This is a genomic window from Mucilaginibacter sp. (genome assembly GCF_025362475.1).
Taxonomy (GTDB): Bacteria; Bacteroidota; Bacteroidia; order Sphingobacteriales; family Sphingobacteriaceae; genus Mucilaginibacter.
Window position 1 is genome coordinate 57,672 of record NZ_JANYGH010000024.1, and the last position, 57,671, is coordinate 115,342.

General features: G+C 41.9%; 44 protein-coding genes (2 of these 44 cut by a window edge). 33 read left to right on the top strand and 11 right to left on the bottom strand.

What is annotated here, in order from left to right; all coding sequences use genetic code 11:
* Positions 1 to 197, top strand: partial view of a sigma-70 family RNA polymerase sigma factor gene (locus Q0R88_RS09395; protein ID WP_295715386.1) — the 3' portion only. The gene continues 640 nt to the left of window position 1, outside the view; only the last 197 of its 837 coding nucleotides appear in the window; its start codon lies off the left edge, out of view; the stop codon is at positions 195 to 197.
* A complete protein-coding gene (gene pckA, locus Q0R88_RS09400; RefSeq protein WP_295715388.1) occupies positions 194 to 1,768 on the top strand; it encodes a phosphoenolpyruvate carboxykinase (ATP) in 1,575 nt (524 codons plus the stop codon). The genes Q0R88_RS09395 and pckA overlap by 4 nt, the downstream gene beginning before the upstream one ends.
* 53 nt (positions 1,769 to 1,821) lie before the next feature.
* On the opposite strand, the gene Q0R88_RS09405 is transcribed toward pckA, so the two are convergent.
* Positions 1,822 to 2,187 carry a hypothetical protein gene (locus tag Q0R88_RS09405; protein ID WP_295715390.1) on the bottom strand — a complete coding sequence of 122 codons (366 nt, stop codon included), beginning with the start codon at positions 2,185 to 2,187 and terminating at the stop codon, positions 1,822 to 1,824.
* Between the two features lie 281 nt (positions 2,188 to 2,468).
* Positions 2,469 to 2,702 carry a DUF4038 domain-containing protein gene (locus tag Q0R88_RS09410; RefSeq protein ID WP_295715392.1) on the bottom strand — a complete coding sequence of 78 codons (234 nt, stop codon included), beginning with the start codon at positions 2,700 to 2,702 and terminating at the stop codon, positions 2,469 to 2,471.
* 686 nt (positions 2,703 to 3,388) lie between these two features.
* Here Q0R88_RS09410 and Q0R88_RS09415 point away from each other — a divergent pair.
* Complete coding sequence (locus Q0R88_RS09415; RefSeq protein WP_295715394.1) at positions 3,389 to 3,661, top strand: CHC2 zinc finger domain-containing protein; 273 nt, start codon at positions 3,389 to 3,391, stop codon at positions 3,659 to 3,661.
* A gap of 161 nt (positions 3,662 to 3,822) precedes the next feature.
* On the opposite strand, the gene Q0R88_RS09420 is transcribed toward Q0R88_RS09415, so the two are convergent.
* Together Q0R88_RS09420 and Q0R88_RS09425 are read right to left on the bottom strand one after the other, a co-directional pair.
* A complete protein-coding gene (locus tag Q0R88_RS09420) occupies positions 3,823 to 5,151 on the bottom strand; it encodes a G-D-S-L family lipolytic protein (protein WP_295715397.1) in 1,329 nt (442 codons plus the stop codon).
* 19 nt (positions 5,152 to 5,170) lie between these two features.
* Entirely contained in the window at positions 5,171 to 6,394 is a 1,224-nt protein-coding gene (locus Q0R88_RS09425) for an outer membrane protein transport protein (RefSeq protein WP_295715399.1), read from the bottom strand.
* A gap of 157 nt (positions 6,395 to 6,551) precedes the next feature.
* Here Q0R88_RS09425 and Q0R88_RS09430 point away from each other — a divergent pair, with 157 nt between their 5' ends.
* Positions 6,552 to 7,436, top strand: a complete 885-nt coding sequence (locus Q0R88_RS09430) for a helix-turn-helix domain-containing protein (protein ID WP_295715401.1) — start codon at positions 6,552 to 6,554, stop codon at positions 7,434 to 7,436.
* Here the strand turns inward: Q0R88_RS09430 and Q0R88_RS09435 are convergent, their stop codons facing one another.
* Entirely contained in the window at positions 7,437 to 7,619 is a 183-nt protein-coding gene (locus tag Q0R88_RS09435) for a hypothetical protein (RefSeq protein WP_295715403.1), read from the bottom strand.
* A 10-nt stretch (positions 7,620 to 7,629) separates the two neighbouring features.
* Between Q0R88_RS09435 and Q0R88_RS09440 the strand changes: the two genes are divergently transcribed.
* The 25 genes from Q0R88_RS09440 to Q0R88_RS09560 all read left to right on the top strand — a co-directional run bounded on the left by Q0R88_RS09440 (position 7,630) and on the right by Q0R88_RS09560 (position 43,805).
* Entirely contained in the window at positions 7,630 to 8,373 is a 744-nt protein-coding gene (locus Q0R88_RS09440; protein ID WP_295715405.1) for an electron transfer flavoprotein subunit beta/FixA family protein, read from the top strand.
* A gap of 43 nt (positions 8,374 to 8,416) precedes the next feature.
* The gene (locus Q0R88_RS09445; protein ID WP_295715407.1) at positions 8,417 to 9,394 is read left to right on the top strand and encodes an electron transfer flavoprotein subunit alpha/FixB family protein; all 978 of its coding nucleotides are present in this window, start codon (positions 8,417 to 8,419) and stop codon (positions 9,392 to 9,394) included.
* A gap of 7 nt (positions 9,395 to 9,401) precedes the next feature.
* Positions 9,402 to 9,851, top strand: coding sequence for an acyl-CoA thioesterase (locus Q0R88_RS09450; protein WP_295715408.1), 450 nt, complete (start codon positions 9,402 to 9,404; stop codon positions 9,849 to 9,851).
* 34 nt (positions 9,852 to 9,885) lie between these two features.
* On the top strand, positions 9,886 to 10,152 hold the full coding sequence (locus Q0R88_RS09455) for an acyl-CoA-binding protein (protein ID WP_295715410.1): 267 nt from the start codon (positions 9,886 to 9,888) through the stop codon (positions 10,150 to 10,152).
* A 267-nt stretch (positions 10,153 to 10,419) separates the two neighbouring features.
* Positions 10,420 to 10,836: a DUF2147 domain-containing protein gene (locus tag Q0R88_RS09460; protein WP_295715412.1), complete on the top strand. Its 417-nt coding sequence runs from the start codon at positions 10,420 to 10,422 to the stop codon at positions 10,834 to 10,836.
* Between the two features lie 43 nt (positions 10,837 to 10,879).
* The gene (locus tag Q0R88_RS09465) at positions 10,880 to 13,252 is read left to right on the top strand and encodes a 3-hydroxyacyl-CoA dehydrogenase/enoyl-CoA hydratase family protein (protein ID WP_295715414.1); all 2,373 of its coding nucleotides are present in this window, start codon (positions 10,880 to 10,882) and stop codon (positions 13,250 to 13,252) included.
* A gap of 15 nt (positions 13,253 to 13,267) precedes the next feature.
* On the top strand, positions 13,268 to 14,446 hold the full coding sequence (locus tag Q0R88_RS09470) for an acetyl-CoA C-acyltransferase (protein ID WP_295715416.1): 1,179 nt from the start codon (positions 13,268 to 13,270) through the stop codon (positions 14,444 to 14,446).
* Positions 14,447 to 14,473: 27 nt separating this feature from the next.
* Positions 14,474 to 16,267, top strand: a complete 1,794-nt coding sequence (locus tag Q0R88_RS09475) for an acyl-CoA dehydrogenase family protein (RefSeq protein WP_295715418.1) — start codon at positions 14,474 to 14,476, stop codon at positions 16,265 to 16,267.
* 32 nt (positions 16,268 to 16,299) lie between these two features.
* Positions 16,300 to 18,111 carry a long-chain fatty acid--CoA ligase gene (locus tag Q0R88_RS09480; protein WP_295715421.1) on the top strand — a complete coding sequence of 604 codons (1,812 nt, stop codon included), beginning with the start codon at positions 16,300 to 16,302 and terminating at the stop codon, positions 18,109 to 18,111.
* A gap of 35 nt (positions 18,112 to 18,146) precedes the next feature.
* A complete protein-coding gene (locus Q0R88_RS09485) occupies positions 18,147 to 18,920 on the top strand; it encodes an enoyl-CoA hydratase-related protein (RefSeq protein ID WP_295715423.1) in 774 nt (257 codons plus the stop codon).
* A gap of 4 nt (positions 18,921 to 18,924) precedes the next feature.
* Positions 18,925 to 19,839 carry an SDR family oxidoreductase gene (locus Q0R88_RS09490; protein ID WP_295715425.1) on the top strand — a complete coding sequence of 305 codons (915 nt, stop codon included), beginning with the start codon at positions 18,925 to 18,927 and terminating at the stop codon, positions 19,837 to 19,839.
* Positions 19,840 to 19,860: 21 nt separating this feature from the next.
* Entirely contained in the window at positions 19,861 to 21,156 is a 1,296-nt protein-coding gene (locus Q0R88_RS09495) for a (Fe-S)-binding protein (RefSeq protein WP_295715427.1), read from the top strand.
* A 72-nt stretch (positions 21,157 to 21,228) separates the two neighbouring features.
* Positions 21,229 to 22,032, top strand: a complete 804-nt coding sequence (locus tag Q0R88_RS09500; protein ID WP_295715428.1) for a (Fe-S)-binding protein — start codon at positions 21,229 to 21,231, stop codon at positions 22,030 to 22,032.
* Positions 22,033 to 22,533: 501 nt separating this feature from the next.
* Positions 22,534 to 23,307, top strand: coding sequence for an HAD-IIA family hydrolase (locus Q0R88_RS09505; protein ID WP_295715430.1), 774 nt, complete (start codon positions 22,534 to 22,536; stop codon positions 23,305 to 23,307).
* A gap of 276 nt (positions 23,308 to 23,583) precedes the next feature.
* Positions 23,584 to 24,117 (top strand): RNA polymerase sigma-70 factor, encoded by a 534-nt coding sequence (locus Q0R88_RS09510; protein WP_295715432.1) that lies wholly within the window; start codon positions 23,584 to 23,586, stop codon positions 24,115 to 24,117.
* 114 nt (positions 24,118 to 24,231) lie between these two features.
* Positions 24,232 to 25,323 (top strand): FecR domain-containing protein, encoded by a 1,092-nt coding sequence (locus Q0R88_RS09515; RefSeq protein WP_295715434.1) that lies wholly within the window; start codon positions 24,232 to 24,234, stop codon positions 25,321 to 25,323.
* 188 nt (positions 25,324 to 25,511) lie between these two features.
* Positions 25,512 to 28,880: a TonB-dependent receptor gene (locus tag Q0R88_RS09520; RefSeq protein ID WP_295715436.1), complete on the top strand. Its 3,369-nt coding sequence runs from the start codon at positions 25,512 to 25,514 to the stop codon at positions 28,878 to 28,880.
* 4 nt (positions 28,881 to 28,884) lie between these two features.
* Positions 28,885 to 30,360 carry a RagB/SusD family nutrient uptake outer membrane protein gene (locus Q0R88_RS09525; RefSeq protein ID WP_295715438.1) on the top strand — a complete coding sequence of 492 codons (1,476 nt, stop codon included), beginning with the start codon at positions 28,885 to 28,887 and terminating at the stop codon, positions 30,358 to 30,360.
* A gap of 111 nt (positions 30,361 to 30,471) precedes the next feature.
* Positions 30,472 to 32,670, top strand: a complete 2,199-nt coding sequence (locus Q0R88_RS09530) for an alpha-N-acetylglucosaminidase (protein ID WP_295715440.1) — start codon at positions 30,472 to 30,474, stop codon at positions 32,668 to 32,670.
* Positions 32,671 to 32,833: 163 nt separating this feature from the next.
* A complete protein-coding gene (locus Q0R88_RS09535) occupies positions 32,834 to 35,788 on the top strand; it encodes a beta-galactosidase (protein ID WP_295715442.1) in 2,955 nt (984 codons plus the stop codon).
* A 9-nt stretch (positions 35,789 to 35,797) separates the two neighbouring features.
* On the top strand, positions 35,798 to 36,925 hold the full coding sequence (locus Q0R88_RS09540) for a DUF5009 domain-containing protein (protein WP_295715444.1): 1,128 nt from the start codon (positions 35,798 to 35,800) through the stop codon (positions 36,923 to 36,925).
* Between the two features lie 430 nt (positions 36,926 to 37,355).
* A complete protein-coding gene (locus Q0R88_RS09545) occupies positions 37,356 to 40,589 on the top strand; it encodes a GH92 family glycosyl hydrolase (protein ID WP_295715446.1) in 3,234 nt (1,077 codons plus the stop codon).
* A gap of 381 nt (positions 40,590 to 40,970) precedes the next feature.
* On the top strand, positions 40,971 to 41,345 hold the full coding sequence (locus Q0R88_RS09550) for a response regulator (protein WP_295715448.1): 375 nt from the start codon (positions 40,971 to 40,973) through the stop codon (positions 41,343 to 41,345).
* Between the two features lie 177 nt (positions 41,346 to 41,522).
* Entirely contained in the window at positions 41,523 to 42,386 is an 864-nt protein-coding gene (locus Q0R88_RS09555; protein WP_295715450.1) for a universal stress protein, read from the top strand.
* Between the two features lie 555 nt (positions 42,387 to 42,941).
* The gene (locus tag Q0R88_RS09560) at positions 42,942 to 43,805 is read left to right on the top strand and encodes a universal stress protein (RefSeq protein WP_295715452.1); all 864 of its coding nucleotides are present in this window, start codon (positions 42,942 to 42,944) and stop codon (positions 43,803 to 43,805) included.
* 195 nt (positions 43,806 to 44,000) lie between these two features.
* Here Q0R88_RS09560 and Q0R88_RS09565 read toward each other — a convergent pair whose 3' ends face one another.
* The 3 genes from Q0R88_RS09565 to Q0R88_RS09575 form a co-directional block, all read right to left on the bottom strand.
* Positions 44,001 to 44,381, bottom strand: a complete 381-nt coding sequence (locus Q0R88_RS09565; RefSeq protein ID WP_295715454.1) for a hypothetical protein — start codon at positions 44,379 to 44,381, stop codon at positions 44,001 to 44,003.
* Positions 44,382 to 44,477: 96 nt separating this feature from the next.
* Positions 44,478 to 45,485 carry a zinc-dependent alcohol dehydrogenase family protein gene (locus Q0R88_RS09570; protein ID WP_295715456.1) on the bottom strand — a complete coding sequence of 336 codons (1,008 nt, stop codon included), beginning with the start codon at positions 45,483 to 45,485 and terminating at the stop codon, positions 44,478 to 44,480.
* Positions 45,486 to 45,538: 53 nt separating this feature from the next.
* The gene (locus Q0R88_RS09575; protein WP_295715458.1) at positions 45,539 to 46,423 is read right to left on the bottom strand and encodes a universal stress protein; all 885 of its coding nucleotides are present in this window, start codon (positions 46,421 to 46,423) and stop codon (positions 45,539 to 45,541) included.
* A 570-nt stretch (positions 46,424 to 46,993) separates the two neighbouring features.
* Here Q0R88_RS09575 and Q0R88_RS09580 point away from each other — a divergent pair.
* Both Q0R88_RS09580 and Q0R88_RS09585 read left to right on the top strand, forming a co-directional pair.
* Complete coding sequence (locus Q0R88_RS09580) at positions 46,994 to 48,841, top strand: DNA topoisomerase 3 (RefSeq protein WP_295715460.1); 1,848 nt, start codon at positions 46,994 to 46,996, stop codon at positions 48,839 to 48,841.
* Between the two features lie 764 nt (positions 48,842 to 49,605).
* Positions 49,606 to 50,178: a cupin domain-containing protein gene (locus Q0R88_RS09585; RefSeq protein ID WP_295715462.1), complete on the top strand. Its 573-nt coding sequence runs from the start codon at positions 49,606 to 49,608 to the stop codon at positions 50,176 to 50,178.
* Positions 50,179 to 51,014: 836 nt separating this feature from the next.
* Here Q0R88_RS09585 and Q0R88_RS09590 read toward each other — a convergent pair.
* Genes Q0R88_RS09590 through Q0R88_RS09600 form a run of 3 tightly spaced genes read right to left on the bottom strand, consistent with a single transcriptional unit; the run spans position 51,015 to position 56,052 of the window.
* On the bottom strand, positions 51,015 to 53,975 hold the full coding sequence (locus Q0R88_RS09590) for a type III restriction-modification system endonuclease (protein ID WP_295715464.1): 2,961 nt from the start codon (positions 53,973 to 53,975) through the stop codon (positions 51,015 to 51,017).
* 4 nt (positions 53,976 to 53,979) lie between these two features.
* Entirely contained in the window at positions 53,980 to 54,480 is a 501-nt protein-coding gene (locus tag Q0R88_RS09595) for a hypothetical protein (RefSeq protein WP_295715466.1), read from the bottom strand.
* A 33-nt stretch (positions 54,481 to 54,513) separates the two neighbouring features.
* A complete protein-coding gene (locus Q0R88_RS09600; protein WP_295715468.1) occupies positions 54,514 to 56,052 on the bottom strand; it encodes a site-specific DNA-methyltransferase in 1,539 nt (512 codons plus the stop codon).
* Between the two features lie 414 nt (positions 56,053 to 56,466).
* Between Q0R88_RS09600 and Q0R88_RS09605 the strand changes: the two genes are divergently transcribed.
* Together Q0R88_RS09605 and Q0R88_RS09610 are read left to right on the top strand one after the other, a co-directional pair.
* Complete coding sequence (locus Q0R88_RS09605) at positions 56,467 to 57,372, top strand: DUF5655 domain-containing protein (protein WP_295715470.1); 906 nt, start codon at positions 56,467 to 56,469, stop codon at positions 57,370 to 57,372.
* A 5-nt stretch (positions 57,373 to 57,377) separates the two neighbouring features.
* A protein-coding gene (locus Q0R88_RS09610) for a hypothetical protein (RefSeq protein WP_295715472.1) crosses the window boundary here: on the top strand, positions 57,378 to 57,671 show its beginning. Its footprint extends 333 nt past the window's final position; only the first 294 of its 627 coding nucleotides appear in the window; it begins with the start codon at positions 57,378 to 57,380; its stop codon lies beyond the right edge, outside the window.

Sequence of the window (57,671 nt, forward strand, 5' to 3'; positions counted from 1 at the left end):
CGTCATTGGAGATAACCATGCTCCTATCCCGTTTAAGCGAACGGGAACGTTCCGTAATCGATATGTCTTTTGGGCTTTCGGGAGATGGAGAAGTGCCCGCAGCAGAAATAGCCCGGTGTTTGGGACTCAGCAGGGAACGGGTAAGGCAAATCCTGAATGAAGCCCTTTATAAACTACGCAACATAAAATCCACATGAAAAAGGTAAATGATATTGTTCAGAACCTATCACTGAAAAACAGGATTAATTACCAGTTGCCAACTGCAAAATTGGTGGAACAATGCCTGCAAAGGCAGGAAGGCGTATTAAATGATACAGGGGCCCTGGTGATATGTACCGGTGAGTTTACCGGCCGCAGTCCGGCTGATAAGTTCATTGTGAAAGATACACTGACGGATAAAACGGTTAACTGGAATAAATTCAACAATCCAATATCTGAGGCATCTTTTCTAATTCTCCGCCGGGATATGACTGCCTACCTCAACCAGCAAGCCGAGGTATGGGTAAGGGACGGCTACGCCTGCGCCAACCCTGCATTTCAAATCAGCATCCGGATAGTAAATGAATGCCCTTCATCAAACCACTTTGCAGCTAACATGTTTATTGCGCCGGTTGCTGATGAGCTGAAAACCCTGCAACCCGACTGGACCATCATCCAGGCTGCCGGCTTTAAAGCAAACCCTGCAAAGCATGGCACCAGGCAAGGCAATTTCACCATTGTTTCCTTTACCCATAAAACCATCCTTATAGGCGGTACCGGGTATACCGGCGAAATCAAAAAAGCTGTATTTACCGTGCTTAATTTTATTTTACCTGTTAATCACCGGGTGTTAAGCATGCACTGCAGCGCCAATGAAGGGCCGGAAGGCGACACCGCCCTGTTTTTCGGCTTAAGCGGAACCGGTAAAACAACGCTAAGTTCAGACCCATCCCGCAGACTGATAGGTGATGACGAACATGGCTGGGATGATACGGGTATTTTTAATTTTGAAGGGGGCTGCTATGCAAAAGTCATTAACCTTTCCGAAGAGCATGAGCCGGATATTTACCGGGCTATCCGCAAAGGGGCATTGGTTGAGAATACCTGTTTTACCAGCGATACTAACCGGATTGATTTTGCAAACAAAACGATCACTGAAAATACAAGGGTAAGTTATCCATTAAATTTTATACCAAATACCAAAGCTCCTGCCCTATCCGGCATCCCCCAAAACGTGTTCTTTCTTACCTGCGATGCCTATGGTGTATTCCCGCCGGTGAGCAGACTAACCCATGAGCAGGCCATGTATTATTTTATCAGTGGATACACAGCCAAAGTTGCCGGTACAGAAGAAGGAGTAAAAGAACCGCAGGTTACTTTTAGCACCTGTTTTGGCGCACCTTTTTTGCCACTGCACCCTAACCTTTATGCCTCACTGCTGCAGGAGAAACTCGAAAAACATCAAACCAAAGTATGGATGATAAACACCGGCTGGTCTGGCGGACCTTATGGAACCGGTAGCAGGATAAGCCTGGCATACACCCGGGCAATGATCTCTGCCGTTCTCGCTGGGCAACTGGAGAAGGTAGCTTACCGCTCGCACCAGGTTTTTGGTGTTTTTATTCCTGAAAGCTGTCCCGGCGTTCCTTCTGCTATTTTGAACCCAAGAGATACCTGGGCAAACAAACAGGATTACGATTTTATTGCGGGCAGATTGGCCGATAAGTTCAGGGAGAATTTTAAACCATACCAGGATCAGTTACCCTCATCATTGGCGCATGCTATGTAAAGCATATACAAATTAACTGCGGCCCGGCCGTTGTTTACTAATTGATAATGATTTTAAAATGTCCGTCTTGGACGTTTTTTCTTTACAGAACCGTCTGGCTTCTCCACTTTGTGATAACCGGGTGATTCAAAAGAGGGTTTGCTTGCAACAGGCGATGGCTTTTGCGCAGACGCTCTTTTATCCTCGGCTATCCTCACACTGAGCTGCCTGGTTTCTATCTCCATACCGTCAAAAGCGGCGATAGCCCTGTCTGCACCCGCCTGATCGGTCATATGAACAAAGGCATAGCCCTTGCTTTCACCTGTATCTATATCCGTAACAATCTTCACCATTTCTACCTGGCCTTCAGCCATAAACAACTCCAGCAGTGCAATTTCCTGCATAGTTCGTGGTATACCCACAACAAATAATTTTACCATATTATAATTTTAGGTATTTTACCATATAAATCTACTCAAATAACGGAGAATAGTTTCCGGCAGTCAGAAATTGTGCAACGTGCACACCCCTTTTGCCTTTTAGCACATGTATACCAAAACATGTTTTTAAAAAAATTCACCGTTCAAATTGTTTGCCCGTTGATGGTTTTTACAAAATTTTTGCCGCCATCATCCAAAACCAACATCCAGTCTTATCCGTACCCGTTTGTCGGCGGTATAACCTTTTTAGTTACGTTTGGCATGTTGCCAATAACTGTTGTTTAACCATCGCGCGGGTTATACCAGTAAGCGTATAAATTACCTAACCATATAATGTTAGTTCTGCTTTTATAACGCCTGGCTAACCATGCGGCAAATATAGCAGCATTATTATCATTAAAAACCTCCGGACCAGCGCCCCAGGTATTTTTATATAATTTATCGCCCCATGTTGGCAAAACAGCAATATTCAAGTGATACTTTTCTGCCCGGTTAATAAAAACACATTTCCGCATGAACGAAGATAGGTAAAACGCTAATTACTAAGCCTTTATTTATTCAACCAACAGCGTAGCTTAAACCCCCATAAAAATACTTATAGTCAATAAAATAATAACCAATCACCTCATCAGTATACTCCCTAACAATTAATTGAAAGAAACCGTCGCCAACCTAAAAATACCTCTGCCATATAGGGGCAATTGACTGTGGCCCTGGCCTGATGTTTGCCTAAAGCAGAAAAATTTAAGAATGCAATCTCATGCCTAAAAAAGAAACTTCCACTACTAATAAATAAATTTATTTATTAAGAAATATGAAATGACTTAATAGTATACAAATTATAAATTTGGCAATTTTTCATCCATAACGATGGCCGTATTTTGATTTTTACAATTTGATTTTATATACTTACAAAATCTATTAGGTAAGCATCCTGCTTACCATTGTGATAAGGTTTAGGTTTAAAGTCCCCGGCGGCGAGCGCTTAGGGGACTTTTATTTTGATTTCGAATATTCTGCAATATGGTGTTGCCACAAAACCTTGTATTATTACACTTACTTTCAACAGAAATAATAAATACTGATCACATAAATTACCCGGTTGTTTTCGTAATTATTTTTTTTAAAAAAATTCGCTTTCCTGCCAGCAATAAAAAGTAATTTCGCCATCTGTTCATTCAGGATACTACTTAATTAATTTATGTCTGCAGATAATTCCATTTCACCCGTTCAAGCTGACCTTGTCCAAATTATTTCTAAATATATTTTACTTGAAGAAAGCCGCAAACACTTAAAAGGGCGGTGCCCCTTTCATAAGGACCTGGCAACCTCATTAATGGTTTCTCCTGATAAAAATATTTTTCAATGCTTTGGCTGCGGCAAAGGTGGTGGCCCCGTTGAGTTTGTAATGGCAATAGAAAATAAAACACGCGAAGAAGCGATACATCTTATCGCCACACAAAAACCTTTTTAAAGGCGGCGGGTAGCTAAATATCATCCATATTTCCAGCCCACGTTCTCCGGCCATCCGAGAACTCCCCCTTTTTAATGAAATAAAAAAAGAGGCTGTATCAATTTTACATGATACAGCCTCGTTAATTAAAGGCTTTAAAAAGCAGCTATCGGGCCCTGCTATCAGGGGAATTTAACACTGTTATATGAAGATATATCAGCCGAAGGAATATTAGCATTGTATTGTTTATTAATAGCGCTTATAAACTGATTAGCCACAACGGCATAACCCCTTGGCGTTAAATGTATCCCATCCAACGAAAAAATGCCCCCGCTAATATAATTGGAGTTTAAACTTACTCCATTAATAAGCAAGCCCGATTGTTTTATGTTATTCAGGAAAGTAAAAGCATCAAAAACAGCCAGGCCTTTTGCGGCCGCAACAGATTTAATGGTTCCGTTATAAGAATTAACATAATCAAGCGTCATAGCGGCTTCTGCTTGATCAAGTACATATTTATTATCTATAGGGGTATAAGGCGTTAGTCCGTAAGGCAGGTTGCCAAATGGCGTTGATACAGGTGTCCCAATCATACTTGTTGGAAAAGTAAGTATGATTAAATCAGACGCTGTAGCGGCCCGCGGCGCATAAGTGGTACCAGACACCAGCGCGTTTATATAAATTGCTGTAACAGCCGGATTAACCTTCTTAACCCCCGCCAAAATTGCATTCACGGTTATTGTGGTAAAGTAAGGTACCGAAGTAACATCTGGTATAGTAGCCACCACACCTTTTGCGCCACCTGCGGTAAGCTTACCAATAAGCAGGTTATATAGTTGTGCAAAGGTATTTTTATCTGTCAAAACATCACCTACACCACCGGCTGTTGCATATCCAAGGGCATCGTTATTACCAAGCCAGTTGGAGAAAAAGGTAAAAGGCTTCGCGGTAACAAAATCAAGATACGTAGTATTGTTAGTAGGCGCGTTACCGGGCAGCAAACGTTCAAAGTACCCATTTAGATTACCGTATGGGGCATAGGTGATGTGAAATAATTTTATGCCCGGTACTCCATAATTATTAAGTTCGCCGGCATATTTGGTATATAAAGTAACGTTACCGAAACCAGGTACCGTTAAAAAACCTCTTATAGCCAGGTTTGTTGTTACCGGCGTAGTCATAGGAGTTCCATCTGCATTAAACCCGCCCAGTTTCAAATAACCAGAGCCATTTGCCTGCTCTGGGGTAAAAAGTGGTTGCGTAAATGCCCCTCCTCCTACGCTTAACATTTGTTTGGCAATGATACTTGGATACGAGTTTAATTGTCCTTCGCGGTAAAGGCCACCATCAGCATAACCGGCGGTTAATGAATTACCCACGGATATATAGCGCGTAAAATCTGCGGATCCTTTGGATGGTTTAAAGGTATTAATCTCTGGCTTACAGGCTGCAAAGCCCAATACACCAAGGATAAATAAGTAGCGATAGCAATATTGTTTAAAAGTCTTCATCTGTTTTGTTGTTTAGGATTTACCAGTGGTAAGCAAGAGAAATGCCGGGGATGTATACGTCGGTTTTAAATGTGCCTGATAGTTGCGATTGAGTATTGGTTTGCGTGCGCGACATCAGGTGCTCATATTCAAAACTAAAGTCAATATCAATGTGTCTGGTGGCATGATAGCCTAAACCTGTTGTTAAAAAAATACGATTAGCATCGGGCGCTTCCGGGGTAACATAGCCATCACGAACGGCGGTGCTGGCATAACCGCCGCCGGCGCGGATATCAAATTTGTTATTTGCCTTGTATTGTGCCCCTGCCCTTAAAGAAACCGCATTTTTATAGTTACGCTGAGAATAAGTATCCTGCAATTGGGCAGTGTTGGTTGCATAATTAAAAGCAAGTTGCTTGTAAACACTCCAGTTTACATAATTAACGTCAAATGCCAGCATCAGCTTTTTGTTGGGATATATACCAAAACCGATTGATGCTGTTGCAGGCAGAGGTAAAGAGGAACTAAAAGTATTAGGCTGAGGGAAACTGCTCTGAAGGGAAGCAGGAACGGTAAATATTGCGTCTCCTTTTTTAATGGTGGTATTTATTTTTGAACGATAAGATAAGCCCACGGTAAACATCTCCGATGGTTTATAATAAATACCCGCGTTCCATCCGTATCCGTTACCACTTCCTTTTATCTCGGCTTGTCCGTCCTGCCCGTTTTGATTTGATATTGGGATGGCCTGGGTTAAATCAACCGTGCTACGGTTATAAACAAACCCTGCACCTATGCTTAAATTATTAGCCAGTTTAACGCTCAATGTAGGCTGAAAATAAAAGGCTTTAAGATTAAGGCTTTCCAGCGAATATCTCCCAGCCCAATCATGGCCCCAATCGGTTAGCCCGCCAAAAGGCGTATAAACGGCCAGTCCAAGTTTCCACCAGGATGATTTGGGGCCTACTGCAGCGTAAACGCTAAATGGAGTGGCAACCTTGTTGGTGGTGTGGTACTGAGCCGATGTACCATTTGGGTTAAAAACGGATTTAAATACAAGCGGGCTTATTCCGGCCTGGATGTAATTACCGGGCAACATAACAACCGCGCCGGGGTTAAAAAATACAGAAGCTCCATCCTGCACCACCCCGGTGCCGGTGTGCCCCATCCCGATCTGTTTCTGACCTTCAAGGTTAACCTGAAATCCCTGGGCGAACGCCAGAACCGGTAATAACGCGAACGCTAAGAGTAATAGTTTTCTCATAATATAATTGGTATAATTTAGGCCGCAGTTTGGGATTGCGCCTATTGTTTATTAAAAATTAAAATTACTTCGTTAAACAATCAAAAAAAGGGCTATAATGCGGAGATATTAGTCAAAAAGTCGGTTATGAAATATTTAAACCTTTTTAAGCTTTAAAATGAAGAAGATAGGACAACTCAGTTTATCAAAGTTTGCGGACCTATATGCGGACAAGCTGGTAGGCCCTGATTTTTTTATTACAGACGAAAAACAACTCCTCTCCCTTAGTGAATACCCTTACCGCTCAGATGGTTATATTATAGGTATCTGTACGCGCGGAACCGCGTTAGTAGAAGTAAACCTGCAGGTTTACGAAGCTAAGCCTGATGCCATGCTGCTGGCTACCCCTTTTCATGTATTAAGGATATACCAAAGCAGCCCCGATTTTTTGTGCAGGTTTATTGTTTTTTCGAAAGCCTTCCTCATTGAGAATAATGTAAATAGTCATTTCCTTGAATCTTTCAGTTATTTTAAAAGTGCATCCTTGCCGGTAATCTATCCCGATCATGAGGACGCTAAAATGCTGCTTGAAATTTATGTCCTGCTTCAGCAAAAACTCGACAGGCAGGATCACCCCTACCGCATGGAAATTTCCAGGAGTATCCTTATTACACTATTATATGAAGTAGGATCTATTTATGAAAAGCAGCATGTGATGGTTAAAGGAAAACTAAACCGCAAGCAGGAGCTGAATGTACTTTTCCAGGATTTAGTGTTTCATCATTATAAAGAGCACCGTAATGTGCAATATTATGCCGATGCTTTATGCGTATCATCAAAACACCTTACCGAAACCATAAAAGATGTAACCGGCCGAACTGCCGGCGAATGGATAGATGACGCCGTGATTCTTGAAGCCAAAGTTTTGTTAAGGAACCAGGAGATCAGTATAGCTAATATCGCGTATGTAATTCATTTTCCAGACCAATCATCTTTTGGCAAGTATTTCAAAAAACAAACAGGCTTATCACCTTCAGATTACCGGATGGCTATTCCCCGTTAGTTAAAGCCCTACTTTAGCCAATATTCTTCTTTCCGACTTTTTGACTAATATCTCCGTACTGCCGCCCTTTGCGGCAGTAGCCTTCACTTCTAATTTTACCCCCTGATTATATAACCGGATGGCGCTTGCTATCAAAACAAATGGGGGCCGGTAAAGCCTTGTAAATTTTACCAGATTTAACATAATAACCTATATGAAGATATTAGTATGCATTAGCCAGGTGCCAGATACTACCACCAAAATAATATTAAAAGATAATGACACGGCCATTAATAGCCAGGGTACTACCTATATAATTAATCCCTATGATGAGTGGTACGCACTGGTTCGTGCTATTGAATTAAAGGAAAGCGGGATTGCTACTGAGATCCACCTGGTAACTGTTGGCAAAGCTGATATTGAGCCAGTAATACGCAAAGCACTCGCATTGGGAGGTGATGAGGCTATCAGGATTGATGCCGAAAGTATCGACCCATACCAAACCGCAGTTTATATTGCTGATTACACTAAAAGTGCGGGGTACGACCTGGTATTGTGCGGTAAAGAGTCAATAGACTATAACAACGGCACTACAGGCGTTTTGCTTGCCGAACTGCTTGACATGGATTATATAGGTTTTGCCACAAGTGTAAAAATTGAAGGTAATGTGGCCATAGTAAATCGTGAAATTGAGGGTGGTGAAGAAACCGATAGCTGCAACCTCCCGGTTGTAATTGCCTGCCAGAAAGGAGTAGCCGAAGCACGCATACCCAATATGAGGGGCATCATGGCCGCACGCACACGCCCGTTAAAAGTAATTGCTCCATCAGCCATAACTCCTCTCACTGCTATCCTATCATACGAGTTACCACCTGCCAAAGCAGGGGTAAAATTGGTAAGCGCAGATAATATGGATGAACTGGTAGCCTTACTGCATACCGAAGCCAAGTCGATTTAAATAGTTATTAGTACTGTAAAAACATCAAACTAAATTAAAACACATGTCTGTAATTGTATTGGTAGAACATACCGGAGGAAATATAAAAAAGAAAAGCTTTGAAGCCGTGCAGTATGCAGCCCAAATTGCACAACAAACGGCAACTACCGTAACGGCGGTTGTTTTAGGAAGCATAGCCGATGCAGAAATGGAGGCGTTAGGAAACTATGGAGCCAGCAAGGTAATTCATATTGCCGATAACCGCCTTGATGAGCTTCACGCCCGTGCTTATACTACCGCTTTGGTAAATATTGCCCGCGCAGAGGATAGCAAGATCATTATAACACTTTATGATATTAATGGCCGTGCGGTTGCGCCAAGGGTAGCGGCGCAACTAAAGGCAGGCATAGTAGCCGGAGCGCTCTCCTACCCCAACCTGGAGAAAGGGTTCGCTATCAAAAAGTCCGTTTTTTCGGGTAAGGCCTTTGCCTGGGTTAATGTACTAAGCGATGTAAAAGTAATTATGCTGATGCCGAATACCTTCCAGCTTAGTAAAACTGATGGTAAGGCGACGATAGAGAAACAGGATATCAGCTTTAGCGAAAAGGATTTTGGAATTAAGGTAACCGCCGTAAATAAAGTTACAGGCGAAATAGCGCTTACTGATGCTACCCTTGTAGTATCTGGTGGCCGAGGCATGAAAGGCCCCGAAAACTGGGGGCTGATAGAGGACCTCGCAAAAGAACTTGGTGCTGCAACAGCATGCTCACGCCCGGTAGCCGATACACATTGGCGTCCTCACCATGAGCATGTGGGGCAAACCGGGGGAACTATACGCCCTGATCTTTATATAGCAGTAGGTATATCTGGCGCTATTCAACACCTGGCAGGCGTTAATGGTTCAAAAACTATTGTTGTAATTAACTCAGATCCCGAAGCTCCGTTTTTTAAAGCGGCCAATTATGGTGTCGTAGGCGATGCTATGGCGGTTTTGCCAAAACTGACAGCAGCAGTAAAAAAGTTTAAAGAACAACATCATTAATAATAGTATGCACGTTTTTTATGAAGGCCAGGTACTATGGTCACAAATAGATGCCAACCAGCACATGAGGCATTCGGCCTATGCCGATCTTGCCGCACAGGCCAGGTTGAATATGCTCGAAAAAGTAGGCTTAAATCCCATAAAACTTTTTGGATATAAAATAGGCCCGGTGCTTTTCAGGGAGGAACTATTTTACCTGCGCGAAATAGCGTTGGGCGATTATGTTACTGTAAGCTGTGAAATTACCCGCTCAAGGGCAGATGGATCTCGCTGGACCATCAGGCATGACCTGTATCGTGGTGATGGCATCAAAGCTGCGGTAATTATTACCGAAGGAGCCTGGATTGATATGGAGAAACGAAAGTTAACCATATTACCTGTTGAGTTAAGCAGCTTGTTTATGCACTCGCCCCGGAGCAGCGATTATGTTGAAGATTTCCCCAAACCAAAAGAATAATACCCCTAAATTAACTAACCATAAAATTACAACCATGAGTTTGAAAGAAAACTTTGAAACAGCCGTTAAAGAAAGTAAGGAACTAACCAAACGCCCGGATAATGAAACGCTGCTTAAATTATATAGCTTATACAAGCAGGCTACCGACGGTGACATAAGCCCCGATACACCTGTACCAAACATGTTTGATTTTGTAAATAAGGCCAAGTATGAAGCATGGAAAAGTTTAACAGGAATAACGCCCGATACCGCGATGGCTGATTACATTGATCTAATTGAACAGTTAAAACGCCCGGCCTAAACTGCAATTAAAACAACCGAAATTTTGACAAATGTTTCCGCCATATGGCCCTATAGAATCCCTTACTTAATAGGATATTTGTTAACATAAACCAATTATAAATTATTCACCGCTCAGGTGGTTAAGTTTTTCTATTAAGAAGCATTTGACTACTGCCTTGTTGCATAGAGCTTCATGCAGGTGCTTTTTAGAATTATTTAATCACATGGCTATAACCCTAAAACAATGTTAGTTTGTAAAAAACATCTCACCAGGTTAGTATTAATAATGCTCACCGTAGTATCCGCGGGGTTTGTAACCAAAGCACAGAGCGAAAAAGACAAAATTGAAGGCTTGTGGTATAATGATGTTAAAAGTGCCAAAATACAGATAACGAAAGAAAAGGATGGCAAGTTTTATGGCAAGGTGGTTTGGCTTAAAGAACCATTAAAAAATGGCAAGCCCAAAGTTGATGAGCTTAACAGCGACGAAAAATTACGCACCCGACCCAGGCTTGGCCTGCCTGTATTATCTGGCTTTGAAAAAGATGGTGATAATAAATACACAAACGGTAAAATTTATGATCCTAACAACGGTAAAACTTATAGCTGCAAAATTACCCATAAAGGTAAAACGCTTGATATAAGGGGTTATATCGGCATCTCGCTATTTGGGCGTACCACTACCTGGGAGAGAGCAGAATAAATATTATAAAAAGATCTATCTACATTAATACAAGCATAAACACATGAGTGCTAAACGAATTATAAAAAAAGTAGCTGTATTGGGTTCGGGTGTGATGGGCAGCCGTATAGCTTGCCATTTTGCAAACATTGGCCTGGAAGTACTGCTATTGGATATTGTACCAAAAGATGCCGATGCCAAATCAAGAAATAAGCTGGTAAATGATGCGCTGACAGCGGCTTTAAAATCAAACCCCTCTCCTGTTTATTCAAAGGCCGTGGCTAAAAATATCAGCACCGGAAATTTTGATGATGATATGCCCAAAATCGCCGGTTGCGACTGGGTAATTGAGGTGGTAGTTGAACGACTTGATATTAAGCAAAAAGTATTCGAAAATGTAGAGAAATACCGTAAACCCGGTACCCTCATCACTTCCAACACATCTGGCATACCTATTCACCTAATGGCCGAAGGACGAAGTGACGATTTTAAAAAGCATTTTTGCGGCAGCCATTTCTTTAACCCACCCAGGTATTTGAAACTGCTGGAGGTGATTCCTACCAGTGATACCTTGCCCGAAGTGGTTGATTTTTTATTGCACTACGGCGAAAAATACTTAGGTAAAACAACAGTATTAGCAAAAGATACGCCTGCATTTATCGGCAATCGTATTGGAGTGTTCAGCATCATGAGCATCTTGCATTATGCAGAAAAAACCGGCATCTCCATTGAAGAAGTTGATAAACTTACCGGGCCGGTAATAGGTCATCCTAAATCGGCTACCTTCCGTACCAGCGATGTGGTAGGTTTAGATACCATGGTGCACGTGGCAAACGGCTTAAGCCAGGGCGTTCCCAATGATGAGGCTAAAGATCAGTTCCAGATCCCGGAGTTTGTAACCAAAATGGTGGCCAACAACTGGCTGGGCAGCAAAAGCGGACAAGGTTTTTATAAAAAAGAAAAAATTAACGGCGCAAACGTATTTTACACGCTCAACCTAAAATCGCTTGAATACGAGCCATCTAAAAAGGTAAAATTCCCATCGCTTGAAACAACCAAAACGGTTGATAATTTAAAAGAGCGGATGAAGATACTGTTTGCAGCTAAAGACAAAGCCGGAGATTTTTACCGTGCTATATTTTACCAGCTGTTTGCCTATTCCAGTAATCGTATCCCCGAAATTTCTGATGAACTATATAAAATAGATGCCGCCATGAATGCCGGCTTCGGCTGGGAAACAGGTCCGTTTGAAAAATGGGATGCACTGGGTGTTGAAGCCACTGTTAAAGCGATGGAAGCCGGGGGCCATAAACCCGCGCAATGGGTTTATGCTATGCTGCAAAGCGGCATAGCAAGCTTTTATAAAATACAGGACGGCAAACGCCTTTATTATGATATCAAATCCAAAGCATACCAGGTGATCCCAGGTACCGAAGATTTCATCCTGCTGGATAACATCCGCGCGGCAAACACCATCTGGAAAAACAGCGGTACTACTATAACCGATCTTGGCGATGGTATCATTAACCTGGAATTTCATACTAAGATGAATACTATTGGCGGCGAGGTGATAGAAGGCATCAATAAGGCCATTACCCTTGCCGAACAAAGTTATAAAGGGCTGGTTATCTCCAACGAAGGTGGAAATTTCAGTGCAGGCGCCAACGTAGGGATGATATTTATGATGGCCGTTGAGCAGGAATTTGATGAATTGAATATGGTGATCAAAGCATTTCAAAACACAATGATGCGTATCCGGTATTCTTCTATCCCTGTTGTTGCCGCTCCCCATCAAATGGCCTTAGGTGGCAGCTGTGAGCTGTGTTTACATGCCGATAAGGTAGTGGCGCATGCCGAACTTTATATGGGTTTGGTTGAATTTGGCGTTGGCCTGATCCCCGGCGGTGGTGGCACCAAAGAGTTTGCCCTGCGTTTAAGTGACGAGTTACAGGATGGCGACATCGAGTTAAATAATTTCCGCGACAGGTTCCTGACCATTGGCCAGGCTAAAGTATCCACCTCGGCACAGGAAGCCTTTGAGCTGGGTTATTTGAAAAAAGGACGGGACATAGTTGTTGTATCCCGCAACAGGCTGTTATCCGAAGCTAAAAAGCAATGCCTGTTAATGGCCAATGAAGGCTATGTGCAGCCTGTTCAGCGCAAGGATATCAGGGTATTGGGTAAACAGGCGCTTGGGCTGGCTTATGTAGGCGCCAATACCATGTTTAGCGGTAATTATATCAGCGAGCATGATGTTAAAATATCACAAAAACTGGCATACGTACTTGCAGGTGCTGATCTATCGCAGCCAACATTGGTAAGTGAAGAGTATTTATTGAACCTGGAACGCGAGGCCTTTTTGTCACTCTGTACCGAACGCAAAACATTAGAGCGGATACAATCCATTTTAACCGGCGGAAAAGCATTAAGAAACTAATCTAAACACAACAAAATGAACGCATATATAGTAGCAGCATCCCGCAGTGCAGTTGGAAAAGCAAGCCGTGGCGGTTTTAGGTTTACCCGACCGGATACCCTTGCTGCCGAAGTAATTAAGCAATTAGTGGCATCTGTACCCAATGTGGATAAAGAGCAAATTGAAGATGTGATTGTAGGCAACGCCACCCCCGAGGCCGAGCAAGGTTTAAATGTGGCGCGACTGATCTCGTTGATGGCTCTGGATACCGATAAAGTTCCAGGGATGACAGTGAACCGGTACTGTGCTTCGGGCTTAGAAACTATTGCCATCGCATCGGCAAAAATACATGCTGGCATAGCCGATTGCATTATAGCCGGTGGTGTAGAAAGCATGAGCCTGTTACCCATGGGTGGATGGCGCATTGTACCCAACGCCGATGTTGCCATAGCACATCCCGATTATTACTGGGGTATGGGATTAACCGCCGAAGCTGTCGCCAGGGAATACAATATTAACCGCGATGAGCAGGACCAGTTTTCCTACCAATCGCATCAAAAGGCTATCAGTGCTATTGCAGGGGGGAAATTTAAAAATCAGATTGTTCCGGTTAATGTATCTGAAAACTATGTTGACGAAACTGGAAAAAGAAAAACAAGATCATTTATAATAGATACAGACGAAGGGCCGCGTGCCGATACCTCTATAGAAGCATTAGCAAAACTTAAACCTGTGTTTGACGCCAAAGGGCTGGTAACTGCGGGTAATTCATCACAAACCAGCGATGGTGCCGCCTTTGTAATGGTAGTAAGTGAGCGTTTTATGAAAGCAAACAACCTTACCCCTATTGCCCGTTTGGTAAACTATGCCGTTGTTGGTGTTCCACCACGAATTATGGGTATTGGCCCTTTGTATGCAATTCCCGAAGTATTAAAAAAGGCGGGCCTAAAACAAGATGAAATAGACCTTTTTGAACTGAATGAAGCTTTTGCATCGCAATCATTAGCAGTAATAAAGGGACTGGGCTTAAACCCCGATATCGTAAATGTTAACGGTGGCGCTATTGCATTGGGTCATCCGCTGGGATGCAGCGGTGCCAAACTTTCTGTACAGCTTTTTGATGAGCTGAAACAAAGGGATAAAAAATACGGCATGGTTACCATGTGCGTTGGTACTGGACAAGGTGCCGCAGGGATATTTGAATTATTAAATTAAGATAAAAAACATTAAATACATACAATTATGAGCACAGCAACAGAAAACAAGCATTTAAAGGGTGGTGAGTTCCTGGTAAGAGAAACAAATGCTGAAGATGTGTTTATTCCTGAAAACTGGGATGAAGAGCAGCTGATGATAGCCCAAACCTGCCAGGACTTTGTGGAACAAAAAGTTGTTCCGGTGCTTGATCGTATAGATTTACAGGAAGAAGGGCTGATGATTCGTTTAGTTAACGAAGCGGGCGATTTGGGCATCCTGGGTGTTTCCATCCCCGAAGAATATGGCGGTTTTGGTAAGGATTTTACCACAGCAATGCTTATCAGCGAAAAAACCGGTCCGGGGGCATCATTTTCGGTAGCGGTTATGGCCCATACGGGTATTGGTACATTGCCTATACTATATTACGGTAACGACGAACAAAAAAATAAGTACATTCCTAAACTGGCTACCGGCGAATGGAAAGGCGCCTATTGCCTTACCGAACCGGGTGCGGGTTCAGATGCAAACTCGGGCAAAACGCGCGCTACACTATCTGCCGATGGTAAACATTACCTCATCAACGGGCAAAAAATGTGGATCACCAATGCGGGCTTTGCAGATGTATTCACCGTTTTTGCCAAAATTGACAATGACGAAAATTTGAGCGCCTTTATTGTTGAAAAAGGTTTTGAGGGCTTATCCCTTAACCCCGAAGAGCACAAAATGGGCATTAAGGGCAGCTCAACCCGCCAGGTATTTTTTAATGATTGTAAAGTACCGGTAGAAAACTTGCTTTCGGAACGGGGTAACGGTTTTAAAATAGCGGTAAATATTCTTAACCTTGGCCGCATAAAATTAGGCGGGGCTGCATTGGGGGCTTCCAAATCTGTTATAACAAGTTCTGTTAAGTATGCCAACGAGCGTGAGCAGTTTGGCCGCCCTATTGCAAAATATGGCGCAATCCGTTATAAATTAGGCGAGCAGGTTATCCGCGCATACGCCGCCGAATCTGCCATGTACCGGGCAAGCCAGAACATTGAAGATGCCACACATAACTTAATTGAACATGGCATGGATGCATCACAAGCCAAACTTAAAGGCACCGAACTATTTGCTATTGAAGCGGCAATTATAAAGGTACATGCATCAGAAGCGCTCGATTATATTGTGGATGAAGGCGTACAGATTTATGGTGGCATGGGGTACAGTGCAGAAGCACCAATGGACAGGGCTTATCGCGATAGCCGCATTAACCGCATATTTGAGGGTACTAACGAAATTAACCGTATCTTAACAGTAGATATGATATTGAAGCGCGCTATGAAAGGCGAGCTTGATTTAATGGGACCGGCGCAAACAGTTGCTACCGAATTAATGAGCATTCCTGATTTTAATATTGTTGAGGAAGATCTTTTCACCAAAGAAAAAAAGTATGTATCAAACTTTAAAAAAGCTATTTTACTGGTAGCAGGTGCAGCCGTTCAAAAACTGATGGCCAACCTTGCTAAAGAGCAGGAAGTTTTGATGAATATTGCCGATATGGTTATTGAAACCTATGCCAGTGAATCAATCCAGCTGAGGGTAGAAAAATTAGCCGGCCAGCGTGGTGAAGATGCTGTTAAGGATCAGATTGATATGATGCAGGTTTATATAAGGGATGCCGGTGATAAAATATTTAAAGCAGGTAAAGAAGCATTGAATGCTTTTGCCGAAGGCGATGAACGAAGGATGATGATGACCGGCCTAAAACGCTTTACCAAAACGGAGGATATCAACACCACCGCTGCCCGCAGAAGAATTGCGGCAAAACTGATTGAACAAAATAAATATTGCTTCTAACCGGGCTCATTTAATATTTTAAAACAGGTTATATGAAGAATGTAGCAAGATTGTTTGATTGTATAAGCACACAGGCCCAAAATCCTAAAGCCGACCTGTTAAACGCCAAGGAAAACGGTGTATGGGTTTCCTACAGTACAACCGAGGTACATGAAAAAATCTATCAATTAGCTGTGGCTCTTCTCGGGATGGGCATATCAGCCGGTGATGGTACCACGGTAGGCAGGGATAAGGTTGGCCTGATCAGTAACGGCAGACCCGAGTGGGTCATAGTTGATTTGGCGGTTCAGTTAATAGGCGCCATACTGGTTCCTCTTTATCCCAACAGCAGCTTAAAGGAAATTGAGCTAATTTTAATTGAAGCAGAGGTTAAGTGCATTTTTGTAAGTGATGCCGACCTTTGCGGCAAGGTAAATACCGTAATTGATCATGTGCCATCCTTAAAATCCATTTTTTCTTTTAATGATTTAAAAGACTGTAAAAGCTGGAAACAGCTGCTTAAACCTATTACGAACGCCGACAAAGAAAAAGTAAATGCAATAAGCGCCACCATTAAGGAAGATGATGTAACTACCATCATTTTCACCTCGGGCACCACTGGGCGCCCCAAAGGCGTAATGCTTAGCCACAAAAACATTGTAAATAATGTAACCGGATCGGGCGATGTACTGGATCAAATTCCTTTAGAAAATAAACGCGCGTTAAGCTTTTTACCGCTTAACCATATTTTCGAAAAAATGTGTACCTATATTTATCTCTTTTACGGTTTCTCTATTTATTATGCCGAAAGTATGGAGACTATTGGTTTTAATATGAAGGAGGTAAAGCCTTATATTTTTACAGCAGTACCCCGCTTATTGGAAAAAGTATTTGAAAAAATCATCATTGAAGGGCAAAAACTTACAGGCATAAAAAGGAGAATCTTTTTATGGTCAATTGTAATTGCAGAGGGGTTTGAGCTTACCGGTAAAAGCCCCTGGTATAAACTGCAATTAGCTATTGCCGATAAGCTTGTTTACAGTAAATGGCGCAAAGCAATAGGCGGCAATATAAAGGCGATAGTTGTAGGTAGTTCAGCATGCCCCGTTAGATTGGAGCGAATATTTACCGCCGCTAACATGGTTATTTTAGAGGGCTACGGCCTTACAGAAACCTCCCCGGTAATTTCCGTTAACCGATATGACCTTGCGCACAGAAAATTTGGTACAGTTGGGCCCTTGATAAAAGATGTGCAGGTTAAAATTGCCAGCGATGGAGAAATACTCACTAAAGGACCAAGTGTAATGGTGGGCTATTACAAAAACCCCGAACTTACTGCCGAGGTGCTGGAAGATGGCTGGTTCCATACCGGGGATATTGGCGTACTGGATAAAGATGGTTTCCTGAAAATTACCGACAGGAAGAAAGAGATCTTTAAAACATCAGGTGGTAAATATGTTGCACCGGGCCCCATTGAAAACCGCATGAAGGAGAGTCCGTTTATTGAGCAAATGATGGTTATTGGCGCAGACAGAAAATTCACATCGGCATTAATTGTACCCTCCTTTCCTAATCTTAAATTATGGTGCACTCAAAACAAGCTCGATATTTCTTCCAATAATGAAATTGTGACTAATGCCACCGTAATTGCATTATTTCAATCAATTATAGAATCATTAAACACAGAGTTCAACCATGTTGAACAAGTTAAAAAATTCACTTTGATTCAACACGAATGGACCATTGACGGCGGGGAACTTACCCCTACCGGTAAAATGAAGCGCCGCGCTATTTTAGAAAAATACGATAAAGAAATAGAAAAAATGTATACCAGCGACATTGACAATCCGGCTGTTACTCATTAATTTTCACTTCCTTATTCTTTTTATAACCCATGTAAATGAATACACTTCAGTTAACTATTCGGGATAACCTTGCCATCATCACGTTAGATAGGGGCCGATCCAACCCCATAAATACAGAAATGATCACAGAACTGATATCATCAGTAAAGGATATTGAAGCAAACGATAACATAGCAGGACTAATCATCACCGGCAAAGAAGGTTTCTTTTCTGCCGGTATCGATTTAATGGAGGTATACAACTACAACGAAGAACAAAGCAAAGATTTCTGGACCAGTTTCATGTTGTTGCAAACGATTTTGATAAACTTTAAAAAGCCCTTTGTAACCGCAATAACAGGGCATAGCCCCGCAGGCGGCTGTATCATAGCCCTATGCAGCGATTACCGGGTTATGGCCTCCGGCCAATACATTATTGGTTTAAATGAGATTCCCGTAGGCATCATAGTACCTGATACCGTATTTCACCTTTATGCATTCTGGTTAGGTAGCCGCAAGGCTTACCAGTACCTGTTGGAGGGAAAATTGCTGACCGTTGAAGACGCTCTTAAAGATGGATTAATTGACGAGGTTTGTGCCGCTGAAGATGTATTAGCATCGGCAGAAAAAAAAGTACGGGCATATATGAAATTGAACCCCGCTACCTGGAGCCAAAGCAAAATGAATTTCAGGAAAGAGCTTTCTGAAAAGCTACAGGTTGATCAAAGCGCTGCCTTAAACAGGATGCTACAGCAATGGTGGGCGCCAGAAACACGCTTAACGCTGCAAAAAATAATTGATAAATTGATGAACCCTGTTAAAAGCAAATAATTATATGCAAGCACCTGGCAATAATGACTTTTTGAACCATCCCGATGAAGAAGAAGGGATGTTGAAGGCAAATGCATTTAAAAACAAAACCATTATTATAACGGGTGGCGGTACGGGGCTTGGTAAAGCTATGGGTACTTACTTTTTAAAGTTGGGGGCCAATTTGATAATTACAAGCCGCAAGTTGGATGTGCTGCAACAAACAGCTAAAGAAATGGAGGCCGAAACCGGCGGCAAGGTATTGGCATTAGCCTGCGACGTACGCAACTATGATGAAGTAGAAAATATGCTTACACAGGCTATTGAAAGCTTTGGTAGTGTTAACGCGCTGGTAAACAATGCTGCAGGCAACTTTATATCACCTACAGAACGGCTATCCGCCAACGCGTTTTCAACCATTATTGATATTGTACTTAAAGGCTCTGTTAACTGTTCACTGGCCCTGGGTAAGTATTGGATAAAAGAAAAAATGGCAGGCAATATTCTCAATATCATTACCACCTATGCCTTTACAGGTTCTGCTTACGTAGTGCCATCTGCCTGTGCAAAGGGCGGCGTATTGGCCATGACCAGGTCATTAGCAGCAGAATGGGGACGGCACCAGATCCGTACAAATGCCATTGCCCCCGGCCCATTCCCTACCAAGGGCGCATGGGAACGCCTGTTGCCCGGCGAAATGGCACAAAAATTTGATTTTAAAAACAGGGTACCACTTAAAAGAGTAGGGAAACACCAGGAAATTGCAAATCTTGCCGCATATTTGATCTCAGATTTTTCTGGCTATATTAACGGCGACGTAATAACCATTGATGGCGGCGAATGGCTACAGGGTGCCGGTCAGTTTAATGGCCTGGAAATGGTAACTAACGATATGTGGGATAGCATTGAACAATTAACAAGGCATCCCAAAAGCAGCTAATCTGTCAATAAACTTTTAGTAATGATTGCACAAATAATATTTATTATCATTCTTGCTGCCGCTGTTTACCTGTTCACAAAAAACGCGGGTAAAATAAGGCGCAATATCCTGTTGGGCCGCGATACCGACCGCAATGACAACCCGGCCATACGCTGGAAAACTATGGCCAAGGTGGCCCTTGGGCAAAGCAAAATGGTGAAACGCCCCTTAGCCGCGGTAATGCATATATTTATTTATGTAGGCTTCGTGATCATTAATATCGAGGTATTGGAGATTATGATTGATGGTCTCTTTGGTTCGCATAGGATATTTTCAAAACCGTTGGGAAGTTTGTATGGTTTCCTGATTGGTGGATTTGAAGTGCTGGCTGTGTTAGTACTTGTTGCCTGCGTTGTTTTTTTAGCCAGAAGAAATATTGTGCACCTAAAGCGTTTCAGCGGTAAAGAAATGACCGCATGGCCAAAATCGGATGCCAACTATATCCTCATCATAGAAATATCGCTCATGGTTGCTTTTTTAACCATGAACGCTGCCGATTACAAATTACAGGCCCTTCACGTTGGCCACTATCTAAAAGCGGGCAGTTTCCCGGCAAGCAGTTTTATAGCCCCATTGTTGCCCAACCAGGCAACACCGTTGGAAATGATTGAACGCGGGTGCTGGTGGTTTCATATCACGGGCATTTTGGCATTTTTAAATTACCTGCCCTATTCCAAGCATTTTCATATCCTGCTGGCATTTCCAAATACGTACTATTCAAAACTTACGCCTAAAGGGCAATTCAGCAATATGGCTTCTGTTACCAACGAGGTAAAAGCCATGCTTGACCCGTCTTTTGTTCCGGAGGCTACGGCTCCCGGTCGCTTTGGTGCTAAGGATGTAACCGACCTTACCTGGAAAAACCTGATGGATGCTTACACCTGCACCGAGTGCGGCAGATGCACAAGTGTTTGCCCGGCTAATATCACCGGCAAATTGCTATCGCCCCGTAAAATCATGATGGATACCCGCGATCGTATCACAGAGGTGGGTAATAATATTGATAAGTTTGGCAAAGATCATAATGACAACAAATCATTGCTTGATGATTACATCAGCAGGGAAGAATTATGGGCATGCACTACTTGCAATGCCTGTACAGATGCTTGCCCGGTAAACATCGACCCACTGAACATTATTACCGAAATGAGGCGTTACATTGTGATGGAAGAATCACAGGCGCCAGCCAGCCTGAATGGTATGTTTGGCAATGTTGAAAATAACGGCGCTCCCTGGAAATATAGCCAGGCCGATAGATTGAATTGGGCAGAGAAATAGCAGGCGGTTTTAAGCTTGCCTTAATGAAATAAATCCAAGGTTTATATGCCCTGGGAAAATAATAAATCCGAAATGGAAGATCCGAAATCCGAACTAAAGATACCTACAATGGCGCAAATGGCTGCCGAAGGCAAAGAACCTGAATTATTATTCTGGGTTGGCTGTGCCGGAAGCTTTGATGAGCGGGCGCAAAAAATAACACGCGATATCTGTAAGATTCTGCAACATGTAGGCATCAGCTATGCCGTGTTGGGTACCGAAGAAAGCTGCACCGGCGATCCCGCTAAGCGTGCCGGTAATGAGTTCCTGTTCCAGATGCAGGCCATGACCAATATTGAGGTATTGAATGCCTACGCCGTAAAAAAGATAGTAACAGGTTGCCCTCATTGTTTTAACACCATTAAAAATGAATATCCCGGCCTGGGTGGTAGTTATGAAGTAATTCATCATACACAGCTTATTCAGCAGCTGATTGATGAGGGAAAACTAAAAGCCGAAGGCGGCGAAAGCTTTAAAGGCAAAAAGATCACCTTTCATGATCCTTGCTATTTGGGCCGGGCTAATAATGTGTATGAGGCCCCACGTGCAGCCCTGGAGATGCTGGATGCTGAACTGGTTGAAATGAAACGCTGCAAAAGCAACGGCCTATGCTGTGGTGCAGGCGGCGCCCAGATGTTTAAAGAGCCAGAAAAAGGAAACAAAGAAATAAATGCCGAAAGAATTGAGGATGCAATAAATGCCAATGCACAAATTGTTGCCTCGGCCTGCCCTTTCTGTATGACCATGCTTAGCGACGGCGTTAAACTCAAAGAAAAAGAACAGGCAATACAGGTACTTGATGTTGCCGAATTAACCGTTAGGGCGAATGGCTTGTAAGGCTTCAACACTATACTCAAAGCAATAAGTATCTTTCATATACAAAGTCAGTCTTCGGGGCTGCCTAAAATTACTTAACTTGTAATGAATCACATACAACCACGGTCATTGCGAGGCACGAAGCAATCTCCACATAGGTAGATCGACCTTGTAGGTCCACTCTTTACAGCTTGGATATTGCTTCGTACCTACCCATGGCGTATTTACTAAAAAAACTTTTGTCATCCTGAACGATTTGAAGGATCTATTCTCCGCTATACTTCTTCGACCTGTACAAGTCTGCGAATAGATCCTTCTCCTCAGGATGACAAACTTTTCAAACGTCATTTTCCTTTCAGTGTCCTCCGGATAGTAAAACTCACAACGATGGTTCTATAAATCACGTCATAGCTGTTATGCAGGCCTAAAAATTCCCCGGCAGGTTTATTTTTAATAAGGATTTGATGTTATTGATTTACAACGTAATCTTGCAGGCATAAATCGACTATTAAAACCAAAAACATGAAACAAGGACTTTTAATTGATATGGATGGCGTGATCTACAGCGGTGAAGAGCTGATTTCAGGAGCCGATAAATTCATTAAGCACCTTATAGATAATAATATACCATTTGCTTTTATGACCAATAACAGCCAGCGTACAAGCCTGGAAGTGGTGCGTAAATTAAAAAGAATGGGCATAACTGTAGAAACCAAACATGTATATACCAGCGCTATGGCAACCGGAAAGTTTCTTGGCGACCAAAGCCCAAATGGTACAGCTTACGTATTGGGCGAAGGCGGTTTATTAACCAGCCTGCATGAAAACGGCATCACTCTTGTCGACTCGGATCCTGAATTTGTGGTTTTGGGCGAGGGCCGTAATTTCACGCTTGAAATGGTGCAGCGGGCTGTTGATATGATACTTGCCGGTGCAAAGTTTATCACAACCAACAGAGACCCTTCTCCTAAAAAACCGGGATGGAACAATTTAGGTATCGCGGCAACAACCGCCATGATTGAAGAAGCAACCGGCCGAAAAGCATTTGTAACCGGTAAACCAAGCCCGGTAATGATGAGATCGGCCCGCAAATTCCTGGGTTTGGAAACCGCAGAAACAACGGTGATTGGTGATACCATGGAAACGGATATACAGGGTGGTGTTCAAATGGGCTATAAAACTATTTTAGTACTATCTGGCATATCAAGTAAAGAAACGTTGGGCAACTATGCCTTTAAACCCGATATGATTGCGAGTTCGGTTGATAAGATAGTTTTCCCTTTAAAATGGTGGTAAACTAAAATTGCCAAAATTCAATCCATTAAGATAAGCTCTGATAACCCTACTCGGAATACCCTTAATGGATTCATTTTGATTAGTTTAAAACAATCAAATAATTAATGAGGGCAATCCCTTTACACGTTTATCTGCAAAAAATAACAGATAGTCGTAGGTTCATCTATTTTGATTGATCCTCTATTATCATTTTATCGGTATGTAATAATTTCTTTACATTTACTGCGTGCCTCGAGGTAATGCATTACAAGAAATTGTTTTTAATTGGCTGTCACTTTGAATATACATGAGCTTGTTCACTTAATCCGATTTAATAATGATGAGTCGGCATTTAACGAGCTTTACAAAGCACAAGTAGTTAAGCTTTGCCAGTTCGCTAATTCTTTTCTGGACGATAATGAAGCCAGCGAGGAAATTGTGAACGACGTGTTCGTGAAGATCTGGCTCAACCGCAGCACCCTGGATAAGATCAGGAACCCACAGGTATATTTATATGTTGTTGTAAAAAATGCCTGCCTTAATCATATCCGCAGCAATTCGTCCAGGACGGTCAGGGAACTAAATATCGCCGAATCTTTTTACTTTCATCTCAATGCAGATCCGGCACAATTACTTATCAGTAAGGAACTTCATGCAGAAATCATCAATGCTGTTAACTGCCTCCCCCCCCGCTGCAAACTCATCTTTAAAATGGTAAAAGAAGATGGGCTTAGCTGCAACGAAGTAGCATCTATTCTTGACCTATCAAACAAAACGGTATTTGCCCAATTATCCATCGCGCTTAAAAAACTCGAAAGCGTCCTTAGCTAAGTTTCTTCCAAATTTACCGTGCACAAACCCAGGTAAAACAAATTTTAATTTTATTTCAAAATCTTTTAGGAAAATCTTAATTGTTTGGTGTCTTTATATCAGATTAACTAAACTATGGGAAAATCAAGGTTTATTGAGCTGATGGCCAAAAGCATGGATGGGTCGGCCAGTAAAGATGAATTAAAAGAACTCGAACTATTTTTAAAACAGTATCCGGGATATAAAAAGATACAGCATGTAACGGATGCTTTAACCAGCACAATTAATAAGGATGATGCTATTTTAGAGGTAACGGCGATAAACAACAAGCTTGATGAGCTGTGGGTTAAAATCAAAAGTGCAGAAGGATCAGCAACTGAAACATTAAATGATAATATAAGATCGTTCAATTATTGGAAATGGATAGGTTCGGCAGCGGCGGTAACGGTGTTTGCTTTGCTAAGCTTTTTGTTTTATTACAAGCAGCAGGCGGGTCGGCAAATTACCGAAGTTACTATAAAAAGAGTTGATGTACCTTTTGGTAAGATGATGCAGGTTACCCTATCAGATGGCACCAAAGTTAAACTTAATGCCGGCAGCCATTTTACCTATCCATCTGTTTTTTCAAATGCGCAACGGGAAGTAAATTTAGAAGGAGAAGGTTTTTTTGAAGTGACCAAAAATGCTAAGAAACCATTTTTAGTACACACCGCCGGGTTTACTGTAAAGGTTTTAGGCACTGTGTTTAATGTAAAAGCTTACCGGGATGATAAATCAACCGAAACTACCTTATTGAAAGGTAAGGTGCAGGTAGAGTTAACAGACGACCCTGAAAAGAAGATCATTTTATCGCCTCATGAAAAGCTCACTATAAATAACCCGTTACCAATGGCTAATCACCCGGCAATTAAGGTGGATGTGGCAAAAATAAAATATGAAGTGGCTACACTGCCCAATATTAGTAATGACATTTACCAGGAAAATGCCTGGACAGAGAACAAAATCATGTTTGTTAATAATGATTTTGAAGATGTTGCCCGGCAAATGGAACGCAAATATGATGTGCACATCGTATTTGAAGATGAAGCACTTAAAAAGGAACAGATCAGCGGTGTGCTGAAAAACGAAACCCTGGAAAGTGCTCTATTGATCCTAAAACAGATTATGCCATTTCAATCAAAAATTGAAGGTAATACTGTTTACCTGGCCTATAAGCTTAAAAAATAAATACCCCAACTAATACTAACTTAATTACGAAACATGAAGAGAAACATTTACTTATCAGATTCCTGAAAACCCATAAATAAACAAGGGAAGAGTTGCACCTCTTCCCCGCAAAAATCTGGGATTTATTATTAAGAGTAAGTGTGTTATGAAGGCGCTTACTCTATCCATTAATTTTCAAAACAAATGTAATGAAAAAAACAAGAAGGGCATTTGCAAGTCCATTTGCCCCCGTATGCCTTAAAGTTATTTTGCTAATGAAAGCAGTATTCTTTCTAATTCTGGTTACATGTATGCAGGTTTCGGCCAATGTATATTCGCAACAGAAATTCACACTCAGCATTAAGCAAACAGATGTAAGTAGTATACTTACCAAAATTCAAAAACAAAGCGATTACCGCTTTTTTTACAACTACGCGTCCCTTAAAAAATTGGGCAAGGTTGATCTTGATGTGCAAAATGCAACAATTGAGCAGGTATTAGGTGCGCTTATTGATAATAAACTACCCTACAAAATGACCGATGGCCATGTAGTTATTATCTCAACTCCCGAAGACGGCAACATCCAGCTTATTGTTAAGGGAAAAGTTGTCGATAACAAAGGCGAACCGCTAATTGGTGTAAACATTAGGCTGCAGGGTACCAACCTGGGCACCACTACCGATATTAACGGTAATTTTGTGATTAACGCCCCCGACAAAGGTGTGCTGGAGATCAGCTATATCGGCTATGAAAAAAAGATTGTAACTATAAACGGAGATCAGCCGCTGAACATTGTGATGACAGCTTTACCATCTGCACTGGGCGAAGTGGTAGTAGTTGGTTATGGTACCAGCAAAAAAGTTGATATTACAGGTTCTGTTGCCAGCGTTAAAGGCGGTGATATTCAAAATCTGCCGGTAACCTCTGCTGCACAGGCTTTGGATGGCCGTGCCAGCGGTGTAAATATTGTGCGTAATGATGGCTCACCAGGTGCAGCACCAAGTATCAGGATTCGTGGTACCGGTACTGTAAATGATGCAAACCCACTTGTAGTTATTGATGGAGTGCCTACCAATAGCCCTGATGCCCTAAGCGATATCAATCCAAACGATATAGCCTCGGTAGATATTTTGAAAGATGCTTCCGCCGCAGCTATTTACGGTACACGTGCCGCCAATGGTGTGGTGTTAGTGACTACAAGGAAGGGTACTTACAATCAAAAATTAGCCACCAATGTTAACTTTTACAGCGGTTTTTCTAATACAACCAAATATTTGGACCTGCTTACCGCGCCCGACCTGTACAAATTGAAAAGGGAGCGTTATACCAATGATGGTGCAACTATTGATGCACCATGGAATGATTCCTACTATGCTACTCAGAGAACAGATTGGCAGCGGGCCATCATGAAAACCGGTCATGTAACCAATGGTGATGTAAATATTACGGGGGGTAATGATGTATCCAATTATTATTTCTCCACCTCTATTTATAATGAGGATGGTATCATCGACAAAACCAACTATAAACGTTTCAGTACCCGCATCAATTCAGAACATAAGGTAACTAATTGGTTAAAGCTGGGCGAAAATATCCAGTTGAATTATGCTAATAATAACGGTTTTGATAATAATAATTCACAAACAGGTCTTATCTTCTCCGCACTGCGCTTTAACCCGGCCATACCTTTGGTTAATGCCGATGGTTCTTACGGCACATCAAAAGCTTTTGCCAACCAGTTGGGCGATATAAACAGCCCTTATGCAACCATACAGGAGGCAGACAGGTTTAATAAAAAATACCGCGCGCTGGCTAATGCTTTTGCCGAGATTTCGTTTTTAAAAGAATTAAAACTGCGTGTAAACTATGCGTATGATGGTACCTTGAACCGGTCATACAATTTTAATATAGCGGATGTTAACCAGGCAAGGCAAAATACCACATCATCGTTAACACAAACCGAGGGCGAATTATCGTCGCAATTGCTTGAGTCATTCCTTACTTATGATAAAGTGTTTGGCAAAAGCCACGTAACGTTTACGGGTGGTTATTCCTACCAAAACTTCAAAACATACGGTTTTAATGCATCCAGATTAGGATATGATGACACTTCGCAAGATCAACGAGTGCTTGGCCAGGGCAATAGCCAGTTCAATTCAAGCGTGATACCTGATGAGTCGTCGTTACAATCTGGTTTTGGCAGGTTGTTTTATGATTATGACGGTCGTTTCCTAGCTACATTAACCTTCCGTGCAGATGGATCTTCGAGATTTGCGCCAACTAAAAGATGGGGGTATTTCCCGGCATTCTCTTTGGGCTGGAGACTATCAAATGAAGCTTTTATTAAAAATATAACATGGATAAGCAACCTGAAATTATCAGGTGGTTATGGCGAGTTGGGCAACCAAAATATAGGCACATTTCAATATGCAAGTTTAATCAGGCTTGGCAGTACTTATGAAAACAATGGTTACACGTTTGGTGGTGTCGGCTACACAGGTGCTGCGGTTTACAGCCTTGCCAACCCGGAGATTGCCTGGGAACGCACAGCCATGACCAATATTAGTTTAGATGCGGGATTTTTGAATAACCAATTAACCACAACGCTAACCTGGTTCAATAAAAACACCAAGGATATGCTTTTAGCTCCACCTGTTGTTGGATCGGCTGGATCGGTATCTATCCCTTTCCAGAATATCGGTACCATGAACAATCATGGCGTTGAGGTTGAATTGAACTACCAGGGCGGCAGCAAGGTAAAATATTCCTTTGGCGCTAACGCTTCATTTATCAAAAACAAGGTAACCAAGCTAAACGGCGAAGGAACATTTGTTGGTTCTACTGTATATGGTCGCTCGAGCCAGGAAATTGCCAGAACTTACCAGGGACAGCCAATAGCTTCATTTTATGGATGGAAAACTAATGGTTTATACCAAACCCAGGCTGATATTGATAATGACCCGGCACTTAAAAATGATTCCCGTAAGGGCAATATTAAACCAGGAGATGTACGTTTCCTTGATTTAAATGGTGATGGCCAGATTGATGGCAATGACCGTACCACCCTTGGCAACCCCAACCCCAATGTTACTGCCGGTTTACAAGGCAGCATATCATACATGGGTTTTGATTTCTCGGCAAACTTTACCGGTGTATTTGGTGTGAGCCTGTACAATGCCGATAGGATGCAGGGCATTGATCCAACCTATCCGTTTAACCTGTATGCCGAAGACTTAGGCCGATGGACAGGGCCGGGTACCAGCAATACTATCCCAAGATTATCGCTTGATCGTGCGAATGATAACTACCGTACATCAGACCTTTTTGTAGAAAGCGGAAGTTATGTAAGTCTTAAAAACGCCACTTTAGGTTATACCCTACCGGGTAATTGGGCTAAAAAGGCTGCTTTAAAAAGCATAAGGGTATACGCATCTGGTCAGAACCTGTTCTTTATAACCAAATACAAAGGCTACACGCCAGAGTTAGGTTATACCAACGGAAACTTCCAAAGAGGGGTTGATGTAGCCCAGTATCCATCAGTAAGGACAATTACATTCGGTTTAACAGTTAAATTATAAGATCATGAAATCGAACAAAATATTATATACGCTTACATTGCTTGCCTTGTTTAGCAGTGGCTGTAAAAAGGCACTTGATTTGAAGCAACAAGGTGTTTACAGCTCCACAAACTATTTTCGTAATGAGGTTGACGCTGTTAACGCAGTAACAGGTATCTACTCCATTTTACCGGAAGAAGATTATATAGGCCACGCGGAATCAACATTTGATACCCCGTCCGATGATTACTGGCGTTCTGGTGACCACGGTGAAGACGAGGGTATCGAGAATCTTACTTATGATGCCTCAAACGCCGCTATCAGGTACCCATGGAGATGGAGATATGAGGAAATTAACCGCGCTACCAATTGCATCATCAATATCCCTAAGATCACAGCTATTTCTGCCGATGTTAAGAATCGCAGTATGGGCGAAGCGTATTTTTTAAGGGCTTTTGGTTACTGGCGTTTAATGATCATTCATGGCGATGTGCCTATCATTACCGAAGATGATTACACCAAACTAAACTTTAATGTTCCAAAATCGCCAATAGAAGAGGTACGCAAACAAATTGAATCTGATTTATTAAAAGCGGTTGATCTGCTGCCTGAAAGCTATGGCGCTTCAGACCGTGGCCGTGTAAGCAAAGGCACTGCACTTGGGTTTTTAACCAAGCTGTATATGTATTGGGACAAACTACCCCAGGCAATTACAACAGGGCAAAAAGTAATTTCAAATTCAAATTATGCACTGGCTGCCAAATACCAGGACAATTTTACACGTGCAAATGAGAATAGTACAGAACTGCTTTTCTCTATCCAGGCGGTACAAAATGTGGTTCAAAACGATTTTACGGTTTACTACATTCCAAGGCCATGGGGTGGTTACGGCTTTAGCCAACCATTGCAAGGTTTGGCTAACGAGTTTGAAGCTAATGACCCACGTAAAGCAGCGACTTTATTAACTGTAGGTGACAAGGTTGACCTTGGCGATGGGAATGGTTTAACCACCTTTACTGCCGATCTTTCGGCAACAGGCTTTGCTTTTAAAAAGTATGCTGTATTTAACACCGCTGCAGATGGTGGTGGTGTTGATCATACCTTCGCGGTACCTTTAATGCGGTCTGCAGATATTTACTTGTTGGTAGCAGAAGCCCTTATCCGTACACAAGGCGCCGGTGCCGGTGATGCATTAATCAACCAGGTTAGGCGTCGGGCATCAACATTATTGCCGCCGGTTGTAGGTGCAGGAATGACACAATTGATCCACGAGCGCCGCGTAGAACTTGCCGGCGAAGGTGAGCGCCACCAGGACTTAATGCGCTGGGACAAAGCTAAAATTGTTGATATCGCAGCTATATACAACAGGGCAGTTTCAAAAGCGCCTCTTGATCAGTCTAAAACGGTGACGTTTGTTCGTCCTAAAAATTATTATTTCCCATTACCACAGGTAGAAATTGATAAGAGTAAAGGAGTTTTAGTCCAAAATCCAAACTTTTAAGTAATGATCAATTAAAGGCCGGTAGCCAGCAATAATTTATTAAGTTAATTTGCGCTGGCTACCGGCATTTTTATTTAAATAATACCCTAAAAAAAAGAACCCGCTTAAATAATGAAAAAAGGTTTATTGATATTTATTGTTACCGCATTTAGTTTAAATACCTACGCACAGGTTGATCAAAAAGCTTCCTATGATTTTATTGAACGGGTTATTCCGGGCAAATCAGCTGCCTTTTTAATTGAACCCATAGCCCAGGACAATGGCAAAGATGCATTTGAGCTTGATAACCGCGATGGTAAAATAGTTTTACGTGGCAGCAACGGTCTATCTGTAGCGGCAGCTTTAAATTATTACCTTAAAACGTATTGCTTTTGCGATATCGGCTGGAACGGTACCAATTTAAAACTCCCGGCCAATTTGCCTGCGGTTAACAGTAAAATCCATAAATCAACGCCATACCAATATCGCTATTACCTTAACTATTGCACCTTTAATTATACCATGGCCTGGTGGGATTGGGAACGCTGGCAAAAAGAAATTGACTGGATGGCACTCAACGGCATCAACATGCCGCTGGCCATTACCGGCGAAGAAGCGGTTTGGCAGGATGTATATAAAAGCATGGGCTTTACAGATAAAGAATTGGACGCATTTTTTAGCGGACCAGCCTATTTTTCCTGGTTTTGGATGGGTAATATCGATGCCTGGGGCGGCCCACTGCCACAGCACTGGATGGATAGCCACAAGGCATTGCAAAAAAAGATCCTGGAACGTGAACGTTTGTTCGGGATGAAACCGGTGTTGTCATCATTTACCGGGCACGTGCCTCCTTCTTTTAAGGATAGGTTCCCGAAAGCAAAAGTTAAGAAAACCAATTGGGATGCCGGCTTCCCCGATGTTTACATTCTTGATCCTGATGATGAGTTATTTGAATCTATCGGCAAAAAATATATCGAGGCACAAACCAAAGAGTTTGGAACAGACCATCTTTACTCGGCCGATACTTTTAATGAAAACGTCCCTCCTACCAATGATTCTACTTACCTGGATGGAATGAGTAAAAAAGTTTTCAGATCTATGACCGCCGCCGATCCCAAAGCGGTATGGGTAATGCAAGGCTGGATGTTTCATTACAACAACAAATTTTGGCAGCCACAGCAGATCAAGGCATTGTTAAATGCCGTACCTGATGATCAGATGATCGTTCTGGATTTGTATAGCGACGCCCACCCGGTTTGGAACCGTACCGAAGCCTATTACGGTAAACCATGGATCTGGAGTATGCTGCAAAACTTTGGTGGTAACATTAGTTTGTTTGGCCGCATGCGTCACGTGGCCGCCGATCCTGCTATTGCCCTGCATGATCCCGAATCAAAAAACATGACCGGTATAGGTGTAACACCAGAAGGAATTGAGCAAAACCCGGCATTATTTGCCCTGATGCTTGAAAACGTTTGGCGCGATACGCCTATTGACGCGGATGCATGGGTAAGCAATTATGCCCGCAGGCGTTATGGACAAACAAATACCAATGCCGACAACGCCTGGCACATATTATTGAACACCGTTTACAGCGGCGGCCTTACCGAAGGTGGCCCGGAATCCATCATTGTGGCCCGGCCAACTATGCAAAAAACTATCGATAGGGTGTTAACTAAACTCAACTATGACCCTAAGCAATTGGCTAAGGCATGGGAGCTATTAGTAAACGCGGCCGATAGCCTAAAACAAAGTGATGGTTTTCAGTATGATGTGATTGATGTAACGCGCCAGGTATTGGCTAATTATGCAACGCCATTACAGCAAAAAATGGCATCGGCCTATAAAAGCGGTGATAAGGAAGCATTTAAACAATACAGCACCGCGTTTTTACAGTTGATGGATGATATGGATGCCCTGCTAAGTACCCGTAAAGATTTTTTACTGGGTAAATGGATCAACGAGGCAAGGGCAAACGGCGTTACCGAAAAAGAAAAGAACCTTTACGAATTTAACGCGCGCGACCTGGTTACCCTTTGGGGCGACAAAGAAAGCGGTCTGCGCGAGTATTCAAACCGGCAATGGGCTGGTTTAATAAAAGGCTATTATAAACCCCGCTGGGAATTATATTTTTCGCAGCTTAATAAATCATTGGCAACAGGCACCGCTTTTGATGACAAAGCATTTGATGCACAGGTAAAAAACTGGGAATGGCAATGGGTTAACAAGCACGATAATACATATCCCGATGCCGGCAAAGGCGATGGCGTAGAAAAATCAAAAGCTTTGTTTGCAAAGTATAATAGCTTGGTATTGCAGGCAGCGTATTAACCAATACCTGTTTTTTGTAGAGACGCATAATTGCGTCTCCCGCAGGACATTCCGAATTTGCAAAGTCGATTTGCACGCGGGAGACGCAATTATGCGTCTCTACATTTGAAAAACAAAACGAACCCTACGCTACTATAACAAAAAACATTGAATCATAAAACACATGATCAAAAGCACATACTTATTTGTAACAATTCTCATTTGCCTGGCATATAGCACAACCATAAAGGCCCAGTCAAACAACGACCACATTTTTCCTCCATCGGCGGTAGCCAAACCTTATATTGATTTTGATAGTAAAGGTTTTTTGATAGATGGCAAGCGTACCTTTTTGGCATCGGCAGGGTTAGAATATGCAAGGATCCCGCACCAGCTTTGGCATGATAGATTGCTGCGCATTAAACGGGCCGGCTTTAATTGTATCGAGATCTATACCATCTGGAATTTCCACGAAGCCCGGGAAGGTAAATTTGATTTTACCGGCGACCGTGACCTCAATTTATTTTTAAAAGAGGTTAAAGACCTTGGTATGTATTCCATCGTACGCGTAGGCCCCTACTATTGTGCCGAATGGGATAATGGCGGCTACCCTATCTGGCTCAAATTTAAAAAAGGAGTGCGGGTTCGGGAAGACAATCCACCGTTTGAAAAATATGTTGATCGTTTTTTCGATCACCTTTTACCCATCGTATTTAATAACCAGGTAAACAAAGGTGGTTCTGTCATATTGGTTCAGTTGGAGAACGAGCATCCTAAAGGATGGGGTACCATCATGCCCGATGGCTATTTTAAGCATTTGCAAACCAAGGCGCTAAGTATGGGCTTGCAGGTGCCTTACTTTTTCAGCGGCCTGCATCATTACAGCGATCCGGCTGGTAATGGTAAACTGGATGATGAAGCAAGACCCAACCCATGGTTCTCCACGGAGTTTTGGAGCGTATGGTATTCGCAATATGGCGCTAAGCCGGGCGATGCAGCGCTGTATGACAGACGCACCTGGAAAATTATCGCCAATGGCGGCAATGGCTATAACTATTATATGGCTCATGGTGGATCGAACTTTGGCTATACTAATAATGATGAAGATGCGGCATCTTATGATTATGGTGCAGCTATCGGGCAAACTGGTGATCTGCGACCTATATATTATACATTTAAACGCGCGGCATGGTTTGCCCGCAGTTTCCAGGATGTTTTGGAAAACAGTGTAAATGATTCTGTATCCTATAACAAAATAATAACAGCTCCATCATTAAGGCTAACCGCACGGAAAAGCCCTGCCGGAGAAATTATCTTCCTTGATAATCCGGGTAAAGAAGCTATCACCACGCAGCTGCATTTAGGCGATGCTAAAGTTTTAGGCGATAAAAAGGTGACCATTTTACCGGGTGAAATTTATCCCCTGGTTCATAATTACAAGGTTAACGATAGGGTTACGCTCAATTGGGCTTTAACCAGGATCTTTGCCATTGTAAAGCAGGATAATACCACCACCATTATTACTGATGCTGAAGCAGGTATGCCAGTATCCATGTATTTTAACACAAAAGACAAAGCCTCAACGGAAAATTCTGATGTAAAAATAGATGGCGAAAATGTGCTTATCAATGAAACGATGCCTGCCAGTAACAAGCCCTTGGAATATACTTTTAAAGCTGGCACGCAAACCGTCCGTATTTTAGCTATGAACAGGCAGGAGACTGATAAAACCTGGATAACCAACATGGCAGATAAAAACTACATCGTTACCGGTACCGCTTATTTAGGTAAAGCAGATATTAAAAACGGTCTGTTTATTGGAGAAATAGAGCGTCCATTGTTGGCAGATAAACCCGGGCAGGTATGGATCTATATAGATAAAAAAGCTAAAGTTTTAAACCAGGCTCCATCCCCCAATACAAAACAAACGCAAACCATTGCTTTAAATAATTGGCAGTTTAAAAATGCATCCGGCTTTGCTACTGCAAATTATAACACCAGCCAATGGCTATCCTCAAAAGCCCCCTTACCCATGGGTACCGATGGCGATATCACTGCTGATGCATGGTACAAAACATCGCTGAATATTCCTACTGCCGGGAAATACACGCTGCAGGTTAATGGCAACGGCCGCGGCCAGGCTTTTATTGATGGAGAGCCAGCTGCAAATTGGAAACTGAGCAATGCCGAAGTTTCACTTAACTTAAAAAAAGGTAAACATACCCTTGCCGTTTTTACCGCCCATGACGGCCGCGACAAACTGGCTGCCTACCTTGGCCCAATTGATGAGGTTGATAGTAAAGGTATTTTTGGCAACGCCGTTATTAAAAAAGGCGGTCCGTTTATTAGTGAATTAAATAACTGGTATTTTGTTAAAGCAGCGCACCGTGATGATGCCAAACAAGGCCCGCCGCCATTTGATACTACGCTATATAAAAAATATAAAATAGGAGCTGATGCTTTTAATTTAAAAGAAGGGTACGGCTGGTTTACCACAATTATACCGCAACAACCCGCGGGCACATCAAAAATAACCCTGTTATTTAAAAGTGTTGATGAAAACGCCACGGTATTCATAAATGGTAAACAGGTATTAAGCCATGAAGGCTGGAACCAGCCTTTTGAAGTTAATATTGCAGAAGCCGGTATTTTAAAAGGACCTGTTACACTTAGTGTGTTTATCGAAAATTATTCAAACGAAGGTGGTATTGATCAGCCGGTAAAAATAAACGCCATTGGTAACGCCGATGCCGTAACCGGCTGGCAGTTAAAGGGCGGTCCGGGTGATCCGCAAGCGCTAAAGGGTTGGCAAACGTTATCATCTGGTAATAAAATAAACAGCCCTTGCTTTTACCGCAGCTCATTTACTGTTCCGCACATAAAGGGACAAACTTTCATATGGCGTTTTGAGCCTAAAGAATTAGGGCATGGCTCGGTATGGATTAACGGGCACAATATTGGCCGCTATCCCGAAAAAATAGCGATATCCAGTTTATACATCCCCGAATGCTGGCTCAATAAGGGTATAAACCAATTGGTGATCTATGATGAAGATGGTAAACGTCCGACCCAAACATTAATCATAGCCGAGCCGGAAGCTGGGCGTACAATAACTCAAACAAGTGCTGATCTTAATTAAAAAATAAAAATGGCTTTAACTACTGAAAGATTTACAGCGCTCGATATCTTCCGCGGAATGACCATCTGCTTCATGATCATTGTGAATGCACCCGGTTCGGGCGCAAACGTATGGACACCGCTTGATCATGCCCCATGGATAGGTTTTACTCCAACCGATCTTGTTTTTCCATCTTTCTTATTCGCTGTTGGTAACGCGCTCAGCTTCTCTAAAAAGAAGTTTGAGAGTGATGCGGCTTTTATAAGTAAGATCTTTAAAAGAACGGTTATTATATTTTTACTCGGTTACCTCATGTATTGGTTCCCGTTCTTCCATCGTGTAAATGATGGCTGGGCCTTTAACTCATTAAGTCATACCCGTATTATGGGCGTATTACAACGCATTGCCCTGTGTTATTTTTTCGGCGCTTTGATAGTTCATTATTGTTCTCAAAAAACAGCTGTAATTATCTCAGTATTACTTTTAGTTGGCTACTGGGCATTTTTAGTCCTGTTTGGCGAAGCCGGTAAGGAGTTCACGATGCTGGGCAATGCCGGTACAAAGCTTGATATTGTATTATTGGGCAACGATCATTTATACCACGATAAAGGCGGCCCCATTGCCTTTGATCCCGAAGGCTTATTAAGTACGTTAACGGGCATCGTGAATGTAATTGGTGGCTTTTTAGCGGGTGCGTTTATCCAGCGTAAAGGAAAAAACTATGAAACAGTGGCTAAACTGTTCTTGTATGGCGGCTTACTGATAGTTGCCGCTTTATTCCTGGGTCAGTTTTTCCCCATAGCCAAAAAATTATGGACAAGCACCTTTACCTTACTCACCATAGGTATCGACCTGGCCATTTTAGGTCTATTGATATTTATCATCGAGATTGAAAAGATAAAGCGCGGCACCAATTTCTTCCTTATCCTTGGTCGTAACTCGCTGGCCATCTACCTGCTATCGGAGTTATTACTCACTGTACTGCAAACCATATGGGTACGCCCCCAATTAAGCTTTTACGATTGGATAAACCAGGTATTTTACCAGCGCTTATTCCCCGGAGCCCTGGGTACACTGGTATTTGCCATTTGTTATATGATGCTTTGCTGGCTGGTGGCTTATATCCTCGATAAAAGAAAAATTTATATTAAAATATAGTGGAGGGCTGAAAGAGTTGAAATCTTATTTTTTGAGAATGTTACAAACTGGTAATTTGAGAATGTTACAAGCGGGTAAAATACCTACTCAACCGTCATTGCGAGGCACGAAGCAATCCCAAACTGTACAGGGTGGATTTGCAAAGTTACTCTGTAAGGAGGGGATTGCTTCGTGCCTCGCAATGACGGGTATGTTATTAATGTACTTGTATAAAAAAAGCCCTGTCATCCTGAACATAGTGAAGGATCTATTCGCAGACTTTACAGGGCGAAGAAGCATGGCGGACAATAGATCCTTCACTACGTTCAGGATGACAAATCTTTCAAAGCGTTATTTCGCTTTCGGTGTCCCCCGGATTTCCCCGCTCTCAATAACCACCTGTTTATTCATTTCAAAACAGCTCTTCAAACAGTTTTTTGCTTTAACCGCAGTGTTGACACTGTTGTTAAACTATGATGTTTCTGCCCAACAGGCAGATCACCTGCCTTATGTAAACCCATTTATTGGCACTGCAAAAAGCGATGTCTTTACCAAATGGGGAAGCGAAGGTGGTACGTATCCGGGAGCAGTCGCGCCATCGGGCTTTATCCAGTTAAGTCCCGAAACAAGGGTTGCAAAGGGATATAACTACAACGATAGCAGCATTTACTACTTCAGCTGTTTTAGGCACATGAGTGGTTTTCCCGAAGGCTCTGCGGGCCGGTTTTATGTTATGCCTGTCGGCAAGAGTGCCACATTTGAAGCCGGTAAATACAGCAGGAAGTTTTCGCATGCCAATGAAACCGCAAGCCCTGGCTATTATAAAGTAATATTTGATGACGACCGCACCATAGTCGAAGCCACAACCACGGCGAGGACAGGTATTTTTAAATTCACCTTTACGGCAGATAATATCCCGCAGCTATTCATCGCTGATGCCGGCGAGATCAGTGTAATCTCCTCAAAAACACTACATGCTGCGAACGGTAACACCGTCATCAACTTTTCTGAAAACTCTACATCAAAAAAGCAGGTTGAAGGCGGTTGGATCTTCACTTTTCCATCAACAGTAAAGCAAAATAAAGTTATTGAGGTTAAATTAAGCACGTCTTCGGTTAGTTATGCAAGCGCTCAAAACAATATCAATAAAGAAATTGGAGCTTTAACATTTAACCAGGTACGCCAACAAACGAGGGATAAATGGCTTAAAAAGCTGGCCGTTGTTGATGTAACAGATAGTAATGAACAACATAAAACTGTTTTTTATACCGCACTTTATCATTCACTTTTAATACCATGGGTTATTAATGATGTGGATGGCCGTTATAAAGGTTTCGATGGTAAAATCCACCAAAAAGCAGGCGCCGATCAATACGGGGCTTTCTCGCCCTGGGATACTTTCCGTTCCCTGCACCCCCTGCTTACCCTGCTTTACCCGGATAAACAAAAAGATGTTGTTTTATCTATGCTGGATATTTATAAGCAAACCGGCCACCTGCCTACCGAATCAATGACCGGTAACCATGCTATCCCCATCATTGTGGATACCTACCTGAAAGGTATTACCGGTTTTGATAAACAACTGGCTTATACAGCCATGAAAAAGAGTATTGTTGAGCCGCCATTTATACAGCCGGATATGGAGATCTATCAGCAACATGGGTACATTCCATTTACCCGTTCAGAATCGGTAACCCGCACAGTTGAATACGCTTATGATGATTGGGCCTTATCGCAGTTTGCCAAAAATATCATCCGCAACGATAAAGACTACCAGCTTTTATTAAACCGGAGTTACAATTACAGGAACCTCCTGAACAATGATGAATTGTTGCTATTGCCCCGTAACAACCATGAGTTTAAGTTGCAGCCGGGGATGTCGGGCTATAAAGAGGGAGACAAATGGGTATACTCCTACTTTGTTCCACATAACGCGAAAGACTTGATCAACCTTACCGGTGGCAATGAACAATTTGCCAGCGGGCTTGATTCGGCGCTGACTAACAATGTAATCCCCTTTGATAACGAAACCGTATTTCATTTGCCTTACCTGTTTAACGAGGCTGGTAAACCTGCATTAACACAAAGATGGGTACGGCAGATCATGCTTAACCGTTACAGTGCTAAACCAGGAGGCTTACCTGGTAATGACGACCTTGGCTCAACATCCAGCTGGTATATTTTTAGCGCTATGGGCATTTACCCTGCCTGCCCGGGCCGGCCCTATTACGCCATAGGCGCACCTTTATTTCAATCGGTAACACTCCACCTTTCAAACGGCAAAAATTTCACCATTAACAGCGCCAATACCGCCTTAAAAAATAACTATGTGCAATCGTTAAGTGTAAACGGAAACGCCTGGCAGCAGCTAACAATACCACATTCAATTTTAACAAAGGGCGGCTCCATGACGTTTGCTATGGGTAGCCAGGAAAGCAAGTGGCCGGTGAATAAAGATCAGGCCCTGTTATCAGAAACGAAACAAAACCCGGATTTTAAGATCCTGAATTATACGGTTTCAAAAAATAGTGTGGAGCCAAACGAGCCGGTTACCATACATTTTTCTATCGCCAACAGTGGCAGCACCGGTGTAAAAATTGTTACCCTGTTTGTAAACGGAAAGCCTTATGGCTACAAAAACTGCATGGTGGTTTCCGGAGGCGTTAAAAATGATTCTCTCATATGCCGGCTTTATCCCGAAGGTAAAACCGAACTTCAATTGCAAGGCATGGCACCCGTAACGGTTAATGTAAAACTACCCGCAACGCCATCTGCCCATCCGTTTAAAATTACAGATTTGGCTGCAAAGCCAATGGTTAAGCTTAACCAGGAGCAACAGGTTACCTATATCATTCAAAATATTGATGGTTTAAACCGAACTTTTAATATCCCGGTGATGATGAATGACTCCTTGCTTTTTACCGATACCATAATGCTTGCAGCAGGCGAAAGAAAAAGTATTGCACACACTTTGCCCTGCACTGTAAAAGGATTCAAGCACATCAGGGTTGATGATACCAGGGTAGACTATAAAGTATACTATGATCATAAAGAATCGCTTCTGCTTGACCTTTCCGCTATTGGCTATAATTCAGATAAGCTGGTAACAGATAATTCGGGATACCATAATAATGGACATATTATGCTTACAAATAATTTCGTTGAAGATAAGAAAGCTGTAAAATTAAGATTTGAGGAAAATATTTTTGTTGAAGTTCCCAATTCGGCAAGTCTGGATAATATGGGCGAAACCATCACGATGATGGGATGGATTTACCCAACAGGAAATGAAGACGGACTGGTTGATATGATAACCAAAGGTGATAGCCACGTTTTGCAGGTAACTGACCATAAAACCCTCACCTTTTTTGCCGGCGGCTGGGGACGCGGAGATTGTACAGTTAACCTGCCCGCAAACTGGAAAAACAACTGGCACCATATAGCAGGAGTATGCACCGGTAAAACACTTTACTTATACATTGACGGTGCATTGGCATGTAAAACGATAGTAGAAAATGATGCCGACCTATCCAACGGTAACAAGTGGACACTGGGCAGGAATGAGGAATTCCCCGCTGAAAGAATATTTCATGGATACCTGGATAAGGTAAAAGTATTTAAAGAACCCTTAACTCCCGAAGAAATTAGCGCGATTGTCAACAGTGAGCGTGGTAGTTTTAAATAGCGGGAGCAAATCATATGTACTATGCCTTTAGCCACCAGGAACATTTCCCGAATAATGCAGGTTGTATTATTCGGGAAATGTAAAATGGAATGATGGCAACAAACGCAGGAGTAATCTTGAAAGATCGTTTTTGTTGTTTAAAGACGGCAAGACTACCCATTTATTTGCGGCTACCAGTGCAAGCGGCAAGCCTTATCAACCGAAAAGATCATGGAATATGGTTATCCAAAGCAAATAATAAACAATAACTGCAACTATAACAAAACAAATTACCGATTTTAACCTTTAATTAAAATACATTCAAGTCGCATTAATTATATATTTATATCGTATATAATTAAAACGTTACGTATTAATCTCTAACTAATTATTGTTTACGCTATGCCTAAAACAATCTTATTTATTGAAGACAATAAAGAGATCAGGGAAAGCACGGTGGAACTTCTTGAATTGGAAGGCTATAACGTATTGGTAGTTGACAATGGCTATGATGGAATTAATATCGCTAAGAATAATCTCCCTGACTTAGTTATAAGTGATGTTATAATGCCGGGCATTACCGGTTACCAGGTTTTTGAATCACTGCTACAGGATGAAAGCACCCGGCTCATCCCCTTTATTTTTACATCAGCGATGTCTGAAAAATCTGATGTAAAAAAAGCGTTCGCTATTGGGATGTGTCATTACCTGATCAAACCCTATGATGACAAGGAGCTTTTTAAGATAATTGAAAAAATACTGACACCCGTTTTATAGTCTCCCTTTTGCATTAATATATACTTCATTCTTTCTTTGGATCTAAAAAATGTGCTGTAGATCAATTTACAGTATGATGAATATCACCTACGCTATATGATGGAATAGTCATATTTGTTCTGTCCCCCAGCTACTTTACATAACCTAAAGTATACGCTTTAATCTAATAGACCTATCATGAAAAAGATACTTGTACTAACCAATTTTAGTGATAATTCCAGTCATGCAGCAGCTGCTGCTGTTCCGCTTTGCGCTAAACTAAATTCAAACATCATTCTGTTTAATACTTTTATTAGTCAGCCGGTTTTATCCGAGTTTGGCGGCTCGCCATATGTCATTGAGCGGATGTTATGGGAAGATGAAAGCGAGCAAAAAATGGATTTTTTGAAAGAAGATCTGCAACTACTTATTGAAGCACTACTCCCAAACCAGCACCGCCCCACTATTGACTGCCAGCGAGAGGAAGGAAGCCTTAAATTCCTGTTAGATTCTTTTAAAGAAAGAAAGGATATAGAATTGATTATAATGGGTGCCCGTACAGGCAGCACGATGGAACATTTGCTTATTGGCAGCGATACAAGCTTAGTGATAAACCGTACTAACCGGCCTGTTATCGTTATACCGGAAAATACAGACCTGGGAGCATTAAAAAAAGTAACCATTGCCTGTGATTTTGACGATAGCGATATCAATGCAGTACATTACTTAATCCAATTAGGTCGTATTTTTCATTTTCAGCTCGAAATTGTGCATGTATCACTATGGGGGCACAACGATGGCAACAACATAGAAAAGAAACGCAAATTTATCGATCAGGTGTCCAGGTTCGGGTATGAGTATGTCACTTATCAAATTCTTGCCGGCAAGGAGTTAATTAATCGCCTTAACCGCCATTGCAAAGAAAGCAAAACAGATTTGTTGGTACTGGTGCACGACAAGCATAGCCTTTTGAACAGGATATTTAAAAGCACTAACACTGATGAGTTGTTAAAGCAACAACAGGTGCCCGTAATGATTATTCCTTCGGTGATGAAAGATTAAATGAATGTTGTTAAATAAAAAGATGCCTATTTTTTCGGAAAATCAAAATCCTATTCTTTACGAAATTAATTTAAACCTACCCCTATCGGATTAAACAAAAGTGGCGTTGATAACCGGGACCGGCCCTGGCATAGGCAAATTGCCTCCTTTATTTGCGGCTACCGGTGCAGCCAGCATTCCTTACGATTGGTCAAAATCATGGAATATGATTATTAAATCAAATAAAAAATAATAATTTCAATTATAACAAAACAAATTGCCGGCTTTAACCTTTAATTAAATACATTCTATTTATAAAAATACTAGAAACAAATTAGGTAGCATATAATATTAGAATATTTGGGGGAAAATGCCAAAACCTGCCTTATAATTCTCTTTTAAAATCCTTTTCTAAAAATATACTTCTTTCGCTTCCCCAGCCGTCTGCTCAAAAATACGTTCAGATCCATTATTTAGTATGATGATTATAGCCTTCGCACGGGTATTAATTGGACATATTTACTTCACAGCCAGAAATATAACTATTAATTAATAATATTTCTTTTAAAAAACACCTTGAGAAAGATACTTGTGCTAACCAATTTTACCGAAAATGCCAATCATGCAGCAACAGTTGCCGTTTCATTTTGTGCTCAGCTATATTCAAACATCATACTGTTAAACACATTCATCAGCCGGCCTGTTCTGGCCGGATTTGGAAGCATACCATGTGCCGTTGATGAGATGTTGTGGGAAAATGAAAGCCATAAAAAACTAAATTTCCTGAAAGAAGATTTAGAAGAGCTTATTAAAACACTCCCTGCAGATCATCATCACCCCAGTATTGATTGCCGGTACGAGGAAGGGAGCCTTAGGTATCAGTTAGAGTTTTTTAAGAACAAAAAGGATATCGAATTTATTATCATGGGCGCCCGGGCGGGCAGTACGATGGAACATTTGTTGATTGGCAATGATACCAGTGTTGTGCTCAATCGTGCCAGCCGCCCCGTTATCATCATCCCCGGAGGTACCAACCTGGGACAATTTAAAAAAGTAACCTTTGCCTGCGATTTTAACGACACCGATCTGGATGCAGTGCATTACCTTGTTCAATTGGGCCGCATCTTTCATTTTCAAATCGAAATTGTGTATGTATCCCTCTGGGAACATAATAACGAGCAGAATATAGAGAAGAAAACAACCTTTATTAGCCAGGTTGCCCGATTTGGGTATCCGGGTATCACTTATCGAACCATCGTTGGCGAAGAATTGATTAATCGTCTTAACCGCCTTTGCAAAGAAAACAAAACCGACTTGCTTGTGCTGATACACGACAGGTTTAGCCTTTTGAACCGAATATTTAAAAGCACAAACGCCAATGAACTGTTAAAGCGACAACAGGTTCCGGTTATGATCATTCCCTCCATGATGAGAGATTAATAAATGTTCTTAAACACCCCGGGCGTCAGTTATCAACCCGCAGGCTTAATTAATAGAAGTGTTATAATGCAGATAACTGTTGGGGCGGCCTATTAATGCCCCTTAAATTATTATATAGCATAAAACAGGGCTGTACTTTAATTGGCTACAGTCCTATTTTGGCAGGTACTTACGGAAAGGATTACCATCTGCGAATTATAACCACTTAGCGGCAAAATGGTTAAACTCATGCCGCAATTCGTTGATCATTTTTTCCTCCGTTACATAATCATCCGAAAGCTGATTATAAACGGTGAGTTCCCTGTCGTCAATAAATTCCGGGGAGGCGCTGATTTCATTTTCCAATACCCCCTGATTTCCACGGATCCTGTGTTTTAGCCCATCCAGGTAATCACGGTGGATAATCAACTGGTTCTGAAAATGTTCAACATTTTCGCCAACCTCCCGGCCGGTATTGCCGCCGGCGACTTCTTCCAGTCGTTCCCGCAAAAAATTTAGTTCCAGCTCGTAAAAACCGAGCCCTCTCATCCACGCATTATGCGCAAATTTTAAATGTTTTGTACTGATCTGTTTCATAATACAAGATACCTGAATTTGGTTATATAAAAAATAACTTACTGATTAACAGCAGCTGCAATCCTATTTTTTTGGACGAAAATACGGTCTGCCACCTTACTTCATCACCAATACCGCTGCTCCATTAATCTTACCGGTTCTTAACCTGTTAATTGCCTCATTTGCCTCTGATAATTGGAATACCTCCGTTTGTGTATGTACCGATACCGATTTAAGGATGTTAAAGAAATCCAATCCATCCTGCCGGGTAAGGTTGGCAACAGATTTAATCATTCTTTCGCCCCATAAAAGATCATATGAAAAGGCGGGAATATCGCTCATATGTATGCCGCCGCAAATTACCTGCCCTGCTTTATCTATATTTTTTAACGCCATTGGCACCAGTTCGCCTACAGGTGCAAAAATGATAGCGGCATCCAATCGCTCTGGCGGCACTTCTGAGCTGTTACCAGCCCACCCGGCTCCCAGGCTTTTAGCAAAGCGCTGGGCTTGTTCATCAGCATCGCGGGTAAAGGCGAATACTTTTTTCCCCTGTGCAATCGCAATTTGAATAAGGATATGCGCCGCCGCGCCGAAGCCGTAAATGCCCAGGTTAATTGCGGCAGGATCTATCATTTGGTATGATCTGAAACCAATAAGCCCCGCGCAAAATAAAGGTGCTGATGAGTATTTAGCATACGCCTCATCCAACCGAAAACAAAAACGGGCATCTGCTACAGTGTATTCGGCATACCCGCCATCAATGGTATAGCCGGTGAATAAAGGATTATCGCACAGGTTTTCTTTTCCCTGTTTACAAAACTTACAATGGCCGCAGGTGTAACCCAGCCATGGAACACCCACCACCTCGTTTACTTTCAGCTCTATTACCCCATCTCCCACTTTAACAATCCGACCGACAATCTCATGGCCAGGAATCAGCGGCAATTTGGGCTGACTGAGCTCCCCATCCAGAATATGAAGATCGGTGCGGCATATGCCACAGGCAATAACTTTAAGCAATACCTGGTCATTAGCCGGCTGCGGAACCGGTAGCTGCCTGAGTACAAGTGGCTGCCCGGCCTTCTCAAAAACCATGGCCTCCATTAAGGTAGGTATTTCCAAATTGAATAAATTTATACGCTTAATTAAAATACAATTAACCGCTTATAGCTGTTTTATAATGACATATTATAATCGGGCGGAAAAACCAATAGTGGGATCTTGATATGCCGGGCCATGTGATGGGTGTGGCAGCCAGTTAAAACCCTGTACAACAAACTATGCGGCCGGTGCACCATGGCCAATAAATCAATTTGTCCATGTTCGCAAAGCCACTCGAGGCCATCATTAATGTTCATGCCCCTGAAGTGATGATAGGATATATTTGAATAATGCTCTTCCCCGGTCAATTTTTCCATAAAGGTATCTGCCTGGTTACGTTTCACATTCCTTTCATACTTTTCGCCGGTGATATGATAAACACGGATCTCGGCCTTAAATACTTTGGCCATACCGGCAATCGATTTAATGACATCTATGTCGCCCTCGCTTAAATCTGTTGCAAAAATAATTGTTTTAATACCTTTAAAAACTGCAGAGACCGGAATCAGCAAGACCGGAAAATCTGCCTTATCAACCAGATCCTTGCTTTTGCTTCCCATAATTAACCGACCGAACCCGCCCGTCCCGGAGATCCCCATAACCACTAATGATGAGTTTTCATCGTCCATAAAATTCACTACAACATCGGTTACCGGCCCTATCTCATTATCAAAGCTAATGGCTGGTTTATGGGGTGATGCAGGACCTTTCGCGGCATCATCAATGGTATCTTCCAATTCCACGGCTAAGCTTTCCAGTTGTTTTGCGGCGGCGTCTTTCAAAAAAGCATAATCCTCCAAAGGCCATAAACCGGGATCGGCCATAGGTAATTCTATCGGCACAAATAAAGCATGACACAACTTAACATCTCTTTTCATTTCCCTGGCTATACCGATGGCATAACGGGCGGCATTATCGGCCCGTGCAGTAAAATCGGTGGGTACTATAATGGTTTTCATGACTGCAATATTCTTTGAAGGTTAGGGTAAACAAAGTTTGCAATTATAAGCCGCAAAATAAATGACGCTTATCATAAAGAACTATGTTATAGGGCAAAAATTATACCAACGCGTACTCCTATTGTTCTCAAAATTTCAAAAATATCAGCAACGGAGTTTTGGCAGTTTTTTCGTCAGCAGAACAGCTTCGGGCGAAAACGGGTAAAACAATGTAGGGTTGTGCGGCTGTAGGGCATAGGAAGTTTTTGCATGTAGGAGACAGGCGGGCAAGGGCAAAATAATTCCAGCCCAGGTTTTGCCCGTTTTGCAGGGCAGAGGCCTTGTGCGGCAAAGAAGCATTTCTGCTGACTTGAATTTTGGTTCTTTGTTTCAAGACAAAGAACTAGGCCCTCCCGCGGCCATCAGCGGGACAATGCCCTTTCATTATGACAAAGTAAATTTAGTACCTAAATCATCCTCTCCCCGCCCATTTTATCAACACCCGTTGCACAGCCATCAGTATTTCAATACATTCGGCCAGGGTAAATGAATGATGCTGCTGAAGGCTATTTTACTTAATACAAGAACTTTATGAAAGTCATTATAGCCGAAAAACCATCCGTTGCGCGCGAAATTGCCAAAGTATTTGGTGCTACCACTAAAAAAGATGGCTATATGGAAGGCAAAGGGTACACATTTACCTGGGCTTTTGGGCACCTGCTGCAGTTAGCCGCCCCGCAGGAATATGGCTATTATGGCTGGAACGTTCAAAACCTGCCCATGCTGCCGCCCAAGTTTAAACTCTCCATCCGCAAGGTAAAAACAAAGGCCGGAATGGTCGACGACCCATCGGTTAAAAAACAACTGGACATTATAAAAGGCCTGTTTGATGAAGCTACCGAAATCATCGTAGCAACGGATGCCGGGCGCGAAGGTGAACTCATCTTCCGCTATATATACTATTACCTTAAATGCAAAAAGCCCTTTAAAAGGCTATGGATCTCGTCACAAACAGACGAAGCTATTAAAGAAGGGTTTCGCAATTTAAAGCCGGGTACCGATTATGATACCCTGTTCAATTCGGCCCATTGCCGGTCACAGTCGGATTGGTTGGTGGGGATGAACGCTACGCAGGCGCTTAGCCTATCGTCGGGTAATCGGGCGGTGTTGTCGCTGGGCAGGGTGCAAACTCCTACCCTGGCCATGATCTGCTCGCGCTACCTCGAAAATAAAAACTTTGTACCCCAGCTGTACTACCAGGTAAGCATCCAGCCCGATAAAGATGGACAGGTATTTAAAGCTATTTCTGTACAAAGCTATAAAACCAAAGAGGAAGCCCAGGCCATTGTCGACCTGGTGCAGGATGTAAACAGCGGTTTTACCAATGGTGGCCATATCGCAAATGTAGAGGCCAAGCCACGTAAAGAACCGCCACCGCTCCTGCATGATTTGAGCAGTCTGCAACAGGAAGCCAATAAACGCAAAGGCTTCACCGCCGATCAAACGCTTACCATACTGCAAAACCTGTACGAGAGCAAGCTGGTAACCTACCCGCGTACCGGCAGCAGGTATATAGGCGATGATGTATTTGCCGGCGTACCCAATTTAATTGAGAAGCTGAAAGAGCATCCCGACTTTGGCAAACAGGCCACCGTATTATCAACAGCCAAATTAAATAAGCGCAGTGTGAACGCCAAAAAGGTGACCGATCACCATGCCGTACTGCCCACCGGCGAAACACCCTACCAGTTAACGCCCGATAAACAGGCCGTTTATGACATGGTTGCCGGCCGTATGCTGGAAGCCTTTCATCAGGACTGTATCAAGGAGATCACCAAGATCACCGTCGAATCCGGTTCCACGTTTATGGCTAGCGGAACAGTGATCCAAACCCCGGGCTGGCGCGCCGTATTTAACGATACCGACGAGGAAAAGAAAGAGGAAGAAAACCCCACCCTGCCCAAAGTGCAGCAAGGCGAAAACCTGCCCATCACCGATAAGGCCCTGTTAGAGAAGCAAACTAAACCCAAGCCCCTGTACAACGAAGCCAGCTTACTCAAAGCGCTGGAAACCGCGGGCAAAGAGATTGACGACGAAGAACTGCGCTACGCCATGAAAGAAAGCGGACTGGGTACCCCCGCCACCCGTGCATCCATCATCGAAACCCTGCTGAAGCGCAACTATATCTCGCGCGAAAAAAAGAACCTCGTACCTACCGAAACCGGCCTCTCGGTATACCAGGTAGTAAAAAACCAGCAGATAGCACAAGCCGAACTTACCGGTACCTGGGAAAAACGACTGGAAGAGATCCGCACCGGCGCTTCGGTGGCCGATTTCCAGGAAGAGATCAAAACCTACACCCGCGCCATCACCCAGGAATTATTACGCGAAGGCAAGTCGCTGAAGATAGCGCAGCCGGTTGCGGCGGTGGCTAAATAAAAGGTGAAATGACATTTTAAAAAGTTTGTCATCCTGAGTTTTACTATCCGGAGGACACTGAAAGGAAAATGACGTCTGAAAAGTTTGTCATCCTGAGGAACGAAGGATCTATTCGCAGACTCTACAGGTCGAAGAAGCATAGCGGAGAATAGATCCTTCACTATCGTTCAGGATGACAAAAGCTTTTTTAACATAACGCCGAGTCAACTCACCCCGACATCGCTGCGCTTGTCCCCCCTCTCTCCGCTTCGCGCATAGAGGGGGCGCTGCAAAATCCAAAAAACTTTCGTCCCCTCAGGGTCTCTCCAACGGAGGACCCTGAGGCACCATGCGGGTCAAATATGCATGGTGTATACTTTGCAAGCAGCCTCAGGGTCCCTTTTCAAGGAGACCCTGAGGGGACAGAAGTTCAGGATGACTTCATTTTTTATAATTTGTCATAGGTAGCGATTTTAACCGAATGTCATGCTGAACTTGTTTCAGCACCCCACTTGCTAAGTATGTTACATGTGGGCTACCTGTCCTGTGGGGTCCTGAAACAAGTTCAGGATGACTTCATTTTTATAACTTTTCGTCCCCTCAGGGTGGAAAAAACTTTCCAAACCCTCTTTCCACCGCAGGTGAAGAGAGGGTCGGCCAGCGGAGCGTAGCCGGGGTGAGTCGTTGCCACTTATTTTGCAATTTTTATTTTAATTTATAACTACCTTTATATCAATACACTTGCGCCACCTGTCCGGCTTCCGTAAACCAATAAATCTTTGCTTATGAAACGCAATAAATTTATCACCTCCATTTTAACCTTTGCGGCTCTCCCCTTAACACCTTTTGCCAATGGCATCAAAAAATACGTGCAGTACCGTGCCAATAACGGCTTTAAAATACAGGCGGGCGAAGGCAGGATCCATGGGCACATTAAACTAAAAGGGTTAAATGAAAATATAATGGATGTAAAAATATCGGGGAAAGATACCGATGGCGACCTGGCTATTTTCGAACAGACCAGTTTATCGCAAGGGCGGGGTACTCCCCTGCACATTCACCCAAAGCAGGACGAAATTTTTTACGTTTTACAGGGATCTTATTTTTTTAAAGCAGGCGATGATACATTTCATCTAAGCGCCGGCGATAGTATCTTTTTGCCCAGGGCCGTGCCGCACGCGTGGACCCAGGTAAGCGAAAAAGGAAAAATGACCGTTATTTTTCAGCCGGCGGGTAAATTGGAAGAGTTTTTTTTAACCATGCAAGCATTAGACCACGACCCATCACACGCTGAACTTGAAAAAATTTTCGCCGATCATGAAATGCAGCTGGTAGGTCCGCCTTTAAAATTGGAGTAAGCGAGTTAACTCGCCCGATTTGTCAATCCTGAGCATAGCGAAGGATCTGCACGTCATGCCTCTTCGCCGGGTAGAGCACGCGGGCAGATGCTTCGTCCCTACCTATGGACAAGTTATAAAACTGAAGTCGTCCTGTCCGTTCGCTAACGATCAGGATCCCACAGCATCGGTGGACCGCATGAAGTACACTTAGCATTGGGGTGCTGATCCGTTAGCCAACGGACAACATCACATTGGGTTTAAATCGCTTTGTCATTTCTCCTTCAGCGTCCTTCGATTTTACAACTCAACATTGACAAGCTATTTTTTGGGTAAACGCCCCCTTTTTGAATTTTGAATTAAACAATGGCGTTCCCTGCGGGCCGTGCTGTACGTTCATACGCGCACAAGGCATTAGGCGCGGGGCCGGTATCCACTTCCATCACTAACGCGAACTTACGGGTAACAGTAGGCTTAAGGCTTTACAACAACACAATGATTTGCATGCGGGCACACAGACCTGGAGGGCTTCGGCAATGGGATTGCTTGCGTTAGTTCGGGCAAAACAAACATGTCATTGCGAGCGCAGCGCGGCAATCGCGAACTATACAAGTTCACGATTTTATTTAGGTACGATGGGGTTGTGCTTGCTAAAAAGAGATTAATCGAAAATCCTGATTTTCCTTTTTTTAGCGCAGCTCTTGTGTGTTGGCCTTTGAGCGATGGCTGATCTGTGTTCCACAATAGATTTCGTCAATAAAGCCACATTGACCTAACTCGCATGCAGCCACACAACACTTGCGCTAAGAAGGGTTTCACAATGGCATTAACCAGTATACTTGCAACAACTGTCAAGGTTAATCAGAGGTCATTACCTCATCAATAATCTGCCTTATTTTTTTATTATGTAATTGAGTTTTAAATTCTACTTTATAACCATCAATTGTTAATTGCTTAAAGAATACCTCAGCACAAGATATTTTTGCCTGCTCTATTCCTCTGAGCGTATTTTGATTTTCGACATCCTTAGTTTCTACAATTACGTTTAAAACTTTTTCTCCATTGTCTTTCTTCACTACGTACATAAAATCCGGGCTATAGGACTGACCTGTAATAGTAGGGATAGCGATACTATTTCTTGGTATTTTACCATAAACAACTATTTCTTGGATCCCATCTACTAACAAGTTTTCTTTTTCTAAAGGCGAATCAAATGCGTAAACATCATAAAGATATTTTTCTGCAGGTTCGCCTTCTATAAATTTAGGGCCAATGATACCCTGTGTAATTTCGGCTTTCGGACTACCGTCTGCATAGGTAAGTGAAGTGCTTTTTAATTGAAGGTTGGCTTTTGAATAACTAAATCTGCCATTGAGTTTCTCCATCTTCCAATCCTGAAAAGCTCTTACAAAGTTTGCAACACTTTGCTCATTAAACTTTTTGTCAGATAATTTATTTTCTTTGGCAAATTCAACAATTATTTGATGCAAAAACTGGATAGATAAATTGGTTTGTCTATTAATTCGCTTCAGGAAATCAGCATAAGAGATAGGCCGGCTGATTTTGTATTGTACGCCAGTATCTTCATTTAATGTGGCTGTACTTCCCTTGGTATTTAATTCAGACCGTTTGCTGCTGATGTATAGATCAGAAAACACACCCCGTCTAAACAAGCCTAAAACTTCATTAAACAAATAGTTCTTGTCTTCAATCTTTTGGTAATGTAAAATATATTTGCTGTTGATGGCCATCCATAGTGTTTTCAACTCATCATATACAGCCGGGCGGATTTTGATTTTCTTGTCGGATTTTTTATTCCGGTCTTCTACCTTGCCTTGTTTCAGCCCTATCGCAAATTCAGGATACTCCTCAAAAAGCTTATCGGTATGCTCAACTTTTATATTTTTATTACGATCTATGTACTTTTTGGTTAATAGCTCAATAAAAAGGTCGTCCGCATCTATTTTCCGTGAATTCGCTACACGAGAAATATCCTCGTCAGATAATACAAAGCCGTTAGGCAAATCTGCATTTATTTCCTTAACAAGCCTTTCAGCAAAATCAGCTTCTGTGAAATCGATGATATAGTTGAGCTTGAACTGCTCGTTAGATATCCGGTTGCCAAACTCATCTACAGGTAGGCGTAAGCCCCTACCCACTTCCTGAATTTTGCTATTTTCACTGCCGCTGCTTCTTAACTTGGCAATTGTAAACACATTAGGGTTATCCCAGCCCTCTTTTAACGTCCATTTTGAGAAAAGGAAACGGCGTGTATTAAATTGGCCATTTGCATCTTTTATTGACAGCAACTTCTTTTTCTCGTACAATATCTCTTGTACTTCTCGGCCTATAGCTTCGTCCGAGCTACTGTTGTCTTGTGAAAAATAACCTGCATGGCTGGCTTCAACATCAGTTCTGGTTGCTAACAAATAGTGTTTGTACTCTTGTTCTTGTTCTTCAAGATCAACCAAAAGGCTATCAATTTTTTCTATCAGTAAACGCTCAAATGTCTCCTTAAGATAGGGCATCTTTCCCTGCTGCCCGTTTACACGATAAGAATAAATATCATCAATAAAAAACAGCGCCAGGGTCTTGATTTTGTTGTTACGTGAAAAGTTAATACGTTCTGTTTCAAAGTGACGTTCCAGCGCCAGACGTAACATCGATTCCTGGTAAGAGGAAGAATATATATCGGTGCTAAACTCTTCTCCTGTGCTCTTTATCTGTCCATTAGAAAGTTCTACCGTACTGTTTGTAATTGCATCTATTACAATTCCTTCTAATTCGGTCGAAATAACACCCAGGCTATCTCCCTTTGCTAACTCGAAAGATTTTATCGGCGCATCCTTTTGTATCAGGTTAAACTTTGCCGTGCTTTTGCTGGCAATGCTCATGATCCTTACCTTATCTTGTTTTTGACTGATAGGTTCAAAATGCTCCTTGGCTATGCCTTTTACCAAATCCTGGTTAAAAGCGTCAAAGGCATTCAAATCATAAAGCAGGTTGGTATAATCGCGCCTTTTCACTTTGTTTTTCCCTTTGCCCACTTCTTCTTCAGGAAAGGTTGCCCCTAAGCGTATAATTGCCTGTGGCTTTAGTTCTTTTTCGATAAATTGAAAAGCTTTTTGATTTTTGCTAAAACGATGCGGCTCGTCAATAATTACAAAAGGCCTGGTACCTTTAATGGCTGCCGATGGCTTGTAAAAACCTTCTACACTGTAATCGTAGCTGTCGGTCAGGAGTTTAGAATTACAGCCTAATAAAGACATATTGGTAAGCAGCACATAAATTTTATTGGTATTTTGGCTACTGCCGACAACAAACTCACGTACTACACCCGGGAAATAATTTTTCCCCTTCTTCTTTTTGGAGGCTTCAAGCACCAATACATCCAGTTCGGTTCCGTAACCGCATTGATCTTTAAAATGACGTTGGGTGTAGCCATCTTTCATAAACTGTTCGGCCCCTGCTTTGATGGCCAAAGTAGGTACTACTACAATAAACTTATTAATGCCATGACGTTTATGCAGCTCATGCATTGCGGCCGTATAAACGTAGGTTTTGCCTGTGCCGGTTTCCATCTTAATGTCCAGATTGAGGTAGGCACCAACTTCATTTTGCGCTTTGTACCCGGCAGGTATTTTATTGTCCTTTTGCGCCTGGGCAATGTTAGCCGCCAAAGCATGACGATCCAACACCAGCGTAGGGTTCTGGTAGTACAGTGTGTTTTTTTGTATCAGGTCATCGCTAAATACGTTGGCTATGGCGCTGTACCCTTTTACCTGGTGGGGCAGGTCGTTTTTGAGTATAAGTTCCATAACTTTAGTATCTAACAGTATAGTTGATCTTTAAATTCTTTTCGTTGTCATTAAGCACACGCAGGTTTTTCTCTACCATTTCGTTGATGCTCCAATCAGGGAAACTGTAGCCAAAAAGTATTAGGTTTTCGGGATTAAAATGGCCTTCATTATCGTATTTAGCCAGTAAAGCCTTCATACTCTCCAGGTTAAAATTTGAGTCGATAAGGTACAGGTGCTTATCATAATAATAAGCAGTATAACCTGCCAAATCTATGGGCGTTGCTTGTACCGTTAGTCCGTACCCATCAGCATTGAGCCAGGTTGCCAAAATGGTAGGTTTACCAAAGTCATCTATAATATTGGTATCTGCTATTAAAACCGCTTTATCGAAGCTTTCCAATTTATCTAAAGTATTTTGATTGGGCTCGACCAGTGTGTAATGCTTGAACCCTAAATCCAAATATTTATCGGCGTGTTCTGCTTTTATCTTAATGGCTGCACGTTTGATGCGCTCTATACCCACATAATCTAAGGTAATAGGCGATTTACTTTTTTGTTAATACTCATAGGCAGCCTTTTGAGCGGTGTTTTCTTTACTCAGCATTTCCGGTAATTGCACGGCAATAAATTTACGTTTGCCACCATCCGCATTTAGCTTCATTAATGCGTGTACTGTAGATGCGGAGCCAGAAAAAAAATCAAGGACAAAAGAATACTTACAGTCGGTCAGACTTATTAAATGCTGAAGAAGGTTTATATTTTTGGGATTGCTAAATACCGCTTCTGCCTCTAATATTTCAGACAATTGAGCAGCACCATCATTACTTGAAAATTCAGCTATACTTTTAACGTTTTTTCTATCGGTATAAGTTATAAAGTAACGTTCATTCTCCAAGACAACATCCTTAGAAGTTACAAATGTTCTCTTTTTAATTGAATAGCCATTCTTGTTTTGTTTTATTAAAATTTCATCTTTTGAATCATTAAAGTTTTTTAACTCCCATGTCCAAGCACCTAATTGGCTCCTGACTCTTGGGGGCCTTATCTTAACATATCCTTTATTAACTAATTCAATGTTATCTGAATATACTTCTTCTTCATTATTAGAAACCAAAGCTAGCTCTAAGTCGTAATCTTGAACACCAAGAAAGTCTTTCGTCTTCGGATTATAATAAATAGTATAGCCTAAATTTTTTCGATTATTTAATGTCCCGCCATCTCCTCGGGTAGTAATCGAATCATTTATGATATAAAAGCGATCTCCTTCTTTAAAGACCTCCTTAGTAACCGAAGTTTCATTTTCTAACGAAGGTAAAATTTGCGTTGAAGTACTGCAGGTACCTTTTCTTCTATAGCATGTAATATAATCGTGATTTTTTTGAATATTGATTTGGTCATTTTTCGAATTGAGTTTATTGTGTATAATTTGACCTAAAAAATTCTCTTCTCCGAATACATCATCACAAATCAATTTAAGATTGGACTGTTCATTATCGTCTAAGGATATGAATATTACACCGTCATCGGTAAGTAGATCGCGTGCTAATAACAAGCGACTGTACATAAACATCAGCCAGGCCGAATGAGAAGCCGACCCGCGACGGGTTAGTTCGAGTATACGTTCAGCCTCGTCTTCGCTAACACTTAGTTTTTCCTGTAAATTTTCTTTGGTGTAATTAAACTTATCCTGGTATACAAAGCCATCCGAGCCGGTATTGTACGGCGGGTCTATATAAATACATTTGATTTTGCGCTGGTAGCTTTTAAGCAAATGTTTTAATCCATCCAAATTATCGCCGCTGATGTAAACGTTTTCGCTAAAGGCGTTTTCGGGCCTGGCATTATGTTCTTCATCCGGCTGTATCACGGTGGTGGTATCGGTACTTGCCAATAACTTTGCATAACTTTTACCAAGAAATTTTAACTCATAGCCTTCATTTACTACCTCGGTTTTATCGGATATTTCTGCCTTAAACCGTTCTATATCAAATGAACCATCTACTTTAAAACAAGCCGGAAAATATTCTTTAAGTATGCTTAGTTGTTTATCATTGGCTTGCTGTTCGTCATTCCGGTCGCGTATATCTATTATCATTTATGGGTAGCTTTCTTGTTTTTTATATTTTCATTTAGTTTTTTCCCTGCTTTGAGACGATCATATTAGAAAAGCACAGCAGGGAATATGGCCGTCCTCCAATGATGAAGAGCCGAAATTATTATCATTAAACAATCACTTCAAGCTTCGCAACAAGCAACGATAAAACGACGCTGTGTCGAAAGCAAATTTGCAAAAACAAAATGACTTCAGTGGTCAGTATTTATGGCAAACTTAACGCTCACAAGATATCTACCACTTCCGCATGCATTTTCGTTGCATTGTATTGTGCCCGCATGCAGACGTTCGTTGCATAAAGACAATCGGTCGCTTGAATAATGACACACGCGACATGCATGGCCAGCAATCGGATTACCTTATTTATATTATATTGCATGATAATTATTAAAATAAATGATACTATACTCAAACCAGGCGGGTAAATTAGAAGAGGTTAAAGAAAAACCTTTTAAACTTGAAAAAGATATTCAAAAAATTTTCGACTCAAATTTATTTGCGATAACTGGCCTCCAATTTATTAAATCAGAGTTCATAATAAAAAGTAACCGCATTGACACTTTGGCCTTTGATACAGAAAACAAATCATTTATAATAATTGAATATAAACGAGACAGGAATTACAGTGTAATTGACCAAGGTGTATCATATCTAAACTTAATGTTGGATTATAAAGCTGATTTTATAATAGAATATAATGAAAGCCAAACGAAGAGTTTAAAACGGGATGAGATAGATTGGAGCCAAACTAAAGTATTTTTTGTTTCTTCCTCTTTTACTGACTTTCAAAAGCAATCCACCAACTTCAAAGATTTATCGATAGAACTGTGGGAAATTAAACAATTTGAAAATGATGTAATTTTGATAAATCCTTTAAAAAAATCCTCAGCTGCGCCAAGCATAAAACCAATAGTAAAACAAAATGATGAGCTGCAAAAAGTTGTAAGAGAAATTAAAACTTATACAGAAGAGGAACATTTACACAACAAATCCGAGGAAACAAAAGAGTTGTACAACAACTACAAGAACGCAATACTCAACTTAAGCCCAGATATTGAATTGGTGCCCAAGAAAACATATATAGCATTTAAAAAGAAAACCAACATAGTTGATATTGAAATCCAAACTAATTCACTGAAGTTGTGGATCAATCTAAAAAAAGAAAAATTGAATGATTCATTAGGATTAATGCGAGACGTATCAACACTCAAGGGGCATAACGGAAATGGGGATTACGAATTAATAATCAGTGATGATCTTAAACTCGAATATATAATGAGTTTGATAAAACAAGCCATTTAAGTTGCATGGACGAACAGACAAAAAAAGAATATAAACGTTTACTTAATATCGTTTATAGTGCCATTGAGAGATGTAATAATGACATACCCTTAATTAAAAATTCAATTTCTAAGGCTCATAAAAAATGGCCTGAAAACGCTGAAGGTTATTTTGTCGGAAATATTCCTCTTAGGCTGCGATTATCTGTTGTAGACATGTCAACCTTGTTTATTACTGTTCTTGGCTCCGACTCAGAGTCGGTACGAAATCTAACTTCTAGATTAGTTTGTGGACAATTGTATGAATTTTTAGAAGACGTG

Coding starts and splice junctions, on each gene's coding strand:
- Q0R88_RS09540 (WP_295715444.1), top strand. CDS start 35,798: ATGGCTTTAACTACTGAAAGATTTACAGCGCTCGATATCTTCCGCGGA.
- Q0R88_RS09410 (WP_295715392.1), bottom strand. CDS start 2,702: ATGCGGAAATGTGTTTTTATTAACCGGGCAGAAAAGTATCACTTGAAT.
- Q0R88_RS09520 (WP_295715436.1), top strand. CDS start 25,512: ATGAAAAAAACAAGAAGGGCATTTGCAAGTCCATTTGCCCCCGTATGC.
- Q0R88_RS09470 (WP_295715416.1), top strand. CDS start 13,268: ATGAACGCATATATAGTAGCAGCATCCCGCAGTGCAGTTGGAAAAGCA.
- Q0R88_RS09605 (WP_295715470.1), top strand. CDS start 56,467: ATGATACTATACTCAAACCAGGCGGGTAAATTAGAAGAGGTTAAAGAA.
- Q0R88_RS09565 (WP_295715454.1), bottom strand. CDS start 44,381: ATGAAACAGATCAGTACAAAACATTTAAAATTTGCGCATAATGCGTGG.
- Q0R88_RS09525 (WP_295715438.1), top strand. CDS start 28,885: ATGAAATCGAACAAAATATTATATACGCTTACATTGCTTGCCTTGTTT.
- Q0R88_RS09515 (WP_295715434.1), top strand. CDS start 24,232: ATGGGAAAATCAAGGTTTATTGAGCTGATGGCCAAAAGCATGGATGGG.
- Q0R88_RS09600 (WP_295715468.1), bottom strand. CDS start 56,052: ATGATAATAGATATACGCGACCGGAATGACGAACAGCAAGCCAATGAT.
- Q0R88_RS09555 (WP_295715450.1), top strand. CDS start 41,523: ATGAAAAAGATACTTGTACTAACCAATTTTAGTGATAATTCCAGTCAT.
- Q0R88_RS09585 (WP_295715462.1), top strand. CDS start 49,606: ATGAAACGCAATAAATTTATCACCTCCATTTTAACCTTTGCGGCTCTC.
- Q0R88_RS09530 (WP_295715440.1), top strand. CDS start 30,472: ATGAAAAAAGGTTTATTGATATTTATTGTTACCGCATTTAGTTTAAAT.
- Q0R88_RS09445 (WP_295715407.1), top strand. CDS start 8,417: ATGTCTGTAATTGTATTGGTAGAACATACCGGAGGAAATATAAAAAAG.
- Q0R88_RS09465 (WP_295715414.1), top strand. CDS start 10,880: ATGAGTGCTAAACGAATTATAAAAAAAGTAGCTGTATTGGGTTCGGGT.
- Q0R88_RS09550 (WP_295715448.1), top strand. CDS start 40,971: ATGCCTAAAACAATCTTATTTATTGAAGACAATAAAGAGATCAGGGAA.
- Q0R88_RS09480 (WP_295715421.1), top strand. CDS start 16,300: ATGAAGAATGTAGCAAGATTGTTTGATTGTATAAGCACACAGGCCCAA.
- Q0R88_RS09505 (WP_295715430.1), top strand. CDS start 22,534: ATGAAACAAGGACTTTTAATTGATATGGATGGCGTGATCTACAGCGGT.
- Q0R88_RS09450 (WP_295715408.1), top strand. CDS start 9,402: ATGCACGTTTTTTATGAAGGCCAGGTACTATGGTCACAAATAGATGCC.
- Q0R88_RS09405 (WP_295715390.1), bottom strand. CDS start 2,187: ATGGTAAAATTATTTGTTGTGGGTATACCACGAACTATGCAGGAAATT.
- Q0R88_RS09420 (WP_295715397.1), bottom strand. CDS start 5,151: ATGAAGACTTTTAAACAATATTGCTATCGCTACTTATTTATCCTTGGT.
- Q0R88_RS09460 (WP_295715412.1), top strand. CDS start 10,420: ATGCTCACCGTAGTATCCGCGGGGTTTGTAACCAAAGCACAGAGCGAA.
- Q0R88_RS09490 (WP_295715425.1), top strand. CDS start 18,925: ATGCAAGCACCTGGCAATAATGACTTTTTGAACCATCCCGATGAAGAA.
- Q0R88_RS09485 (WP_295715423.1), top strand. CDS start 18,147: ATGAATACACTTCAGTTAACTATTCGGGATAACCTTGCCATCATCACG.
- Q0R88_RS09455 (WP_295715410.1), top strand. CDS start 9,886: ATGAGTTTGAAAGAAAACTTTGAAACAGCCGTTAAAGAAAGTAAGGAA.
- Q0R88_RS09500 (WP_295715428.1), top strand. CDS start 21,229: ATGGAAGATCCGAAATCCGAACTAAAGATACCTACAATGGCGCAAATG.
- Q0R88_RS09475 (WP_295715418.1), top strand. CDS start 14,474: ATGAGCACAGCAACAGAAAACAAGCATTTAAAGGGTGGTGAGTTCCTG.
- Q0R88_RS09590 (WP_295715464.1), bottom strand. CDS start 53,975: ATGGAACTTATACTCAAAAACGACCTGCCCCACCAGGTAAAAGGGTAC.
- Q0R88_RS09425 (WP_295715399.1), bottom strand. CDS start 6,394: ATGAGAAAACTATTACTCTTAGCGTTCGCGTTATTACCGGTTCTGGCG.
- Q0R88_RS09575 (WP_295715458.1), bottom strand. CDS start 46,423: ATGAAAACCATTATAGTACCCACCGATTTTACTGCACGGGCCGATAAT.
- Q0R88_RS09580 (WP_295715460.1), top strand. CDS start 46,994: ATGAAAGTCATTATAGCCGAAAAACCATCCGTTGCGCGCGAAATTGCC.
- Q0R88_RS09430 (WP_295715401.1), top strand. CDS start 6,552: ATGAAGAAGATAGGACAACTCAGTTTATCAAAGTTTGCGGACCTATAT.
- pckA (WP_295715388.1), top strand. CDS start 194: ATGAAAAAGGTAAATGATATTGTTCAGAACCTATCACTGAAAAACAGG.
- Q0R88_RS09435 (WP_295715403.1), bottom strand. CDS start 7,619: ATGTTAAATCTGGTAAAATTTACAAGGCTTTACCGGCCCCCATTTGTT.
- Q0R88_RS09440 (WP_295715405.1), top strand. CDS start 7,630: ATGAAGATATTAGTATGCATTAGCCAGGTGCCAGATACTACCACCAAA.
- Q0R88_RS09415 (WP_295715394.1), top strand. CDS start 3,389: ATGTCTGCAGATAATTCCATTTCACCCGTTCAAGCTGACCTTGTCCAA.
- Q0R88_RS09535 (WP_295715442.1), top strand. CDS start 32,834: ATGATCAAAAGCACATACTTATTTGTAACAATTCTCATTTGCCTGGCA.
- Q0R88_RS09495 (WP_295715427.1), top strand. CDS start 19,861: ATGATTGCACAAATAATATTTATTATCATTCTTGCTGCCGCTGTTTAC.